This window comes from Lentzea chajnantorensis (assembly GCF_054300775.1).
Map to the genome: position 1 here is coordinate 7,957,597 of NZ_JBSDZT010000002.1, position 56,459 is coordinate 8,014,055.

The following is a 56,459-nucleotide window of genomic DNA, read 5'->3' on the forward strand; positions in this document are numbered from 1 at the left end:
CCTCGTCCAGGTCCCGCCCCGTGGCCTCTGGCACACCAGCGGGAGGGCGGTCTGCACGACCGTCGAGAACTGGCTCGGGCAGCCGCAGCGGGCCGTGCCGCGCACCGAGCTGGTCCTGCGCTACCTGCGGGCGTTCGGTCCGGCGACCGTCATGGACGCCCAGCAGTGGTCGGGAACCACCCGGCTCGGCGAGGTCTTCGAACAGCTGCGGCCACAGCTCGTGACGTTCCGCACCGAAGCGGGCAAGGAGCTCTTCGACCTGCCCGACGCCCCACGCCCCGGCGCGGACACCGAGCTGCCGGTGCGGTTCCTGCCCGAGTTCGACAACATCCTGCTCGCCCACGCCGACCGCCGCAGGGTCATCGCCGACGACCGGCTCGGCGTCGTCATCGGCGGCAAGCCCACCGTCCTCGTCGACGGCTACGTCGTCGCCACCTGGTCGATCGGCAAGGACTGCGGCGTCACCGTCGACTACCTCGACCGGATGCCGAAGAGCCGGCAGAAGGCGGTCGACCAGGAGGCCGACCGCCTTCGCGACTGGCTGTGCTGACCCCCTTGACGAGAGCATCTGCAAGTACCACCAACACATGATCAAATCGCCGCCGACTACCACCAACCTGTTCGTCGTCTAACGAACCAGCCCTGTGTCCACGGGTGGCCGGCGGCGCTGTTGGCAGTAGAAAAGTGCTGGTTGACATTGAGTTGGTGGTACTTGCAGATGCCGGGAGAGGCAGGGGTGAGCTGGTCAGGCGGCGGCCACGTCCACGTGTGCGCCGTCACCGACGACCAGCCGGTGGCGGCCCGCCGACCCGACCCGTGCGCGGCGCCCGATCAGCGACGTCTCGATGCCGGACACGTTGTGCACCGACGCCTCGCTGAGCACGATCGAGTCGGCCACGCCGGACTCGGTGATCCGGCAGTCCGCGCCGATCGACACGTACGGGCCGATGATCGACTCCTCGACCAGCGTGCCGGGACCGATGATCGCGGGCCCGACGATGCACGACCGCACCACGCGCGCGCCCTCCTCCACCACGACGTCACCGATGAGCCGCGACTCGTCGTCGACGATGCCCTGGACGTCGCCGCGCAGCCCCATCAGCAGCTCGCGGTTGCACTCCAGCACGTCCTCGACCTTGCCGGTGTCCTTCCAGAACCCGGAGTAGATCCGCGCTCGCACGTCGCGCTCGTGCGTGACGAGCCACTGCAGGGCGTCGGTGATCTCGAACTGGCCGCGCCACGACGGCTCGATCGAGTCGATCGCGACGTGGATCGCGGGCGTGAAGAAGTAGACGCCGATCATCGCGAGGTCGCTGCGCGGCTCCCGCGGGTGCTCGATCAGCCGCGTCACGCGCGAGTTCTCGTCGACCTCCGCCACGCCGTACAGGCGCGGGTCCTCCACCTTGTCCACGAGCACCTGGGCGGACGGCCGCAGCCGCGCGAACTCGTCGGCGATCTGCCCGATGCCGTCGGTGAGGACGTAGTCCCCCAGGTACAGCACGAAGTCGTCGTCGCCGAGGAACGGCCGGGCGATCTTCACGCAGTGCGCGACGCCCAGCGCGAAGTCCTGGTCGAGGTAGGTGAGCGAGACCCCCAGCACGGCGCCGTCGCCGAACATCTCGATGATCTCGCTGCCGTTCTCGCCGACGACGACACCGATCTCGGTGATGCCGATGTCGCGCAGGTTCTCCAGCACGTACTCCAGCACCGGTTTGTTCGCGATGGGCACCAGTTGCCTCGGCAGCGGGTACCCGGCCGGGCGCATCCGCGTCCCCGCACCTCCGGACAGCACAAGAGCTTTCATGGGTCCTCCACCGCGGCAGCGGGTAGTTCGGGTGGGGACGAGCGTCGGGCCGCGCGCTGGACGACAGCTGGAGAACGGTCAGAACACGAGGAAGGGGCCCCGCGCGTGATGTTTGCGCGGGGCCCCTTCCAGCAGGTGGGACCTACCGGTCGGACATCGGCGTGCCCGACGGCGGGGTGGGGGCGTCACCCATCCGGCCGCTGACGTTCGCCGGCACCTCCTGCGACGCGCGCGGCATCGGCGACCGGGTCTGCGCCTCCTCCTGCACGCGGTTCAGCCAGCCCTCCCAGCGCGCCTGCATCGGGCGGACCAGACCGCCGCCGACACCGATGATGACCACACCGGCCACGGTGGCGAGCACGGCGACGAGCACCGGCATGGTCACCGAGACGGCGATGCCGAGCTGGTTGAGCGCGGCGATGACGCCCAGCGCGATCACGAAGCCGTAGGTGATGTTGCCCAGCAGCCGGGTGTACGAGCGCTGGCCCAGCGCACCGGTGACCAGGCCGCGCAGGGCGGTGCCGATCGCCGACGCGACGATCACCAGCACCAGTGCGACGACGATGCGCGGCAGGTACGCGATGACCTCGTTCAGCAGCGTGCTGACCGGGTTCGAGGCGCCGAAGACGCCGAACGCCAGCTGCAGCGCGATCAGCAGCACGAAGTAGTACACGATCTTGGCGATCAGGCCGGTCGCGTCCATGGACGACTGCTTCAGCGCACCGGTCAGGCCGGAGCGCTGCACGAGCTTGTCGAAGCCGACGCGCTTCAGCAGGAAGCCCACGCCCTTCGAGAGCGCCTTGGCGATGAACCAGCCGATGACCAGGACGAGCAGGAAGCCGAGCAGCTTCGGCACGAACGTGGCCACCATCGCCCACGCCTGGCCCAGGCCCTCGGTGATTTGCGAGCCCACGGGCCCTCCTAGAACGAAGTTGCGGTGAGTGAAGCTCCGACCAGGTGATCGTTTCGCGGATCACACCACTCAGCAACAGCGACACTGTGACACGAAAGGGTGGCTGACGTGGATTTTTGTCGTAATACCGTCCAGAGTGGAACTACCGGTGGGGACCGGGGAGAGGGAAGCGCCCGACACGCTCCGTGTCGGGCGCTTCCACATTTCCGGGTCTCCTACGGGAGGGCGCTCAGGCCCCGGCCGTCCAGGTACTGCTGGATGTGCTCGGCCGACAGCGCGGGTGCCTCCGCCGTGGTTCCCGACCCGTCCTTCGGCACGTTCGGGCGCGGGTCGCCCAGGCACTCGGAGCTGCTGCCGGGCAGGGCGCCGTCGATCAGGTACCGGTTGACCTTCCGGTCGACACAGGTGTTGCCGCCGTTGTAGAGGCCGTGCTTGCCCTCGTCGAGGACGGTGATCAGGTTGTGCCCGAGCCGCCTCGCCATCGCCGGGCCGCCGGCGTACTGCGTCTGCGTGTCGCCCTCCGCCTGCACGACGATGCCGACCGGGTAGCCCGCACGCGCGAGCCGCACCGGCGGCTCCGGCGGGGTGAACGAGCGGAACGTGCAGGTCATCGGTGCCGCGCGGATGATGCCGTAGCCGTACGGGTAGCGCTCGCGGAACGTGCGCATGTCCTCGTAGTAGGTGTCCAGGTCCGTCGGCCAGTCGGACTCGCAGGTCACCGTGTCGAACACGCCCGAGCGCAGCTCCTGCAGCCCGGTCCTGGCCAGCAGCTGGGCGGCCTGGGCACCCTGGGCGTTCGCGGGCTGGTCGCCCGACCTCAGCTTCGCCACGATGTCGGCCAGGTCTGTCCACAGAGGACGGTAGCGGGACCCGACGCCCATGGCGCCGTCGAACGACGACCGCGTGTGGCCTTCGACCGGCGTGGCGTGCAGCTTCGCGGCGACCGACTCCACCGCGGCCAGCACCTCGGCCGGGGACTTGCCGAGCGCGAACTTCTCGTTGCGCTCCGCCACCCACGCCGCCCACGCCTCGGCGTCGCGCCGGTAGGCCACCGCCTGCTGGCGGAACTGCTCGTGCCAGATCCACTCCGGGTGCACGGCGCTGTCGAGGACGCTGCGGTCGAGCCGGTCCGGGAACAGCGTCCCGTACACCGCGCCCAGGTACGTGCCGTAGGAGTAGCCCAGGTAGTTGATCTTCGGCTCGCCGAGCACCGCGCGCACGAGGTCCATGTCCCGCGCGGTGTTCGGGGTGCTGACGAACTGCCTGATCCCGCCGGCGGAGCGCTGGCAGGCCTCCTCCGCCTCGCGCGCCTCGGCCGCCCACTTGCCGAACTCGGAGTCCGCGGGCCGGGACTCGGGCTCGGCGATCGCGGGCGCGGTGCGGCAGTTCAGCGCGGTCGAGCCGCCGACGCCGCGCGGGTCGATGCCGATCAGGTCGTAGACCTGCACGAGGTCGGACTTGGCCAGGAACTGCGGCAGGCCGAGCCCGGACCCGCCAGGTCCACCCGGATTGGTGAACAGGACACCGCGGCGGCGCTCCGGTGCCGTGGCCCTCTTGCGGCTGACCGTCAGGTTGATCCGGTCGCCGCCCGGCCTGGTGTAGTCGAGCGGCGCGACGAGCGTCGCGCACTCCAGCTCGGTCAGCTTTCCCGTGCACGGCGCCCACTTCACCGGTTGGGCGACGAGCTCGGCCAGTGGGTCGGGCGGGTCGGCGGACGCGGCCGTGCCCACGGCCATGACCGCGACGACCCCGAGGGCGAGTGCCGGGTACCTGTGCAAGACGAAACCTCCGCGCCGGACGAACTGAAGACCATCTGGTGCCCGAAGGTATGGCCGCTCAGGCGCCGCCACGGGTTTGTGTCACCTGTTCCGGTGATGTCCGCCGCCACGGCATAGGCTGCGGACATGACCAGCAGCCCGACTTCCGAGAACACGAAGGAGGAGGTGCACCCTCCGGTCCTGTCGCCGCGCACGATGCGCAAGATCGAGCGCGCGTCCGGCAACCTCGCCACCGCGAGCGTCGCCGAGATGGAGCGGCGCCTGCCGTGGTTCGCGCGGATGCCGGCGGACCAGCGGGCGAGCGTGCTGCTGCTGATCCAGAACGGCGTGGCCGGGTTCGTCGAGTGGCTGCACGACCGGCAGCAGGCGATCCGGCTGACCGCGGACGCGTTTCGCAGCGCCCCCAAGGACATCTCCCGCTGGGTGAGCCTCCGCCAGACCGTCGAGCTGGTCCGGATAGCGCTGGAGCTGTTCGAGGAGCAGATGCCGGCGATGGCCGCAGACGAGACCGAGCGCGCGCTGCTGATGGAGGGCGTGCTGCGGTACGGCCGGGAGATCGCGTTCTCCGCCGCCACCTCGTACGCGACGGCGGCCGAGGCGCGCGGTGCGTGGGACGCCCGGCTGGAGGCACTGGTCGTGGACGGCATCGTGCGCGGTGATCCGGAGGAGTCGCTGCTGTCGCGGGCCGCCGCGCTGGGCTGGGACCCGGGGGCAGAGGCGACCGTGCTGGTCGGCAACCCCGGCGGGGAGGACCCGCCGACGATCGTCTACTCGGTGCGCAGCAAGGCGGCGCGGGCGAGCCGCCCGGTGCTGCTCAGCGTGCAGGGCTCGCGGCTGGTGGTCGTGCTCGGCGGGCCGACCGACACCGGTGAGGACGTGCTGGGCCGCATCGCCGAGGGCTTCGGCGAGGGCCCGGTGGTGGCGGGACCGACCGTGTCGTCGCTGTCCGAGGCGCACCGCAGCGCCAGCGACGCGCTGAGCGGGTTGCGCGCGGTCGTCGGCTGGCCCGCGGCGCCCCGGCCGGTGCGGTCGCTCGACCTGCTGCCCGAACGCGCGCTGGCTGGCGATCCCGAGGCGGAGTGGCAGCTGGTCGACCGGGTGGCGCGGCCGCTGGAGGACGCCGGCGGTGCGCTGCTGGAGACCGTGGACGCGTTCCTGGAGGTCGGCGGCGTGCTGGAGACGTGCGCGAAACGGTTGTTCGTGCACCCGAACACGGTCAGATATCGCCTTCGGCGCGTTCAGGAAATGACGGGAAGAAATGCACATGACGCTCGAGACGCACTTGTGCTTCGCGTCGCTTTGTCTGTAGGGCGACTTGCCCGCTCCCGGGGGCTGTGGTAACCCGCCTCCTGTGACGGAGTTCGCACACATCCGGTGGAGTGAGGGCCAAACGACCTGGTACCCCGCTGAGCTGCGGTGACGTCACGCCCGGCGCATCGCGAGGACACTTTTGTAGGGTCTCTACAAATACGATCGCCGTACTTCGTCCTTTCCGGCATGGGGCGCCGGCGGGGCGACCGGCTTTAGTAATCGACGTGATCGCACTCCTCGCGCCCGGCCAAGGGTCCCAGACGCCCGGCATGCTCACCCCCTGGCTCGAACTGGAGGGGGCGGAGAAGCAGGTGCGGACGTGGTCGGACCTCACCGGTCTCGACCTGGTGCGGCTCGGCACCACCGCGGAGGCCGAGGAGATCGTCGACACCGCCATCACCCAGCCGCTGGTCGTGGCGCTCGCGCTGCTCGCGTTCGGTGAGCTGCGCCGCCGCCTCGAACTGCCCGCCGACGTCGTCGTCGCGGGCCACTCGGTCGGCGAGCTGGCCGCCGCGTCGATGGCCGGCGTGATCAGCGCCGATGACGCCGTCGCCCTGGCCGCCGTGCGCGGTCGTGCGATGGCCGAGGCGTGCGCGCTGGAGCCGACCGGCATGGCCGCGGTGCTCGGCGGCGACGAGCCGGAGGTCCTCGCCCGCCTGGAGGAGCTCGGTCTCGTGCCCGCCAACCGCAACGGCGCGGGCCAGATCGTCGCCGCCGGTCCGCGGACCGCGCTGGACGAGCTCGCGGAGAACCCGCCGAGCACGTCGAAGGTCCGCAAGCTGGCCGTCGCGGGCGCGTTCCACACCCGGTACATGGCGCCCGCCGAAGAGGCCGTGCGCGCCCGTGCCGCCGAAGTCGTCACGCAGGACCCGTCGCTGCCGCTGCTGTCCAACAAGGACGGCGCCGTCGTCACCGAGGGCGCCGAGGTGCTGCGCCGCCTGGTGTCCCAGGTCACCAGCCCGGTGCGCTGGGACGTCTGCCAGGCCACCCTCGTCGAGAAGGGCGTCACCGGTTCCGTCGAGCTGCCGCCGGCCGGCGCGCTCACGGGTCTGGCCAAGCGTGCGATGAAGGGCACCGCCACCCTCGCCCTGAAGACGCCCGACCAGCTGGAGAAGGTCGCTGAGCTCTTCGTCACCGCGGGAGAGACTCAGTGACGACCTTCGAGGCCCCGCAGGCTGCCGCGGGCAGCCGCATCCTCGGTCTCGGCAGCTACCAGCCGGAGACCGTGGTGAGCAACCACGACCTCGCCCAGCGCATGGACACCTCCGACGAGTGGATCCGCGAGCGCGTCGGCATCGCCAACCGCCGGGTCGCGGCGAAGGACGAGGGCGTCGTCGACATGTCCGTCATCGCGGGCACCAAGGCGATCGAGGACGCGGGCCTGACGCCGGAGGACATCGGCGGCGTGATCGTGGCGACGTGCACCATGCCGTCGACCATCCCGAACGCCGCCGCCCAGGTCGCCACGAGGATCGGCATCCAGGCAGCGGCCGCGTTCGACCTCAACGCCGCGTGCGCGGGCTTCTGCTACGCCGTCGCGACCGCGGCGGACATCGTCCGCGCCGGCACCGTGCGCAACATCCTCGTCATCGGCGCGGAGAAGCTCACCGACTGGACCCACCAGGACGACCGCTCGACCGCGATCATCTTCGCGGACGGCGCGGGTGCCGTCGTGGTCGGCGCCGGTGACGCGAACGAGATCGGCCCCGTCGCCTGGGGCTCGGACGGTTCCATGTCCGAGGTCATCAGGATCGACGACCGCGACTCGTTCATCCACCAGGAGGGCCAGGCGGTCTTCCGGTGGGCGACGACGCAGGTCGCCCCGGTGGCGATCCGCGCAGCCGAACTGGCGGGTGTCGAACTGTCCGACGTGGACGTGTTCGTCCCGCACCAGGCGAACCTCAGGATCATCGAAGCGATCGCCAAGCGCCTGCGCAAGAATGGTGCGCGCGAGGACCTGAAGGTCGCTCGAGACATCGTCGAATCCGGTAACACCTCCTCGGCCTCGATCCCCATGGCACTGGACCACATGCGGTCGGCGGGCGAGATCTCCAGCGGAGACGTGGTGCTGATGGTCGGGTTCGGCGCAGGACTGTCCTACGCGGGACAGGTGGTCCGGTGCCCGTGATTTTCCAGAGTGTGTCAATCGAAAGGGAACTTCAGTGAGCGACAACGTCCTGACCGGTCTTGCCGAGATCGTCGAAGAGGTCGCCGGTGTGGCCGCCGACGACGTCACCGCTGACAAGTCCTTCGTGGACGACCTCGACATCGACTCGCTGTCGATGGTCGAGATCGCCGTCCAGGCCGAGGACAAGTTCGGTGTGAAGATCCCGGACGACGAGCTGGCGAACCTCAAGACCGTTGGTGATGCGGTGGATTACATCACCAAGAACGCATGAGTTCGAACATCGACGTCGTCATCACCGGGCTGGGTGCCACCACCCCGCTCGGTGGTGACGTGACGTCCACCTGGGACGCGTTGCTGGCAGGCAGGTCCGGGGTCAGCCCCATGACCCACGACTGGGTCGAGAAGTACGACCTGCCGGTGAAGATCGCGTCGCAGCTCGTCGTCGACCCCACCGAGGTCCTGCCCCGCGTCGAGGCGCGGCGCCTGGACCGTTCGGAGCAGGTGGCCATCGTCGCCTCGCGCCAGGCGTGGGCCGACGCGGGCCACGACGACGACACCGTCGACCGCGAGCGCCTCGCCGTCATCATCGGCACGGGCATCGGCGGCGCGATCACCCTCCTGACCCAGGACGACCTCCTGGAGCAGCACGGCCTGCGCAAGGTGTCGCCGCTGACCGTCCCGATGCTGATGCCGAACGGCCCGGCCGCGCACGTGGGCCTGGAGCTCAAGGCGCAGGCGGGCGTGCACGCACCGGTCTCGGCCTGCGCGTCCGGGGCGGAAGCCATCGCCTGGGCCTACCGCATGATCAAGGCCGGCGAAGCCGACGTGGTCGTGGCGGGCGGCGCGGAAGCCTGCATCACCGCCATCCCGGTGGCCGGCTTCTCCCAGGCCCGCACCATGAGCACCCGCAACGACGAGCCGGAGAAGGCCTCGCGCCCGTTCGACACGGCCCGCGACGGCTTCGTCCTCGGCGAGGGCGCGGGCGTCATGGTCCTGGAACGGCGCGAGTTCGCCGAGGCCCGCGGCGCCAAGATCTACGGCCGCCTGGCGGGCATCGGCACCTCCGCCGACGGCTACCACATCACCGCCCCCGACCCCGAGGGCGTCGGTCAGTCGCGTGCCATCGCCGCATCCCTGCGGTCCGGCGGCATCGACCCGTCCGACGTCGGTCACGTGAACTGCCACGCCACCTCCACCCCGGTGGGCGACGTGGCGGAGACCGTGGCCGTCCGCAAGGCCATCGGCGACCACCCGGTCCTCACCGCCCCCAAGGGCGCCCTCGGGCACCTGCTGGGCGCGGCGGGCGCGGTGGAGGCGATCATCACCGTCCTGTCGATCCGCGACGGCATCGTTCCCCAGACGCTGAACCTGGAGAACCTGGACCCCGCGGTCACGCTGGACGTGGTGGCCGGTGAGCCCCGCAAGATCAAGCTCGACGCCGCCGTGAACGACTCGTTCGGCTTCGGCGGTCACAACGTGGCACTGGCCTTCACCTCGGTCTAGTTCCCGCTGTGCGCAGCGCCCCGGTCCGCTTCGGCGACCGGGGCGCTGCCGTTTCTCGGCTTAGGCCAGTGGCGGCCGGTGGGTGGGCAAGCGCGAGCCGGTGGCACTCGCGGACGTGTTGCCGGGCCGGCGGGAGCCGTCGGGCGGCCGAGTCAGCGGGAACCCTCGAACGGTGGAGGTCGGCGACGAGCCGCTAGCACCGCTCCATCTGCGGCGTCCGGTTCTCCGGGGCCTCGTCCACCCGCCATTCCCCGCCCTCCCGCACCACCACGTACACGACCCGCCACCGGATGCACCCCTCCGGCAACGCGACGGGGGCCTTGGCGACGTCCTGCGTGGACACGAACGAGATGAGCGCCCGCACCCGCCGCCCGACCACGTCGGACTCGATGCGCTGCACGACCACACCACCGTCGCGGGTGGTCTCGTAGGCGGCCCGCCACGTCTCCTCGACCGCCTGGGACGCGCGGCGGGAGGACACCGCGGCCGACCAGGCCCGGAAGTCGCGGGCGTTGATGGCGTCGAAGTACCGCTGCAGCACCGACTGCACCTGCTGGCGGTCGGGGTGGGTGAACGAGTCCGCGCTGAGCCGCACCTCCGGCGATCCGGGCAGCTGCCCTGCGGAGGAGGCGACGGCGGGTTCTCCCGAGGCCTCCGCAGGGCGCAGGTACACGGCCCTGCCCACCATTCCGGCCGCGACGGCCGCACCGGTGATCACCACGACGGCCGGCACCAGCCAGCGACTCGCTGCGCTCCCCACCAGGGAAGCCTAGACCCCGCGCACCGGGGGTGGTCCCGTGCCGCACGCACCCGGTGCTCCGTTACACCGGAAAGAAAGATTCACTCGAAAAGTTGAGATTGTGTCGTGATCAGCGGTTGCATGTGGCAAGACAATGATTGGCACATAAAAAGCTGATGACCAATCCCATACTCCGAATGAGTTCCTTCGGGGGTAACCCTACCGCCATTCGGCCGCATCAAACGCGCATATGTCGCGATTTTCGGCTTCACCCGGACAGCCCAAGGGACACGGGCCGTGTCCGACCGTTGCCCACCCCTAACTATACGTCGCGAACCGTGTGGAATACCGCAGGTCAGCGCTTCGCAATTAAAAGAACGCGCTGGTGCCGTTTAGCGAGGTGCCCAGCAAGCGAAGCTGACTCATCGATCAGAAACCTCTCAACCGGGTGATCTGGCTCCAAACCTCTTTACTCTGAGCAACATACGCGCCGGTAACCCCGGGTCTTTCGGACACGAACGGGTTACCCATATGCCCCCAATGGCGGATTGGCCATAGCTTCGAAAATGTGCGGGAATATGCGGCGTCAACGGAATTGCGAAACAGTGAGGGAGGTAATTCGGTGGATCTCAGATACGAGGCGTTCTGCTTCGCGGATCGACGGTTCTACGATCTGCAGAGCAGCACCGAAAGCGGCCTCCCGGGCGATGACTTCGCGCACCAGCTGCCCGCTCTTCCGGACGGCTGGGTGCAGGCCGAGCGCAACGTCTGGCGGCACCTGCACCCGCACGGGGTGCAGCTGCCGAAGCAGGGGTGGAAGATCCACGTCTCGGCCGGCCTGGACAACGCGACCGCGGTGCTCAAGGCGACCTTCGACTACTGCGTCGAGCGGCGGATCCCGTTCAAGTACCTGCAGACCGTCTCGATCGTGCTGGCGCGCAACTCGAAGTACGCGCCCCGTGAGGGCAGCGGCAAGCTCATCACGATCTACCCGACGAGCACGGAGCAGCTGGAGCAGGTCCTGACCGAGCTCGCTGCAGTGCTCGACGGGCAGCACGGCGCGTACATCCTCAGCGACCTGCGCTACGGCAAGGGGCCGCTGTACGTGCGCTACGGCGGGTTCTCCGAGCAGTGGCTCGAGGTCGACGGGCAGCAGGTGCTCGCGATCGAGGGGCCGGACGGCGAGCTCGTGGCCGACCAGCGCAAGCCGGTGTTCAGCCTGCCGGAGTGGGTGGAGCTGCCGGAGTTCCTGGCGCCGCACCTCGCGGAGCGCAACGCCGGTGACCCGGAGAAGTTCCCCTACCGGATCAAGAGCTCGCTGCACTTCTCCAACGGTGGCGGCGTGTACCTCGCGACCCGCAAGAGCGACGGCAGGGAGGTCGTCCTCAAGGAGGCGCGGCCGCACGCCGGGCTCGACCGCGAGGGGCGCGACGCGGTGGCACGGCTGGAGCGCGAGTACGAGGTGCTCACCCGGCTCGCCGGCGTGCGGGGCGTTCCCGCGGTGTACGACCGCTTCACCGAGTGGGAGCACCTGTTCGTCGCCATGGAGTTCATGCCAGGCCGGTCGCTCGGCCAGTGGCTGGGGATGAACTACCCGTTGACGCACAAGGAAGCCGGCGACGAGAAGGTCACCGCTTACCGGGACCGCGCGCTCTCCCTCGTGCGCAAGGTCGAGGACCTGGTGGCGCGGGTGCACGAACGCGGCGTCGTCTTCGGCGACCTGCACACCATGAACGTCCTGGTCGACGAGGACGACGAGGTCTCGCTGATCGACTTCGAGCTGTCGTCGACGATCGAGGACCTGCACCGGCCGACGCTCGGGGCCCCCGGCTTCCAGGCACCGGCCGACCGCGACGGCTTCGACATCGACGCCTACCCGCTGGCCGCGCTCAAGCTGTGGATCTTCCTGCCGCTCAACGCGGTCCTGGAGCTCTCACCCGCGAAGCTCGACCAGCACGTGCGGGTGGTGCGGGACCGCTTCGGGCTCGACGACGAGTACTGCCGGGGCATCGTCGACGTCCTCCGGCCGCGGGTCGACCCGCCGGCGGATCCGGCGTTCACCGCGTTCGACGACGAGGAACCGGACTGGACGCTGGTGCGCAAGGAGATCGCGACCGCGATCCTGCACAGCGCCACCCCGCAGCGGAAGGACCGGCTGTTCCCCGGCGACATCGAGCAGTTCGAGGTCGGCGGAGCCGGGTTCGCCTACGGCGCGGCGGGTGTGCTGCACGCGCTCGACGTGAGCGGCGAGGGCCGGTACCCCGAGCACGAGGACTGGCTGATCGCGTCGGTCCGCAGGGAACCGCCCAAGCAGCCCGGGTTCTACGTCGGCGCGCACGGCATCGCCCACGTGCTGGAGAACTTCGGCCACCACGACCTCGCGGCCGAGCTGGTCGAGAGCTACGCGCCGCTCGTCGCGACCACGCAGGACCACGGGCTGAGCGCCGGCCTGTCCGGCATCGGGCTCAACCTGCTGCACTTCGCCGACTCCCGGCACGACCACGGTTTCGCGGAGCAGGCCGAGGTGCTGGCCGAACGGCTCGCGCGGCAGCTCGCCGACGCACCGGGTCCCGGTGGCAAGGCGCGGGCGGGACTGCTGCACGGCTGGTCCGGTCCGGCGCTGTTCTTCCTGCGGATGTTCGACCGCACCGGCGAACACCGCTGGCTCGACCTCGCCGAGCAGGCGCTCGAACGCGACCTGGCGGAGACGATGGTCGCGCTCGACGGTTCGCTGCAGGTGCGGGACGGCAACTTCCGGTCGCTGCCCTACGTCGGCATCGGCGGTGCGGGCATCGCGCTCGTGCTCACCGAGCTCGCCGCCATCGCACCGGAACGCCCGTGCGTCGAGCAGCTCCCCGGCCTGCTCGACGCCTGCACCAGCGAGTTCGTCATCCAACCGGCGTTGACGCTGGGCAGGGCCGGTCAGCTGGCCACCCTCGCCCACGCGACGCGCCACCGCCCGGACGAGCGGTACGAGCGCTCGATCCGGCAGCACCTGCGGGCACTGGGCTGGCACGCCGTGCGCTTCGGCGGCGGGCTCGCGTTCCCCGGTGTGCAGCTGCGCCGGATGTCGATGGACCTCACCACCGGCGGTGCGGGCGTCCTGCTCGCCATCGCGTCCACTGTGGACGGCCGCGCTCCCCTCCCCTTCCTGGGGAGGACCCAGACCCCGGTCCTCGCGGACCGGTAGCAGTGATCCAGCAAGATCCCTCTTAGCAAGGAGACCGTCATGGGCTTCATCCTCGACATGCAGGACCTCGAGACCCCCGAGGCGCCGGCCAACGTGCTGGCGGGCGGCGGCTCCGGCGGCGGTGGCGGCGGTTCGACCACCGCGTCCAACGCCTCGCTGCTGCTCCCCTGCTCGCACAGCACCGTCAGCCTGCTGGCCTGCTGAGCTGTTCCACAACTGAGCTACCCCGGCCGATGAGCGGCATAGGCGAAGTATGCCGCTCATCCGCCACCTGCAGGGCCCGGCAGCCGGCCAGCTGTCGGGCCCTCGCTCATGATGCGCCCTGACGCCCTCGGGAGGAACAGCGATGACCAAACCCGGTGACGCTCTGCTGTTCTCCACCGTCAAGCGCGACTACCGGCCGTGGCTGCTGCTCCTCAACGCCGCGGTCACCACCGCCGCCGGTCTGCTGCTGCCGGCCGCGCTGGCCGGTGCCGTCGACATGGCGCTGGGCGGGCGGTTCGTGCTCGCGACGATCCTGTTCCTGCTGGTGCTGGCCGCGGTCGAAATCGTCGGCGACGCGATCGGGATCGTGCTCGCGGCGAGCATCACCGCCCGCGGCACCGCGTGGTTGCGCCACCGGCTGTCCCGGCAGCTGCTCACGATCGGTCACCCCGCGCCGTTCGCCCACGGCGACGCCGTCAGCCGCGTCACGGGTGACTGCGGCAACGCGGGCGGTGTCGCCGTCACGGTCATCGGCCTGCTCGTCAGCGTCGTGTCGTCGGTGGGCTCGGTCGTCGCGCTGGCGCTGCTGGACTGGCGGCTCGCCGCGGTGTTCCTGGTCAGCGCCCCGCTGGCGGGCCTGCTGATCCGCACCCACCTGCGCCTCACCGCCGACGACGTGCTGACCTACCAGGAGGTCTCCGGCGAGGTGTCGGCCCGGCTGCTCGACTCCGTGTCCGGCCTGCGCACGATCTCCGCCGCCGGTCTCGCCGACCGCGAGACGCGCCGCGTGCTGCAGCCGCTCCCCCGGCTCGCCGCGGCGGGCGCCGGGATGTGGCGCACCCAGGCCAGGATGATGTGGCGAGCCGGGCTCCTGTTGCCCGCCGTGGAGGTCGCGGTGCTCGCGGCCGCCGGGTTCGGGGTGCTGCAGGGCAGGCTGAGCGCCGGTGACGTGCTCGCCGCCCTCGGCTACGCCGCGCTGGGCATGGGGATCGTCGGCCAGATCACCCAGCTCACCGTGCTGGAACGCACCCGCGCCTCCGCCGGCCGGATCGCCGAGGTGCTCGACACCCCGCCACCGCACCGCCCCTTCGCCCGCGCCCCCCGCGACGGGGCACTCGAACTGCGCGGTGTCAGCGTCGACGGCGCGCTCCACGACGTCGACCTCGTCGTCCCGGCCGGCGCGTTCTGCGCGGTCGTGGGCAGCTCCGGCGCGGGCAAGTCCGCGCTGGCCGCCGTGCTCGGCGGACTGTCCCCAGTGGACTCCGGTGAGGTCGCGCGGTCCGGCGACGTCGGGTACGCCTTCGAGCGCCCCGCTTTGCTGGGCACCACGATCGGTCGTTCGATCGCCTACGGAACGGACGCGGACGAGGCGCGGGTCCGCGCCGCCGCCGTCGCCGCCCAGGTGCACGACGTGCTGGTGCGGCTGCCTCACGGGTATGAGACGCCGGTCGCCGACACCCCGCTGTCCGGCGGTGAGGCGCAGCGGATAGGCCTGGCGCGTGCGATCGTGCGCGACCCCGAGGTACTCGTGCTGGACGACGCCACCGCCAGCCTGGACACCGTCACCGAGGCCAGGGTGGACGACGCGCTCACCACCGCGCTGCCCGGCCGCACCCGCGTCGTCGTCACGCACCGGCCGGCGACGGCGGCCCGCGCGGACCTGGTGGTGTGGCTGGAGAACGGCCGGGTGCGCGCGACCGGCACCCACCAGGGGCTGTGGGACGACCAGGAGTACCGCGCCGTGTTCACCGGGGGCGAGTGATGCGCTTCTACCTCTCCACGCTGGCCGGGCACCGCCGCGGCGTGCTCGTCCTGCTCGCCTGGTCCGCACTGGAGGGCATCCCGGCGTTCTTCGGCGGCAAGCTCGTCGGCACCGCCGTGGACAGCGGGTTCGCCGCGGGCCGCCCGGTGGCCGGGCTGCTGTGGCTGCTCGCGTTCGCCGCGCTCGCCGTCGCCGGCGCGCTCGGTCAGCGCCAGGTGTTCGCCCGGCTCGGCGATGTCGTCGAGCCCATGCGCGACGCCCTGGTCACGCAGGTCGTCAAGGGCGTGCTGAACAACCGGACGCACCGCCGCACCCCGGACGCCAGCGCCGTCGCGATGATCACCCGTCACGTCGAGGTGGTCCGCGACGCCACCGCCGGCGTGCTCGTGCAGGCCCGCGCGCTGCTGGTCACCACGGTCGCCGCGCTCGTCGGGCTCGCCACGACCGCGGCCGCGCTGGTCTGGCTCGTCGTCCTGCCGATCGTCGCGGCGCTGGTGCTGTTCGGGTTCCTGCTGCCGTCACTGGCGAAACGGCAGCGCAACGCGGTCATGGCCGAGGAACGCACCGCGGAGGCGACCGGCGGGGTGCTCACCGGGCTGCGCGACGTCGCCGCGTGCCGGGCCGAGCAGGAGGCGTTCGCGGACGTCCGGGCGCAGGTCGACGAGCAGGCGGCGGCGACGGTCGCGGTGGCCTGGGCGAACGCCCTGCGGGCCACCGTGATCGCTCTCGGCGGCTTCGCACCGGTCGTGCTGCTCGTCGCGTTCGCACCGCCGCTGGTGGCGTCCGGTCAGCTCACCACCGGCGCGGTGCTGGCGGCGGTCGTCTACCTGACCAACAGCGTCAACCCGGCGCTGCACGGCCTGGCCCGCACCACGAGCACCGTCGTGATGCGGCTGATGGTCGCACTCAAACGACTTCAGGAGGCGGCGCCGCGGCAGACCGGCGACGACGGCGTGGAGGTGCCCGTCAGCTGTGAGTTCACCCTCAGGGACGTCACGTTCGGCTGGAGCCCGGACGCCGTGCCGGTGGTGAAGGACCTGAACCTGTGCATCGGACCGGGCGACCACCTGGCCGTCGTCGGGCCGTCGGGCATCGGCAAGTCCACTGTGGCCGGTCTGCTCACCGGTCTGATGCCACCGGACCGGGGCGAGGTGCTGTTCGGCGGGCGGCCGGTGGACCGGGTGGTGCCGTCGGTCCGGCACCAGGCGATCGCGCTGATCCCGCAGGAGACCTACCTGTTCACCGGGACCGTGCGCGAGAACCTCGCCCTGCTGGCGCCGCAGGCCACCGACGCCGAGCTCCTCGCGGCGGTGAAAAGCGTTGGGGCCAAACCACTTCTTGACCGGCTGGGCGGTCTGGACGCACGGCTGGGCCACGCGGGCGAAGGGCTGTCCGCCGGAGAGGCGCAGCTGCTCGCGCTGGCACGGGTCCACGCGACGCCGGCGGCGGTGGTGATCCTCGACGAGGCGACCTCGCACCTGGACCCGGCGGCGGAGGCGCGGGTGGAGCGCGCGTTCGCGGCCAGGAAGGGCGTCCTCGTGGTGATCGCACACCGGCTGAGCTCGGCGTTGCGGGCGGACCGGGTGCTGGTCATGGACGGTGGCGCGCCTCTTCTGGGCACGCACGAGCAGCTTCTGGAGACCTCGCCGACCTACGGCAGGCTGATGCTCGCCTGGGACCCCACCCACCAGGAGCGAACCCCGCTGCCCAACCGGTAGCGGGGTCCACTCAGGACTGGCCGGGCGCTCACCCGACGCGGTGCAGCCACGTGACCGGCGCGCCGTCGCCGGCACGGCGGAACGGTTCCAGCGCGTCGTCCCACGCCGCGCCGAGGAGCTCGTCGACACCGTGCGCGAAGGACTCACCGCCGCGGGAGCGTGCGGCCAGCGCACGCAGCTGGTCCTCGTTCACGACGATGTCGCCGTTCGCCGAAGTGCGCGCGTGCCACAACCCCAGCACGGGCGCGAAGCAGAAGCGCTCTCCGTCCTGACCTGGGGACGGTTCCTCGGTCACCTCGAAACGGAGCATCGGCCACGCGCGCAGCGCAGCAACGAGTTTCGCGCCGGTACCGGCGTCACCGGCCCACGCACATTCAGCGCGCAACTGTCCTGGTGCCGCGGGTTGCGCTGCCCACCTGAGGTCCACTCGTTCGCCAAGGGTGCCCGAGATCGCCCACTCGACGTGCGGACAGACCGCAGACGGCGACGAGTGGACGTAGACCACGCCACTGGTGCTGCCACGGGTGCTCACTGCTGACCTCCGCTACTCGACGAGGGACGTCTTCCCCTACGCCTTTGCCGAGTGAGGTGATCACCGTGGAACCCGTTCGCTGCATTCTGCCTCGACTTGAGGCATGTCCGCCATAAGAACCAGCTCGATCATCACCCGACCGGGTCAGATACAGGTCTTAAGTCCCGATCTCCCCTGCCGAGCGATGCGTGATCGTGATCTCCAGCGCGTTTACCGCGGCGACGATCGTGGTGGACGTGCCCAGGTCGAGCAGGGCGGGACCGTGCTGCGGCTTGACCGTCACCGGGCCAGGGTCGAACGCCCCGCCACCGGACGGCCCAGGAGTTGCCGACGACCTGTCGTGGCCGCCGCGACAGGGGAGGCGGCGGCCACGGGCACCACGGCGAGCAGCGCAGCACGGCTGCAAATGGACCCTCCGTGAACATAGGCAGACAATCCATCCAACGAGTGATCCACTTTCCGGTGACGGGTGTCACGCAACGTCTCGACTGGCCGCAGGTGAACGACCCCGGAGCGCTACGGTGTGCCCCCGTGCGGAAAGGTGGGGACTCGTGCGGTTGATCCGTCTGGGCGCTGAACCCTCGGCCATCGGGGCGGACGTCCGCGCTGCCCTCACCGCGTGCGGCGCAGGCACGGAGGTGCTCGGCGGGGTCGCGTTGACCGGCGTGCAGCCCCCCGACTGCCCGGTGCCGCTGGACGCGGTCGTGGTGTTGCCCAAGGGCGTGCTGGTGATCGTGGGCGTGGACCTGCCCGACCCCGCCGTGAAGCTGGAGGCCCCGCTCGGCGGGACGTGGACGATCGACGGCTGGCCGCTGGTCAGCCAGGACGGCATGCCGAACCCGGCGACCGAGGCCGTGGCGGCGGCGACGGCGGTGGCCCAGCGGTTGCAGGCCATGCGCGCCGAACCGCTGCCGGTGAGCACGGTCGTCGCGGTCGGCCCGTTCGTGAGCCAGGTCGTGCAACCCTCCGCGGACCTCAACCGCGGTGTGCGGGTGCTGCACCCCAAACCGTCCACATTGCTCACCGCGGCACGCGAGCTGGCCACGTCGGCGGTGCCGTGCTCGGCCGAGCACGCGGCCAAGCTGCTCGCCGTCCTGCAGACCACCGGCACGCCGCCGGACACCGCGTCGCTGCTGGGCGAGGGCTTCTCCGACGCCGTCTCCCCCGACCTGGCCTCCGCCAGCACCATGCTGATCCCGAAGATCGGCGTGCGACCGCCGGTGGGCAGGCGCGGGCCGGTCAAGCTGCGCTGGCCCTACCTCGCGGGCGCCGGTCTGCTCGTGCTGGTCCTGCTCGTGTGGCTGGTCGTGGCGCTGCCCGGCGGTGACCCGCAGGTCGTTGCCACGGAGACGCCGCCGCCCGGCCCGACGACGGTGGTCGTGGACGGCACGACGTTCGTCCCCCGAGACGCCCAGCAGGACGAGGACTGCGCTGCGCAGGCGTTCGGCGACGTCAAGGCCTGGCTGGTGGCGAACGAGTGCGGCCGGGTCCAGCGCGCCACCTACGAGACGACCGTCAACGGCCGCAAGGCGTCCGTGCTGGTCGCGGACCTCGACGTGATGGACGCCCCCAGCGCCAAGGCGTTCCACGCGATCGTGGCGGCCCCCGGCTCCGGTGGCGTGAACGCGCCGGACGGCAACCCGCTGGCGAACGCGACGTTCGCGAGCGGCGTGAAGGGCAGCCACGTCCAGCTGGCGTTCGTGGTGTGGTCCGGCGGGGCCGGCGACGCCGCGCTCGACCCGATCGCCAAGCAGGCGTTGCGGCTGCCCACCTCCCGGTAGAGGGTGGAGGGCATGATCGGACAACTTCGTTCCGTGGTGGTCGACTGCCCCGACCCCTCCGAGCTGGCGTCGTTCTACGAGAAGCTCCTCGGCGGCGAACGCCTCGCCGGCAGCGAGGACCCCGACTGGGTGGTGGTCGTCGCGAGCGGCACGCGGATCGCGTTCCAGCGCGCGCCCGAGTACGTGCCGCCGGTGTTCCCCGACCCGCACGGCTCGCAGCAGTTCCACCTCGACGTGCTGGTCGAGGACGTGGAGCTCGCCGAGTCCCAGGTGCTCGCGCTCGGGGCCAAGCTGCTCGCGCGCGACAACCCCGACGACTACCGCGTCTACACCGACCCGGTCGGGCACACGTTCTGCCTCCTGTGGCTCACCTAGAACCGTTCTAGTGTGGCGCCATGGATTTCGACGTCATCGTCATCGGTGGTGGCCCCGTGGGTGAGAACGTGGCCTGGCGGACGGCCGCCGGTGGCCTGTCCACCGCCATGGTCGAGAAGGAGCTGGTCGGCGGCGAGTGCTCGTACTGGGCGTGCATGCCGTCCAAGGCGTTGCTGCGCTCCGGTCACGCGCTCGCGGCCGCCCAGCGGGTCAAGGGCGTGGTCGGCGGCAGCCTCGACCCGCTGGCGGTGCTGGAGCGGCGCACCTCGTTCACGTCCGACTGGGACGACGCGGGTCAGGTGCAGTGGGCCGAGTCGGTCGGCATCACCGTCCTGCGCGGTGACGGCGAGGTGACCGGCGAACGCGAGGTCACCGTCGGCGGCGAGGTGCACCGGGCGCGGCTGGCCGTGGTGGTGTGCACCGGCAGCGTGCCGAAGATGCCGCCGCTGGACGGCATCGACGACACTCCGGTGTGGACGTCCCGCGAGGCCACGTCGGCGCGCGCGGTGCCGGAGTCGCTCGTGGTGCTCGGCGGCGGCGTGGTCGGTGTCGAGATGGCGCAGGCGTGGGCGCGGCTCGGGTCGAAGGTGACGCTCGTGGTGTCGGGCGACCGCCCGTTGCCGCGCATGGAGGACTTCGTCGGGCCGCTGGTCGCCGAGGGCCTGCGGGCCGACGGGGTCGAGGTGCTGCTGAACGCGCGGGCCGCGGCCGTCGAGCCGGGCGCGCTGACGTTGCGGGACGGCCGGGTCGTGCGGGGCGCGGAGATCCTCGTCGCGACCGGGCGGGTGCCGGCGACGAAGGACGGCAAGCCGATGAGCATCGACGACACCGGTCTCGTGTCCGGCGTGGACGGGCGGTGGCTGTACGCGGCCGGTGACGTCACCGGGCGTGCGCTGCTCACCCACCAGGGCAAGTACCAGGGCCGGGCGGTCGGGTCGGCGATCCTGGAGCGGTCGCGCGGCTCCGAGCCGGAGCCGTGGTCGGCGGGCCAGGCCAGCGCCGACCACGTGGCGGTGCCGCAGGTCGTGTTCACCGACCCCGAGGTGGCCTTCGTCGGGCACACCGCGGAGGAGGCACGGGCAGCCGGACGCGACGTCAAGGTCGTGGACCTCGACATCGCGGTCGCCGGGTCGTCGCTGCACGCCGACGGCTACAGCGGCAAGGCGCGGATGGTCGTCGACGAGCGCACCCGCACCCTGGTCGGTGTCACGTTCGTCGGCCAGGACGTGGCCGAGCTGCTGCACGCCGCCACCATCGCGATCGTCGGCGAGGTGACCGTCGACCGGCTGTGGCACGCGGTGCCCGCCTACCCGACGATCAGCGAGGTGTGGCTGCGGATGCTGGAGGCTTACGGCCTCTGAGGTTCCAGCACGCCGCCGAGCATGCCCGTGAGCAGCTCGTTCGCCGTGCCGACCACGTACGCGCGGTCGTCGGGGTCGACCCGTTCGGCCAGCTTGAACAACGCGTCCGCGGTCTGCACGGCGATGCGGAAGGTCAGCATGACCGGTGCGTCGCCGTGCGCGCCGAAGCGGTTGACGAACATCTCGGCGAGCCGTTCGGCCATCAGCTCGTACTGGTCGACGCTGGAGTCGAGCCGGTGGCTGTCCAGCATGTCGCTGAACCGCACCCGGCCGAAGCCCGGCAGCTCCGCCAGCATCCGCATGTAGACGGCGACGACCTGGGTCATGGCCTCGCGCCAGGTGTCCGCGATGAGGTCGCTGGAGAACAGTTCCTCGACCTCGCTCAGATATGCCTCCATACCGCGCAAGGCGAGCGCGTGCACCACGGACCGCTTGTCCGGGAAGTATTGGTAGAAAGAACCGATGGGCACTCCGGCCACGTCGACGATGCGCGCCGTGGTGATGTCGTCGTAGTCGTATTCGTTCAGCAGGCTCGCACAAGCGTCCAGGATCGCGGAGACGGTGGCCGCACCGCGTTGTTGCACCGGCTGCCGACGCATCACCCTGGCCAACCTGCCCCTGGCCGGATCTTCATGCACAACGACATCTTCATCCATCGGACGGCCAAGCCCAAGCACGGGTTCCCGGCAGTTCTCAGCCGGGATCTCCGCGCCGTTTCCGGCGGGCCACCCAGGCGAGGTCGACGAGGCACACGACGGCGAGCAGCCACAGCACGACGGCGAGCCAGACGAGGTCGGCGCGCAGGGCCAGCCACCCGGCGACCGAGTTGAAGACCAGCCCGAAGCCGGCGAGCCACAGCCGCAGCGTCAGCGCGCTGCGCGGCGGGGCGGGCGGAGGGAGGTAGTCGCTCACCTCACCCGGTTTCCCGCAGCAGCGGCGCCTCAACCGACCTCAGCGGCCGCGGCGGTTTCGTCACGTAGGGCTGAACGAGGCGGGTGAGCGCCACACCGGGCGCGATGAGCGGCACCACGGCGGTCAGCACGGCGGCGGTGGTCGCGGCCCTCAGCACGTCCCTGGGCATGACGGCGACCCGGTCGACGACGAACGCGCGCCGCCCGGTGAGCGACACGACGGCGAGGACGGCCAGGAACACGAGCATGCTGAGCATCGCCCGTTGCACGGCGTGCTCGTACCCGGCCGCCTCACCGGCGACGAGCACCGCGAACCAGCCAGCCAGGGCGGGCAGCTGCCCCTGTTCGGTGGTCGCCGCCCAGCTCAGGCCCCCCAGGGTGGCGAGCCAGGCGAGGACGTCGGCGCGGTCCTGCGCCCAGGCGGTCGCGACGTGCAGGGGCAGGCCGGTCCAGGAGAGCAGGCCGAGCGGTGTCGGCGGGTGGGCGGCGAGCTGGCCCAGGACCCAGGCGAGCAGCCACGCCGACAGCAGCACCGCGAGTGCGAGCTGCCACCGTGGCCGGCGCACCACGCAGCGGGCGAGCCGGACGATCTCCGCGCGCGTCATACCCCCACCTTGCCGTCCCGCGGTGCTCCGTGGAGAAACGTCACCCCGATGCTCACCCGTGCGGCCCTCGTCCGGGGGTGTCGACCACGCTGCGCAATCCACGATCGTGTGACGGATCTTTCCTATGCTGAAGTGATGAGCATCGATCAGCTCCTGCGTCTGCCCAGCTACCTGATGCTGCAGCTGGTGCGCGAGGCGCGGCGGCTGGGCCGGGGCGAGCTGCGCGGGCCCCAGGTGACGGTGCTGGCCTGTCTGGCCGAGCAGGAGGCGGTCGCGCAGAAGCGGATCAGCGAGCAGGTGCGGATGGACCCGAGTGACCTGGTGTCGGTGCTCGACGACCTGGAGGGCCGCGGGTTCGCCCAGCGCAGGCGTGACGTGCGGGACCGGCGGCGGTTCACCGTGTCGATCACCGCGGCCGGGCGCGAGGCGTTGCGGCAACGGCTGGAGGCGGCGCGGGCGCACGAGGAGGAGCTGCTGGCGTCGTTGACCGAGCCCGAGCGGGTCGCACTGACCACACTGCTGCGGAAGGCCTACCTGCACCACGCGGACATGCGTGTAGATTAGCCAGTCTGCGCTCAGACGACGGAGTGCGGGCAGGAGAATGCGATTCAGGATAAAACCTGACGTCGCAGGGTATCGAGAAATGAGGCACGTTGTCAAGCCCCTCCGATGACCTCCGGTCGGCCGAAATGGAGCCGGAGCAGGAATACGTGGCCATGTTGTACGGCCGGCTCGACGACCTCCGCGAACAGACGTCGAAACGACTCGCACAATCGTTGCGACAAACCGGCGGCACGCACCAGATGCGGTCCGAGCGCGACACCTCCGTCGCGATGTACACAGATCAGCTGGCGCAGTACAGCGCGGTCGAGAACGGCCTCGCGTTCGGCCGGCTCGATTTCCACAACGGTGACCGGTTCTACATCGGCCGAATCGGTCTCTTCGACGAGGACAAGGAATACGAGCCGCTGCTGATGGACTGGCGCGCCCCCGCGGCCCGCCCGTTCTACCTCGCGACTGCCGCCTCCCCCGACGGCGTGCGCCGCCGCCGGCACCTGCGCACGCGCTCCCGCAAGGTCATCGGCCTCGACGACGAGGTCCTCGACATCAACTCGGTCGAGCCGTCCCGCAACGAGGGCCTGACCGGCGAGGCGACCCTGCTGGCCGCGTTGAACGCCTCCCGCACCGGCCAGATGAGCGACATCGTCGCGACCATCCAGGCCGAGCAGGACGTCATCATCCGGTCCGAGCTGAACGGCGTCGTCGTCGTGCAGGGCGGTCCCGGCACCGGCAAGACCGCGGTGGCCCTGCACCGCGCCGCCTACCTGCTCTACACGCACCGCCGCCAGCTGGCCAAGCGCGGCGTGCTCGTGGTCGGCCCGAACACCACGTTCCTGCGCTACATCAGCCAGGTCCTGCCCTCGCTGGGCGAGACCGGCGTGCTGCTCTCGACCGTCGGCGAGCTGTTCCCCGGCCTCACGGCGGTGGGCAGGGAGTCGCCGGAGGTCGCGACGCTGAAGGGCCGCGTCCAGATGGCCGACGTGATCGCCGCCGCGATCCGCGACCGCCAGGAGGCCCCGCCGTTCTTCGACATCCGCTTCGACAACGACGTGCTGCGCCTGGACCGCCGCGCCATCTCCGACGCCCGCGGCCGCGCCCGCCGCACCCGCCGCCCGCACAACGAGGCCCGCCGCACGTTCGCACGCGAGATCATCTCGACGCTCGGCGGCATGGTGGCGGCCAAGCTCGGCGGGCACCTGCTCGACAAGGCGGACGTGGACGACATCCGCCGCGAGCTGCGCGAGTCCGAGGAGGTCCAGGCCGCGATCTCGGCGCTGTGGCCGGTGCTGACGCCGTTCTCGCTGCTGTCCGAGCTGTACGCGAACCCGAAGCGCCGCAACCGCGCGATGTCGAAGTTCACCCGCGAGGAACGCGACCTGCTGCAGCGGACCTCGGACGACTGGACCCCGGCCGACGTCCCGTTGCTCGACGAGGCCGCGGAACTGCTCGGCGAGGACGACACGGAGGCCAAGGCCCGCGCCGAACGCCAGCGCCGCCAGGCCATCGAGTACGCCCAGGGCGTCCTCGACATCCTCGACCTGGAGGACGACGCCGACCCGGACATCCTGATGGCCACGGACCTGATGGACGCTTACCGGCTGGCCGAACGCCACGGCGTGGACCGCTACGAGACCGCGGCCGAACGCGCCGCGGCCGACCGCACCTGGACCTTCGGCCACGTCATCGTGGACGAGGCCCAGGAGCTGTCCGCGATGGCGTGGCGCACGCTGATGCGCCGCTGCCCCAGCAAGTCCATGACGGTGGTCGGCGACATCGCCCAGACCGGCGACGTCGGCGGCGCGCTGTCGTGGGACTCCGTGCTGTCCCCGTACGTGCAGAACCGCTGGCGCCTCACCGAGCTCACCGTCAACTACCGCACCCCGGCCGAGATCATGGAGGTGGCCGCGGACGTGCTCGCGTCGGTGGACCCTTCTCTCGTGCCGCCCGCTTCGGTGCGCGACACCGGTGTGCCGCCGTGGGTCGCGTCGGTGTCGTCGTACGCCTCCGAGGTCCCGGCGCTGATCTCGTCCGAGGTCGCGGCCGTGGGCGACGGCAAGGTGGCGGTGATCGTTCCCGCGGCACTGCTGCCCTCGGTCGGTGCGGCCGTGGTGTCGGAGGTCGCGAACTCGTCGACGGGCGAGCTGGAGGACGCGCAGGTCGTGGTGCTGGGGGTGACCGACGCCAAGGGGCTGGAGTTCGACTCGGTGGTCGTGGTCGACCCCTCGGGCATCCTGGAGGAGTCGCCGCGCGGGGCCTCCGACCTGTACGTGGCGTTGACGCGTGCGACGCAGCGGTTGGGCGTCGTGCACTCCGGGTCGTTGCCGGACGTGTTGTCCCGCTTGAAGGACTGCAGCTCCGCCCGGCCTCCTGCGCGAAACGGTCGCGGTGCCGCCGACGGCATCGTGGGCGCGGAGGAGGCCGGGAACGTTCAGCGTGCCAGCGCCAGCCCCAGAGTCGCGGCCCCCACCCCCAGCACGACGCTGACCGCGACGTTCACCAGCGCCGCCCGGTACTTCTCCTGCTCCAGCAACGACACCGTCTCGTAGCTGAACGTCGAGTACGTCGTCAGCCCACCGCAGAACCCCACCCCGAGGAGCGGCATCCACGCCGTCCCCACGAAGAACCCGATCAGGAAGCACCCCAGCACGTTCACGACCAACGTGCCGTACGGGAACGCCGACCCGGCCCGCTCCTTCACCGCCCAGTCGACCAGGTACCGGGCCGGCGCACCCAAAGCCGCCCCCACGAACACGGCGAGCACCGTCACCGCGTCACCCGCACCCCGACGAAAGCCGCAGCCACAGCACAAATCGGCGTCAGCAGAAGGAACAAAGGCCGTCCCGCCAGCGCGTACGACGAGAACGTCGTGAACCCGCCCAGGAACCCGACGCCGAAGAACGCGCGGACCAACGGCCGCGGCGCGGTGCCCATCAGCACGCCGATCAGGAACGACCCCAGCACGTTGATCACGAACAGCCCCAGTGCGCCGGGCACGAACGCCGACATCCCGTAGCGCGCCACGCCGCCGAGTCCGCCGCCGAGCGACACCAGGGCCACGAACCGGGGGTCAGGACGGTTCGGCAAGGTGCTCCACCAGGTGGTCCAGGGCCTTCAGCGCGCGCACGACGTCCTCCCGTTCCGAGGACTCCAGCTTGCCCAGTGCGGCGCCGATGCGCTTCTCGTGCTCGCGCTGCCAGACGAGCAGCTGTTCGTGTCCACGGGGTGAGACGGATAGCCGTGCTACCCGCCTGTCCCTGGGGTCGGCGCCGCGGACGACCAGGCCCGAGTCGATCAGCTGGGACACCAGGCCGGAGACCGTGTTGGGGGCCAGCCGCAGCGACGCGGCGAGGTCGCCGACCTTCATCGGGGGGCGTTCCGCGAGGGTTTGCAGCAGCTCTACCTGCGCCATCGGCAGGGACTCCCACGGCCAGTCCGCACGGATGCTCGTCCGCAGCGCCCGGCGCAGGCGGGTGACGACGTCGGTGAGCGTGCGGGCTTCGTCTGACATGCGGAAATCTTACTGAACGCGGGGATATAGCTCTGTGTCAGATATAATCTGACCACGATGAACTGGTTCGTCACGGAGTCCCCCAGGCCGGCGTGGATCGCGCAGTGGCCGAAAGCGCGTTGGCTGGTCATCGCGACCGTGTGCTTCGGGGCGTTCATGGGGCAGTTGGACGCCTCGATCGTCACGCTCGCGTTCCCCGCGATGGCAGAGCACTTCGGGCACGACCCGGAGATCGTCTCGATCAGCTACCTGGTCACGCTGGTGGCGTTGCTCGTCCCAATGGGCAGGATCGCCGACCGGGCCGGGCGCAAGATCGTCTACATCTACGGGTTCGCGCTCTTCACGGCCGCGTCGGTGGCGTGCGCGTACGCGCCGAACTTCGAGCTGCTCGTCGGTGCCAGGATCGCGCAGGCGGCGGGCGCGGCGATGTTGCAGGCCAACAGCGTCGCGCTGGTCACGACGAACGTGCCGCCGGAGCTGCGGCGCAAGGCGCTCGGCATCCAAGCCGCGGCGCAGGCGGCCGGGCTCGCGGCGGGGCCGTTGCTGGGCGGGTACCTCGTCGAGCACCACGGGTGGCAGGCGGTGTTCGCGATCAACGTGCCCATCGGCGTCGTCGCCATGATCGCGGGCCACTACCTGTTGCCCCGCACCAGGAGCACGCGGGAAGAGCGCGGCAGGCCCGGTCTCGCGGTGCTGCCGGGGCTGCTCGGCGTCGGGCTGACCTACGCGGCGTTGTTCGCGCCGATGACGTTGCTGCCGTTCACGATGAAACAACCGTTGGCGCACATAGGGCTCACGATCGCCGCGCTGCCGCTGGGGTTCGCGGTCGCCGCGACGCTCATCCACCGGCCGGGTGCCAGGACCGGGGCGTTGATCGCCGCCGTGGCGGTGCTCATGCCGGTGCCGCCGGTGGTGCAGCTGCTCGCGGCGGGCATCGGGCTGGGCATCATCGCGCCGTCGTGCACGCGACGGGTGATGGGCGCGTTGCCGGACCACCAGGCCGGTGTGGGCAGCGGGATGGTCAACGTCGCGCGCGGACTCGGCACCGCGCTGGGTGTCGCCGTCGCGTCGCTGCTCATCAACGCGTTCCAGTAGTGGCACCGGTTTCCGCTAGGCCGAAAGGGCGCCTCGGGGCGCTACCCCTCCCGCTCGCCGGTGGTGCCTCAGTAGCCTGGGCGCATGTCTGAACGGGTGAGCTGGGTCCCGCAGAACGTCGACACCGGGAAGCCGAGTGCCGCGCGCCTGTACGACTACCTGCTCGGCGGGGGGCACAACTTCGCCGCCGACCGGGCGCTCGCGGAGAAGTTCCTGAAGGCGCAGCCGAACGCGCGCACGATCGCGCGGCTGAACAGGGCGTTCCTGCGCAGGGCCGTGTTGTTCATGATGGACAACGGCATCCGGCAGTTCCTCGACCTGGGCAGCGGCATCCCGACGGTCGGCAACGTGCACGAGATCGCGCAGAAGGCCGACCAGGACTCGCGCGTCCTCTACGTGGACTTCGAGGAGGTCGCGGTCGCGCACAGCCAGCTCATCCTGGAGGGCGACCCGCGCGCCGCGATCGTGCAGGAGGACCTGACCAGCCCCGTCGCGGTGCTCAAGGCCGCGCGGGAGAGCGGCGTGATCGACTTCACGCGGCCCGTCGGCGTGCTGGCCGTCGGCGTCTTCCACTTCGTGCCACCGGAAGCGGACCCGAGGGCGGTCGTGGCCACCTACCGCGACGCCGTGCCCGAGGGCAGCTACCTCGCGTTCTCCCAGTTCACGCAAGACCTCCAGCCCGCGGAGATGGCCGGGATCGTCGAGGTCATGAAGAAGAGCCAGAACCCGATGCACCCGCGCACCCGCGGTGAGGTCGAGGCGTTCTTCGACGGCTTCGAACTGGTCGAGCCGGGCATCGTGCCGTTGCCGCTGTGGCGCCCGGAGGGCACGAACACCGAGGACCCGGACAAGGCGGGCATCTACGCGGCGGTCGGGCGCAAGGTCTGAACCAGCGGTTCCGGACCGGCGGGCCTGGCCGGGAGGGGCCGGCCGGGCCGGCTCCCCTGCTCGTCGATGTTGGCCCGGCGGCGGCGAATCCGTACGCTCTGTGCACAGGATGGAACTTCCGCAGCTCGCCCGCCGCTGGATGCACGCGCTGACGTCGACCGCGTACATCCCGCTGTCCCACGCCGAGATCGAGCAGACCCTGCTCGACGCGCTGCACACGCTGGCCGACTCCCCCGAAGCGGTTGCGAAACGGCTGGTGTCACTGCACGCAACCGGCCCGGAGTCGTTGCGCGTCACGATCGAGCTGCTCTCCCCCACCTTCGGCCTGCCAGTGCTCGCCCAGCTCAGCTCGGCGTACGCGCAGGCCATGCGGATGGACGCGTTCGACCAGCAGGAGCAGATCAAGGTCGCGATCGTGCGGGCCAAACAGCGGGTCGAGCGCACGCTCAAGGTCAGCCAGGCGCGGTTCCAGGAGGTGTTCGACTCCGCCGCGCTGGGCATCGTGATCACGGACTTCAACGGCCGCTGCGTCGAGGCGAACGACGCGCTGGCCGAGATCATCGGACTGGAGTCGGGCGCGGACCTGCACGGGCGCGACCTGACCGACTTCTACCACCCGGACGACCTGGCCGCGTTGAGCGCGTCGTACCAGCAGGTGCGCGACGGGCACGTCGACCGCTTCCGCGACCAGCGCAAGCTGATCCGCGTGGACAGCGAGCCGGTGTGGGTGCACCTCGCGGTGTCGGTGCTGCGCGACGCGGACGGCGAGCCGACGCACCACGTGACGATGGTCGAGGACATCAGCGAGCTGCACCTGTTGCAGCGCAGCCTCGACCACCAGCTGCTGCACGACTCGCTCACCGGCCTGTCGAACCGACAGCACTTCGTGACGCAGGTCGAACGCCGCCTCGACACCGACCAGGTCACGCTCTACCACCTCGGCCTGGACGCGTTCTCGGTCGTCAACAACGGTCTCGGCCACGACACCGGCGACAAGCTGCTCAAGATCGTCGCGAACCGGCTCGGCAAGCTCGCCGGTGAGAAGCACGCCGTGCTGGCCCGGATCGGCGGCGACGAGTTCGCGTTGCTGACGGTCTCCGACACCGTCACCACGACCGTCGAGGAGATCCAGGACGCACTCGCGGAACCGACCTTCGTGGACGACCACGGCATCGCGCTGTCGGCCAGCATCGGCGTGGTGGACCGGCCGCCCGCGTTCGCGACCGCGGGTGAGCTGATGCGGTGCGCGAACGCCGCGCTGCGCCAGGCGAAAGCGCGCGGCAAACGGCAGTGGGCGTTGCACGACCCGCACGACGACGCGCGCAGGCGGGGCCGGTACGCGCTGGCGGCGTCGATGCCCGGCGCCTGGGAGCACGGTGAGCTGAAGATCGTCTACGCGCCGGTGCACGACCTGGAGACCCGGGAGCTGCTCGGCGCCGTCGCCCGCCTGCACTGGGACGACCTGAGCCACAACGACACCATGGCGCTCGCCGACTCGACCGGCCTGTCCCTGCCGCTGGGCCGGTGGCTGCTGCGCGAGGCGTGCGGGCAGGCCGCGGCCTGGGTGGCGCGGCTCGGTGAGCGCGCTCCCACGCTGCACGTCGCACTGGGCGCCCTGCAGTCCCGGGACGAGGACCTGGTCGCCGACGTCAAACGCGCCCTCGACGAGACCGGCCTGCCCCCGGAACGGCTGCGGATCGCGCTCGACATCTCCTCCGTGCTGGCCGGCGACGACAACGCGCTGGTGCTGCACGACAGCGGCATCGTCGTCGCGCTCGACGGCTTCCGCGGCGGCCACGACGAACTGGCCGTGCTCGCCGAGGTGCCGGTCCGCTCGGTGATCACCCGCGCACCGGCACCGGGCTCCGGCTCGCCGCTGCTCCAGCCGATGCGCGACCTCGTGACCACCGTGCACGGCCTCGGCGTGCGGTTCGGCGTCGACGAGGTGCACACGGCGGAGGAGGCCGACCTCTGGCGTTCACTGGGCGCCGACGGGGTGATCGGCCTGCTGCCCGCACTGACCGCCGACGAGGTGACCGAGCTGCTCACAACTGCTTCACCGCCGCCAGCAGCTTCGTGAGCGAGTCCTTCGCGTCACCGAACAGCAGCGTCGTCTTCGGGTTGTACAGCAGCTCGTTGTCCACACCCGCGAACCCCGGCCGCATCGACCGCTTCATGAACACCACGGACTTCGCGCGGTCCACGTCGAAGATCGGCATGCCGTAGATCGGGCTGGACGGCTCGTCGCGCGCTCCCGGGTTCACCACGTCGTTCGCGCCGACCACCACGGCCACGTCCACCGACGTGATGCCGGGGTTGACGTCGTCGAGCTCCTTGAGCTGCTCGTACGGCACGTCGGCCTCGGCCAGCAGCACGTTCATGTGCCCCGGCATGCGCCCGGCGACGGGGTGGATGCCGTACGCCACCGACACCCCGCGCTGTTCGAGCTGCGCCACGAGCTCACGCACGGCGTGCTGCGCCTGGGCGACCGCGAGCCCGTAACCGGGCACCACCACCACGTTGTTCGCGTACCCCAACAGGATCGCGACGTCCTCGACCGTGCCCGACTTGACCGGCCGCTGCTCTTCTCCCTGCGCCACAACGGTTGCCGTCTTGAACGCCCCGAACAGGATGTTCGTGAGCGACCGCCCCATCGCCTGCGCCATCAGCCGGGTGAGGATCGTGCCGGACGCGCCGACGAGCGTGCCCGCGACGATCAGCAGCGTGTTCGCCAGCACGTAGCCCGACGCCGCGACCGCGAGGCCGGTGAACGCGTTGAGCAACGAGATCGCGATCGGCACGTCCGCGCCACCCACCGGCAGCACGAACAACGCACCGAGCGCGAGCCCGACGACCGCCAGGAGCCACAGCAGCAGCCCGGACTCGGAGCTGACCACCAAGGCGCACAGGGCGATCGACGACACCGCGGCCGCGATCGCGAGCTGCTGACCGGCCGGCAGCAGCACCGGGCGGGTCGTCATCAGCTCCTGCAGCTTCAGGAACGTCACCACCGAGCCGGAGAAGCTGACCGAGCCGATCAGCACCGTGAGCACCGTCGCGAGGCTGAACAAGAACCCCGGGTCGGGCACCGCGAAGAACTCGGCCAGCGCCACGAGTGCCGCGGCGGCGCCACCGACACCGTTGAACAGCGCCACCATCTGCGGGATGGCGGTCATCTTCACCGACCGCGCGGCCGGGATGCCCACCACCACACCGAGTGCGACGGCGAGCAGAATCCACAGTCCGTTGTGGACGACGCCGTGGACGTAGGCGGTGACGACGGCGACCAGCATGCCGAACGCGCCGATGAAGTTGCCGTAGCGCGCGTACTTCGGCGAGCTCAGGCCCTTCAGCGCCAGGATGAAGCAGAGCGCGGCGACGAGGTACATCAGCTGGACGGTCATCGTTTGAACATCTCCAGCATCCGGTCGGTCACCACGAACCCGCCCACCACGTTCACCGTCGCCAGGAACACCGCCAGCAGCCCCAGGACGAGCTCCAGCGTGCTCTCCGCGGACCCGGTGATGAGGATCGCGCCCACCAGGATCACGCCGTGGATGGCGTTGGCGCCGGACATCAGCGGCGTGTGCAGGATCGTGGAGACCTTCGAGACCACCTCGAAGCCCACGAACACGGCCAGCACGAAGATCGTCAGCAGGTCGATCACGGCAACTCCTTGCGGATCCGGCCGTCGTGGGTCACGCAGCAGCCGGCGAGCACCTCGTCGTCGAGGTCCGGCAGGACGACGCCGTCCACGACCATCAGCTTGAGCAGGTTGAGGACGTTGCGCGAGTACAGGCGGCTCGCGTGCACGGGCATGGAGGACGGCAGGTTCCGCACGCCGTGCACCAGCACCTCGCCGACCCAGTTCTCCTCCCCGGCAACGGTGTCGGTGCAGTTGCCACCGGACTCCGCGGCCAGGTCGACGAGCACGGAACCGGGCGGCATCGCCTTGAGCATGTCGGTGGTCACGAGCACCGGCGCCTTGCGGCCGGGGATCGCGGCCGTGGTGATGACGACGTCCGAGGCGGCGACGTGCGCGCCGATCAGTTCCCGTTGGCGTTCCAGGAACTCCTCGGACTGCACGGAGGCGTAGACGCCGGACTGGGTCTCCAGGTCGAGCTCCAGGAACTTCGCGCCGAGGCTGCGGACCTCCTCGCCCGCGGCCTTGCGCACGTCGTAGGCCTCGACGACGGCGCCGAGGCGGCGTGCGGTCGCGATGGCCTGCAGGCCCGCCACCCCGGCGCCCAGCACGAGGACCTTGGCCGGGGGGACGGTGCCCGCCGCGGTGGTGAACATCGGCAGGAAGCGCGGTAGTCGTTCGGCGGCGACCAGGACCGCGCGGTAGCCGGAGACCAGGGCCTGCGAGGACAACGCGTCCGCGCTCTGGGCTCGGGTGACGCGGGGCAGGAGGTCGAAGCTGAAGGACGTGACCCGTCGCTCGGCGTACACGCGGATCAGGTCCTGGTCGGTGGCGGGTTGCAGGAAGCTGATGGTGACGGCGCCCGGTTTCAGCCGGGACGCCTGCTCCGGGGTCAGCGGTTGGACGGACACGACGACGTCGGACTCGGCGGTCGGGTCCTCGGACGTCACGGTCGCCCCGGCCGCCCGGTAGGCGGCGTCGGGAGCGTGCGCGTGGCGCCCCGCACCTTCTTGGACGTGCACGGTCAGACCGGCATCGACCAGCGACGACACCGTTTCCGGTACGCAGGCGACGCGACGCTCGGCGGGCCGCGACTCTGCGGGTGTTCCCACTTTCACCGTACGCACGTTACGCGATCAAAGGTGACCTGGGCCACATCACAGTTGCCAGAGCACCGCACCGGCGAGGGTGAGGCACCCGACGAGCCCAACGGCGGGCACGAACCGCTTACCGAGCGTCCACGCGCTGGCGTTGGCGATCGCGTAGTAGAGCAGCACGCAGAACGAGCTGAACACGATCGCCCGAGTGACGTCGACGGTGAGCACCAACACGATCGCGACCAGGCCGGTGGCGACCTCGGCGGCGCGCAGGTCCGCGAGCAGACCCGGCAGCCTGCGGTCGCGCGCCATCGCCAGAGCGGTCCGGCTGACGCCCAGCTGCAACGACAGCAGCGAGCCGAGCGCGGCCAGGCAGGCGGCGACCCGGATCACCGGCGCCAGCGCGGGTGACACGTCGGCGAGCGTCCTCGTGGCGAGGTCGCTGCCCAGCGCGCTCAGCGCGGTGACCGCGACGGCCGCGTACACGACGAGCGTGATCGCCAACGAGATGACCACGGCACGGGGAATGGTTCGCTCCGGTTCCTTGACCTCCTCTCCGAGGGTCGCGATGCGCGCGTAGCCGGCGAACGCGAAGAACAGCAGCGCGGCGGCGGGAAGGATTCCCGCGGACAGGAACTCCGCCAGCTGCACGGCTTCACGCGCGGTCACGGTCGTCGCGACGAGCACCAGCAGCACCGCGACCACGATGGCCCTGGTGACCAGCGCGGACTTCTGCACACCGGTCAGGTTGAGCACCGTCAGCGCCACGATCGCCGCCACGGCAACGGTTTTCGGTGCGCCGGCGTAGGTGCCGACGGTCAGCGCCATGGCCGCGCACGACGCCGTCTTGCCGAGCACGAACGCCCACCCGGCCAGGTCGCCCCACACCCGCCCGAGGCGTTCCCGGCCGTAGACGTACGTGCCGCCGGAGCGCGGGTACCGCGCCGCGAGCCAGGCGCTCGACAACGCGTTGCAGCAGGCGATCACGCCCGCGATCACCAGGCTGACGAGCAGTGCGGACCCGGCGGCCGCCGCGGCCGGGGCGAACACCGCGAAGACACCGGCGCCGATCATCGAGCCGAGCCCGACGAAGACGGCGTCGGTGAGGGTCAGGCTTCTGGCGAGCTGCACGTGGTCAGTGTGCGACAGGGCACTTCCCGGGGGCCGCCGAGGGGAAGAAGTTCGGCAGCAGTTCACCGGTGTCGTAGTAGCGGTGGTAGACCGGCGTCAGCCCGCCCGACACGGGCGGCACGATCCAGGACCAGTCCGCGGGGCAGGAACGTCCGGCGGCCTCCTCCTTCTCCAGGTGCGTCAGGAACCTCTTCGACTCGGTGTGGTGGTCGGTGATCGTGACACCGGCCTGGGCGAACGAGTGCAGGACGGCGCGGTTGAGCTCCACGAGGGCCCGGTCGCGCCACAACGTCGCCTCCGACGACATGTCCAGGCCCATCCGCTTGGCGAGGTAGGGCAGCAGGTCGTACCGGTCGTGGTCGGCCAGGTTGCGGGCGCCGATCTCGGTGCCCATGTACCAGCCGTTGAAGGGGGCGCACGGGTAGTCGATGCCACCGATGCGCAGGCGCATGTTGCTGATCGCCGGGACCGCGTGCCACTTCACGCCGAGCTTGGCGAGCCACGGCAGGTCGGGGTGCGACAGCGGCACCTCGAGCACCGCGTCGGCGGGGATCTCGACCAGCGCGGGCTCGTGGCCCTCGCAGGAGACCAGCAGCGGCAGCACGTCGAACGGCCCGCGCGTGGCGGGCGGCTGCCACCCGTGCTCGACGGCGAGCTCGGTGAGCGCGAGGTTGCGGGCGTCGCCGAGCACCCCGCCGTCGGGCCCGCGGTAGGCGGCGTAGCGGATGATCTGCTCGTTGAGGACCTGCGGGGCGGGCATGCCGGGCTCGGCCGGGGAGAAGATCGAGATGACCGGCCGGATCTTCCCCTCGTTCGTGGCGACGCGGAGGTGTTCGACGCACTCCGCGGCCACGTCGGCGGGGGCGGACAGCTCCCGCAGGTCGCGCACCTTCAAGCTCCGCCAGTAGAGGCGGCCGATGCAGCGGGAGCTGTTGCGCCAGGCCACCCGTGCGCCGAAGGTCAGCTCGGCGGCGGTGTGGCGGTAGGTGCCGGTCGCCGCGATCTCGGCGTGCACCTCGGCGAGCCGGGCTTCGACCGGACCCAGGTCGGGGTGTTCGGCGTGGTGCAGGCGGACGAAGTCCTCCACCTCGGCGATGTCGAGCTCGCCGGCGGTCTCGCCCGGCGCCGGGGGGAACGCCGTGAGGGAACGGGGCATCACATCAGTCGGGACGGGGGTCATGGCGAGGCACCGTATCGCCGCTTTCGTGTGGCGAAAACCGCCTCTCGCGCTACACCGGTTGGATCATTGGACCGCATCCGACACGCTCAGCGAGTACTTGATACCGCAACCGGGTGACGATGCCTGCGACAAAGAATGGTCTTCGACCGTTATCTCGCCGCAACCGAACATTTATCAGTGATCCACGTCACCGCCCGGTTCGACCCGGTCGAGTGAACCCACGGGCGTGGGCATCGCGGGCACCTCCCATGACGAAAAGCGGGCCATGCCGCGCACCGCCACCGCCGCCGGAACCGCGCGGAACACGAGATCGCGCAACGCCACCGCGACCGGTGACCGCAGCTCGATCCCGAACCGCCCGGCCGTCCGCGACCCCCGCCACACCGCCTGCGTGCGCGGCCGTCGCACGGCGTCGTACCGGGCCAGGTCACCGCCGCAGGCCGCCAGCGTCACGGCGTCCTCCAGCGCCATGCACGCGCCCTGCCCCAGGTACGGGACCATCGCGTGGGCCGCGTCCCCGAGCAGCGCCACCCGGCCCGACACGAACGTCCGCAGCGGCGGCAGGTGGTGGACGTCGTGCCGGACCACGGCCGGGGTCGACGCCACCAGGTCCGGGATCGGGTCGTGCCAGCCGCCGAACAGCTCCACCGGGTCGAGGTCGGCCGCGGCCGGCGCCACTCGTGCGAGGTACCAGCAGACCCGGCCGTCGCCCAGCGGCAGCACGCCCGCCTCGCCGCCGGGACCGAGCGTCTGCGTGATCGGCAGCTCGAAGGGACCCGGCGCCACTCCCCGCCACGCCGTGGCGCCCGCGTACACCGGTCCCGGCACGTCGGGGAACAGCTGCGCGCGCAGGCGGCTGTTGATGCCGTCCGCCGCCACCACGAGGTCCGCGTCGAGGTCCTCGACGCCGGTGACCTCGGAGTCGGTGAAGAGGACCTCCGGCGGCAACGCGCGCAGCAGCACGCCGTGCAGGTCGGCGCGGTGCATCGCGATGATCTTCTCCTGGCCGACGTCGGGCAGGTGCACCAGCCAACGACCGTCCGACGCGCGCACGCCGCCCGACACCCGCGGCGTCCCCAGCCGCCGGACCTCGTCCTCCAACCCCATCCACGACAGCGCCCGCAGCGCGTTCGGCATCACCCCCACCCCGGCGCCGATCTCGCCGAACGCGGCGGCGCGCTCGCGGACCTCGACCTCCCAGCCCACGCGCCGCAACGACACCGCTGCCGCCAGTCCCCCGATACCGCCACCGACCACGATCGCCTTCACGGCCACTCTCCTCTACAGATGTAGAGGACACTACACCTGTAGACTACAGCTGTAGAGATGACGGGGAGCACATGCGCAGGGACCTGATCACCGACGCCGCGATCGACCTGGTGGCGACCTCCGGCATGCGGGGCCTCACGCACCGCGCGGTCGACCGGCAGGCCGGGCTGCCGGAGGGGTCGACGAGCGCCTACTTCCGCACCCGCAAGGCGTTGGTGGAGGGGTTCGTCGAACGGCTCGCGCTGAAGGAGCAGGAGGAGGTCGTCCTCGACCGGGACGACCTGGCCGGCGGTCTCGCCAGGACGGTCGACAACTGGCTGGTGGAGCGGAACCGGACGCTCGCGCGGTACGCGGCGATGCTGGAGGCCACGCACCACCCGGAGCTGCGCTCGATCCTCGCGCACTCCCCGCGGGAACGGGCGACGGAGCTCGCGCGGGCACTGGGCCACGAGGACCCGGAGGCGTCCGGCGGGCACATCATGGCGTTCCTCGAAGGCCTGCTCTTCTACCGGCTCGTCGGCGGCGGCAGCACCTCGGGACCGGAGCCGGGCACCGAGGAGAGCCGCCAGGACCTGCGCCGGGCCGTCGAAAAGGCGTTGCGACCGTAGGTACCGTGGGTCTCATGGGATTCGGGTACGGGGTCTTCTACCTCTGAGCCAGGACGTGTCGCCCAGCCACACGTCCTGATTTCACGTACCCAGAAGAGGATCCGGCATGCGTTCGCATGTTCATCTGACGACCCAAGACCTCACCAAGGGCTATGAGAGCGGTCCCGTCGTCGACGGTGTCTCGCTGAAGGTCTCCGCCGGGCAGCGCCTCGGCATCATCGGTGAGAACGGCCGTGGCAAGACCACGTTGCTCCGCCTGCTCGCCGGCGACCTCGCACCCGACCAGGGAACCGTCACCCGGCACGGTTCGTTGAGCCTGGTGCGACAGGAGATGCCGTTCCAGGAACGGGAGACGGTGGGGGACCTGCTGGACGAGGCGCTGCGCGTGAGCCGGCTCGCACTGTCCGAACTGGACAGTGCGGCGGAGCCGTTCGACGAGCCGCGCTACGAGCGGGCGCTGGCGCACGCGGAGGACGTCGAGGCGTGGGACGCCGAGCGCCGGGCCGGCATCGCGCTCAAGGCGCTCGACGCGGACCACGACCGGGCCACGCCGCTCGCGACCCTGTCGGTGGGGCAGCGCTACCGGGTGCGGCTCGCGTGCCTGCTGGCCGAGCGCGCCGACGTCCTGCTGCTCGACGAGCCGACGAACCACCTGGACGCGGCGGCACTGGGGTTCCTCACCGAGCGCCTGCGGCAGCACCCCGGCGTGACCGTGCTGGTCAGCCACGACCGCGCGCTGCTCGACGACGTCTGCACCCAGCTGCTCGACCTGGACCCGACGCCGGACGGCGAGGTGCGCCTGCACGGCGGCGGCTACCGGGCGTTCAAGGAGGCCAAGCGCGCCGAACGGCAGCGCTGGGAGCAGCGGTTCGCCCAGGAGGCCGCCGAGCACGACGAGCTGGCCGACAGGGTCGAACGCGCGCAGAGCCGGTTGCAGGACGCCTGGCGGCCGCCGAAGGGCGCGTTCAAGCACAAGCGCGGCACCCGTGCGGCGAACAAGATGCGCACCGTCGCCCGCAGGCTGGAGGAGCTCGACGACCAGCGCGTGGCCGCTCCCCCGCCCCCGCTGCGCTTCACGCCACCGGAGCTGACGGCGAGCGGCGACCTGCTGCACGCGACGCCGCTCGAGGTGCCGGGACGGCTGGTGCTGGACGAGCCGACGAACCACCTGTCGATCGCACTGGTCGACGAGCTGACCGAGGCGCTGCTGCGGACGAGGGCCGCCGTGGCCGTCGCGACCCACGACCGGCAGATGCGGACAGATTTCGACCGGTGGCGCACCGTGATCCTCAATTCACCTTCACGGAGTCGTGAAAGTTCTGTAGCTTCGGAACAGGTCCTCTACTGAGCACTGGGAGGTGTGCGAGATGACCGAACTGATCTCCGAACAACTGCCGACCACCCGCCAGAACCCGTTCGACCCGCCCGCCGAGATCACCGCCATCCGCGAGAAGGCCCGCATCAGCAGGCTGAAGTTCGCCGACGGCCACCTCGGCTGGCTGGTCACCGGCCACCACCAGGTGCGGGAGGTGCTGGGCAGCCCCAAGTTCACCAACCGCCCCGAAGAGCACCACCTGCTGGACCTGCGGTTCCAGGGGGAGGCTCCACCGGAGAACCGCAAGGTCCAGCCGGGCTTGTTCCTCAGCCAGGACCCGCCCGACCACACCCGGCTGCGCAAGATGCTCCAGGGCCAGTTCACCGTGCGGCGGATGAACCAGCTGTCCGAGTGGATCGGCCAGATCGTCGACGACCAGATCGCGCACATGCGCTCACTGGGCGGGAAGGCCGACCTGGTCAAGGAGTTCGCGCTGCCGGTGCCCTCGCTGGTGATCTGCGCGCTGCTGGGCGTCGCCTACGACGAACGGCACCGCTTCCAGGAGGACACCGCGAAGATGCTGTCGCTGGAGACCCCCGTCAAGGAGTCCATGGCGGCGTTCGCGCGCATCCAGGAGTTCATGCGCGAGCTGATCGAGCGCAAGAAGGCGAACCCCGGCGACGACATGATCAGCGACCTGATCGCCACGGGTGAGCCGACCGACGAGGAGGCGTCGAACATGGCGCTGCTCCTGCTGCTCGCCGGCCACGAGACCACGGCGAACATGCTGGGCATCGGCACGTTCACGCTCCTGCAGCACCCGGACCAGCTCAAGATCCTGCGCGACGAGCCGGACGTGGTCGACAACGCCGTCGAGGAGCTGATGCGGTACCTGTCGATCATCCACTTCGGACCGTCGCGCACGGCGCTGGAGGACGTGGAGATCGACGGCCACCTCATCAAGGCCGGTGACACCGTGGTGATGCACGTGCCGGCCGCGAACCGGGACCCGGAGAAGTTCGGCGGCAACCCCGACGAGCTCGACCTGCGCCGCCCGGCCTCCGGCCACGTCGCGTTCGGCCACGGCATCCACCAGTGCCTGGGCCAGCAGCTCGCCCGCATCGAGATGCGGATCGGCTTCAGCCGGCTGTTCGCGGCGTTCCCGGACCTGCGGCTCGACGTCGCGCCCGAGGAGGTGCCGCTGCGGACCGACATGGGCATCTACGGGGTCCACTCGTTGCCAGTAGCGTGGTGAACATGAAGATTTCCGTCGACCAGTCGAAGTGCTGCGGTTCGGGGATGTGCGTCCTGACCGACCCGGACCTCTTCGACCAGAACGAGGAGGACGGCACGGTGGTGCTCCTGCAGGAGCACCCCGACGCCGCGCACGAGGCCACCGCGCAGGAAGCGGCCGGCCTCTGCCCGGCGGGCGCGATCACGGTCAGCTGATCCGCGCGCGGTAGCCGTTGGGAGCTGCCAGGCGACATCCGTGCCCCGTCGCCTGGCACCACCGCGCCGCACCACGACGACGTCGAGCCAGGATCAGGACGTCGTGAGCCGCAGTTCGTCCACCTCCGCCTGGAACCCGGCCGCGGTCAGCGTCTCCTCCGCCTGCCGCCAGTGCTCGCGGGCCTCGTCGCCGCGCCCGCACCGCTCCAGCGCGTCGCCCATCACCCGCAGGGACCGCCCCAGCTCCGGCGGCGAGTCCATCTCGCGCGCCGCCTTCAGCGCCAGTCCGGCCAGTCGCAGCGCCTCGTCGGCGGAGGCCGCGAGGCCGGACCGCAGGCGCCACACCCAGATGCGCCCCTGCCGGTCGTCGTGCTCCTCGAAGAACTCCCACGCCGCCGTCAGCTGCTCCTGCGCGGGTGCGACGGCACCGGAGCGCACCAGGGTGTCGGCCAGGAACAACCGGATGTTCGCCGCCATGTCCGGGTCGCCGAGCTTCTGCGCCGCGGCCAGCGACGACCGCAGGAACGCCGCCGACAGGTCGAGCTCGCCGGTGAACTGGTGCAGCCGCCCCAGTTCCAGCGTCGCCATCAGCTCGCTCTGCTCGTCCCCCAGCTGCCCGGCCACGCGCCGCGCCCGTTCCAGGTAGTCCTGCGCCGCGGTCAGACCACCGGCCCGGCGTTCGATGGCGCCCAGCGAGCACAGCACCTCGACCTCGCCGTGCGGGTTGCCGGCGGCCACGAACCGGGTCATCGCCTCCCGGTGCGCGGCGCGGGCCTCCCGCGAGCGGCCGCTCCACTCGTGCATCCACCCCATGCCGTACCAGCCGTACGCCTCGCCCCACACGTCCCCGGCCGCCGCGAAGCCCTCCTGCGCCGACCGGAACTCCGCCGACGCGCCGGCGTAGTCGTGCAGCCGGGCGCGCAGGATTCCGCGCTGCTGGTGCAGCACCGGCTTCAGCGCGGCCGAACCGCATGCGAGGCCGATGTCGTTGATCTGCTCCCAGTCGTCGAAGCGGGCCCGCAGGTCGCAGAACGCCGACGAGCGGATCGCGAGCTGTGCCGCCAGGTCGCCGAGGCCCAGCGCGGCGGCCTGGGTCAGGACCGCCCCGATGTTCAGCCACTCCGCGTCGAACCACTCGGCGGCGTCGCCCAGGTCGAACGGCTCCAGCGCCCGCGGGGCCAGGCGGACGCCCTGGTGCGGCAGGTCGGCGTCGGCGCGCGTGACGAGGTCGAGCCAGCGTTCGACCAACGGCTTCAGCGCGGTGGCCGGGTCCTCGTCGGCGGCTTCCCGGCCGAACGCGCGCAGCAGGTCGTGCAGGCGGTAGCGGACCTGGCCGAGGGCGTCACGGCCCGCGTAGTCGACGAGGCGGGCGTCGACGAGGGCCTCGACGTGGTCCTCCGCGTCGTCGAGGTCCAGGCCCAGCAACGGCGCCGCCACCCAGGCCGGGAAGTCCGGTGTGTCGACCAGCGACAGCAGCCGGAACGCGCGGCGGTGCGTCTCGTCGAGACCGTCGTAGGACAGGGCCAGCGACGCGCGCACGTCGAGGTCGCCCAGCGAGAGCTCGTCGAAGCGGCGGCGTTCGTCGGACAGGCGGCCCGCGAGCTTCGCGAGCTGCCAGTGCGGGCGGGCGACCAGCCGGGCCGCGGCGACCCGCAACGCCAGCGGCAGCCGCCCGCAGTAGGTCACGATCGCTTGCGCGGCACCGGGTTCCGCGGCGACCCTGACGTCCCCCAGCGCGGACCGCAGCAGGCCCAGCGCGTCCGCGGGCGGCAGCACGTCCAGCGGGACGACGTGCGCGGCCTCCAGGCCCGCGAGCGCGGCCCGTGACGTCACCAGCGCCGCACCGGACGTCGTGCCTGGCAACAACGGCCGCACCTGGGCCTCGTTGACCGCGTTGTCCAGCACGACCAGGACCCGCCGGTCCGACAGCAGGTCGCGGTACAGGTCGACCCGGTCGTCCACAGTGGACGGGATCGCGCCGCCGGACACGCCGAGGCCGCGCAGCAACCGGTCCAGCGCCGCCGCGGGCTCCACCGGCTTCTGCTCACCGCCGCGCAGGTTCAGGTACAGCTGGCCGTCCGGGAACGCGTCGCGCACCAGGTGTGCGCAGTGCACCGCCAGCGAGGTCTTGCCGACGCCGCCGGACCCGGTGACCGTCCACGTGCCACCGCCGCGCAACCCGGTCGTCAGCCGCGCCACCTCGTCCGCGCGGCCGGAGAAGTCGCCGACCGCGGGCGGCAGCCACGACGGTCCCGCCTGGACGGCCACCGGTGCGGAAGACCCCGCCAGCACCTCCATGTGCAGCGCGCGCAGCTCGGCGTTCGGGTCGATGCCCAGCTCCTCCGCCAGCACCTCGCCGGCCCTGCGGTACACGTCGAGCGCCTGCGCCTGCTGGCCGGTGCGGTGCAGGGCGAGCATGAGCTGGTACCAGAAGCGTTCCCGCAGCGGGTGGTGCGCGACCAGCGACCGCAGCTCGTCGACGAGCTGGTCGTGCCGTCCCAGCTGGAGCTCGGCGTCGTTGCGCCGCTCCAGCACCTCCCAGCGCTGCTCGTTGAGCCGCTGCACGTCGGTCTGCTCCACGCGCAGCGACGACAGCTGGTCGAGCGCCGGTCCCCGCCACAGCGCCGCCGCCTCGCCGAGCAGCCGCGCCTCGGTCTCCAGGTCCGGTGCCCGGCGTGCCTCGGCCCGCAACCGCTGGAACGTCAGCAGGTCGAGCTGGTCGTCCCCGACGTGGATCGAGTAGCCGGTCGGCCACGTGCGCACGAGCTTGCGGTCCGCGAAGTCGTCCAACGACTGCCTCAAGCGCATGACGTACGTCTGCAACGTCGCCCGCGCCGAACCGGAAGGCTCCTCGCCCCACAGGTGTTCCATCAGCTCGTAGAACGACACGGGCGCGTTGGGCTTCATCAGCAACGCGGCGAGCAGAACGCGCTGTTTGGCCGAGCGCAGTTCCACCGGTCGGCCCGAGTCGAGGACCTGCAACGATCCGAGAACCTTGAACTCCCACCGCGGCATGGCGCAGATCCTAACCAGCCGGTAACCCGGGGTGTCAGCGAAATGTCAGCGGGTGACGTGATGCTTCTCGCCCAGGAAGCGGTCAACCTCCGGTGCCTCCGGCGCGTTGTCGTCGGCCGCTGATCCCGTGACCGGGAGCGGTTCCTGTGGCCCCCAGCCGGGTGCCGCTCCTGCCTTGCCGTCGCCGGGCCCGAAGCCCGAACCTCTCCTCGGGCCCGGCGACGCCTTCCGCTCAGGCGGCGCCGCGCGACGCCGACATGAACGTCCCCAGCCGCGCGGACAGCTCGTCGGCGGCCTCGTTGCCCCGCAGCCGTTCGACCTCCTGCCGCAACGGCCGCATCCGGTCCCGCGTGCGCACCGACCGGATCGGCCAGGACACCTCGATCGCCCGCACGCCGGCGGCGCGCGCCGGCTCGGGTTCGTTCTGCACCAGGTAGTTCATCGACAGCGCGGCCAGGCGGAACGACTGGCTGCGCGCCGCGTCCTCACCGCCGGAGGCGATCGCGCGCGTCAGCAACGGGATCGCGGTCCGCCCGTACTTCACGTCGCACGTGCGCGCCAGTTCCGTGTGCACCATCCCGCCGATGGACACCAGGTCGGCCTGGTCGAAGAAACGAGCCCACGGCGGTGCGTCTTCGTTGGACGCACGGTCGAACTCTTCTTCTGCACGCGCGAGCTGGCGCAAGGCGTGCTTCTCGGCGCCCATCTTCGCGAACGCCCACGCCTCGTTGGCGTGCAGGATGGACACGGCCAAGGTGGAACCGCTGGCCTGTGCGATGGGCAGTCCGCGTTGGAACGACGCCAAGGCGTCCTCGGCGAGGTCGTAGTGCAGGTGCACGCGTCCCATGCGGTAGAGGATGTTGGCCTCCAACGCGCTGTTGCCGGACGCGCGCACGAGGTCCATCGCACGGCCGAAGTGCACGTGCGCGGACTCCAGCAGGCCCATGTCGAACGACGCCCAGCCGGCCAGGTTGTGCAGGTCGGCGATGGCCACCTGCAACCGGCGCAGCACCCGGCTGGACGGCCCGGTGTCGAGCAGCGGGTTCGCCCAGCTCAGCAACGCCACGCAGGCGTCGCGGCAGGCACCGCCGCCGTGCTCGTGGTCGAGTGCCCGCAGCGCACCGGTCAGTGCCTCCACGTGCCGTGCGTCGGTCTTGTCCACGCGCACGGGAACTGCGTCGCCGTTGAACATCGCTGGCCCTCCTGACGTGCGCCGGCCACCTGTCGCCAGGTACCCGTCGCACACCGCCGGTACTCACCGCGCCGCCGCCACCATCTCGCTGTCCGGCCTGGTCGGGAAGGGTCTTTCGGCTCCCTGGACCGGCGTGAGCGCGACCGCCACGACGTTGTGGCGGCCGCGCTCACGATTCTGGACGGACGGCATGACCGGGAAGGGGCCAACGAGGTGTCAGCGGTCGGCGGCTGAATCCGTTCCCGTGACGACGGCTCACCGGAACGGCCGATCAGGTCACTCTTGCAGGGTCACCACCTGGGCGGGGCACCTCTCCACCGCGTCACGCACCCCCGGCAGCAGACCGGCCGCCGGCTCGGGCACCAGCACGACGCCGATGCCGTCGTCGTCGCGCTGGTCGAACACGTCCGGTGCGGCGAGCACGCACTGGCCCGCCCCGATGCACCTGGTCTGGTCGATCCGGACGACCGCGCTCACCACACCACCGGGATCTCTGCTGCGCCGTAGGTGATCATGTCGTTGCGGTAGGTCAGCTCCGTGACCGGCACGGCCGGGCGCAGGTTCGGGAACCGCTCGAACAACGACCGCAGGCCGATCTGCAGCTCCGCGCGGGCGAGGTTCGCGCCCAGGCACTGGTGCGGGCCGAAGCCGAACCCGAGGTGCGACACGGCGTCGCGTTCGAGGTCGAGCTCGTCGGCGCGCGGGCAGAGCTCCTCGTCGAGGTTCGCCATCAGCGACACGCTCACCCACTCACCGGCCTTGATCAGCACGCCGTCGACCTCGACGTCCTCGGTCGCCCGCCGGGTGAGGCCGGGACCGCCGAGGGAGCCGACGGTGTAGCGCATGAGCTCCTCGACGACCACGTCGGCGCGGCTCGGGTCGCGCTGCAGGACCGCCAGCTGGTCGGGGCGCTCGAACAGGTGCAGCGTGAACAGGCCGAGGAAGTTCGACGTGGTCTCGTGCCCGGCCGCGAGCAGCCCGATGCAGAGGAAGATCAGCTCTTCCATGCTGAAGTCGGTGTCGTTGGCCATCAGGCCGATCAGGTCGTCGTTCGTGCCCGCAGCCTTCTTCGCGGCGACGATCGGCGCGAGCACCTGGGAGAGCTTGGTCGCGTGCGCGATGTACTCGTCCTTGGAGCCGTTCTTGCCGAACAGGTCGCCGGCGGTGGCCTGGAACAGCTCCTGGTGCTCCGGCGGCACGCCCAGCAGCTCGGCGATCACCAGCGACGGCAGCGGCAGGCACAGCGAGGTGACCAGGTCGGCCGGTGCGCCCTTGGCCTCCATCGCGTCCAGGTGCTCGTCGACGATCTCCTGGATGCGCGGCCGCAGCTGGTTCATCCGCTTGACCATGAACCCGCGCGAGAGGGGACGGCGCAGGCGCAGGTGCGCGTCGCCGTCGATGCCGTTGATGTTGCCCGGCTGGTCGGCGTCGAGGACGGGTTCGCCCTCGTCGGTGCGCATCTCCGGCTGACCGCCCTTGCGGGTGCTGAAGCGCGGGTCGGAGAGCACCTTGCGGACACCGGAGTAGCTGGAGACGACCCACGCCTCGACGCCGTTGGGCCACAGCATCCTGACCGGGCCGCCGGAGACGGCGTCGGCGAAGCCGGTCGGCGACTGGAGGGGGTGGTCGCGTTCGTGGTGGACGGGGCAGACGGCAGCTTCGGTCACGGGTGTTCCCTTCAACAGAACAAATCTGTTCTTTTGGATCCACGACCGAACGTAGCGCAGCGGCTACTCCTTGACGAGTGGTTCGGTGGCGAAGGACCTGCCGATCAGCGGTCGCAGCAGGCCGTCGACGATCCCGCCGACCACGTCGGCCTCCTCCGACCGCAGCACGAACGTCGAGACCAGCGCCGTCATGAGCACGTCGGCGTCGAGGTCGCACGGCAGCTCACCGCGGTCCTTCGCCCGCACCACGGCCACCTGCAGCTGCTCGGTGTAGACGCGGTCGACGTGCTCTTCGCGCAGGCGCACCAGGTCGGCGTCCTGCCGGCTGCCCTCCAGCAGCCCGAGGAAAATCCCCGTCAGGTCGAACGGCCTCGGCTCGCCCCACGACCGCATGATCGCCCGCACGTCCTCCACGAACGAGCCCTCGTCCGGCTGGGCGAGCACCGGCATGTTCGCCCTCAGCGCGTCGACGATCAGCCGCGCCTTCGACGGCCAGCGCTGGTACAGGCTCGCCTTGCTCGCCCTGGCGCGGCTCGCGACGAGGTCCATGTTGAACCGGGCGTAGCCGACGTCGGCGAACACGTGGAGCACGGCGGCGAACACCTCCTGCTGCCGTGCGGGCGTGTCGAGAGGCGTGCGGCCCACCCTGGTCCCCTCCGGTCTCAAGTGCGGGCCACGCTACCGCCGGGTGCGTCCGCGAGCCGACCCGTGCGCCGGACCGACATCCACCTGAGCTGAGTTCCGTGCAGGGCCGTGACCAACGACTGGATCACCACCGCGTACATCAACTGCCGGTACACCACCTGCTGCAACGGGTACGCCCACAACGGTTTCACCGACTCACCGTCCAGCCGCAGCGCGTATCCCGCACTCGCGGTCTGCAGCAGGAGGAACACGGTCCACACGATGAACGCCAGCGGCGCGTCCGCGACGATGAACCCGTACAGCACGTAGAGGTCCATCACCGGTGCGAGCAGCGGCAGCAGCAGGTGGAACGCCAGCAGGTAGAGCAACCCGAACCGGCCCATCGGCCCGTTCTCCAGCAACGCGCCGCGGTGCTTCCACATCGCCTGGAACGTGCCGTAGGACCACCGGTACCGCTGCCGGAACAGCCCGTGCACGGTCACCGGCGCCTCGGTCCACGCCTTGGCCTGCGGCCGGTACGCCACCCGCCAGCCCGCCCGCGTGACCGCCATCGTCAGGTCGGTGTCCTCGGCCAGCGTGTGCTCCGGCACGCCGCCGACGTCGGTGAGCGCCGACCGCCGGAACGCCCCCACCGCACCGGGCACGGTCGGGATGCACCGCAGCGCGTGCAGGATCTGCCGGTCCAGGTTGGACCCCGCGCAGTACTCCAGGTGCTGCCAGCGACCGAGCAGGCCCTGCCGGTTGCCGACCTTCGCGTTGCCCGCCACCGCGCCGACCCCGCTGTCGGCGAACGGCTGCACGAGCTGGCCGATCGTGTCCGGTTCGAAGACCGTGTCGCCGTCGAGCAGCACCAGCACGTCGTGGCGGGCGGCACGGACACCCGCGTTCAGCGCGGCCGGCTTGCCCTGGTTGTCCTGGCGCAGGACGGTGACGCCGGGCAGGCCCAGCTCCTCGGCGCGGTCGGCGGTGCCGTCGGTCGAGCCGTCGTCGACGACGACCACCTCCACGTCGGCGAGGTGGTCGTTCGCGGCGATCGACCGGACGGTGGCCGCGATGTTCACGGCCTCGTTGTACGCCGGGATGATCACCGACACCGGTGGCGCGGTCCACGGCGGCGGCGCGTGCTCGCTCTCCCTGCGCAGGCGGCGGTCGGTGTGCGCGAGGCCGAGCTGCATCAGCGTGCGCAGGATGCCGAGCAGCGCCGCCACGGCGATCGCCGTGCCCATCACCGCGACGACCGCACCCCCGTTGCGCTGCGCCCACCCGGTGACGGCGCCGGTGAAGCGTTCGGCCGGGCCCGCCGCGGTCACGCCGTCCCCGAGCTGCGCGAACCGCAGGCCGGGGGTGCGCGCCAGCTGCCGGGCGATGTCCGCGCCGATGCTGCCGTCGTCGTGCAGCCGGACCACGCCGCGGCCCTGCGCCAGCGACATCCGCACCAGCGTGCCGATGTCCTGGTGCTCGCGGTCACCGCTGTCGACCTCGACCGGCGCGCCGACCAGTCGCGTGTGGACACCCAGCACGTCGGCGAGCGCGGCCTGCGCGAACGCGAGGTCGAGCGGGTTCACCCAGTCGCCCTCGGTGCGGAAGCCGTCGATGCCGATCCGGTGCCCCTCTGCCGCGATTCTGGCCGTCACCTCCGGGTTGCGGGTGACCTGCGTGCCCAGCACGAAGAAGGTCGCTTTCACGTCGGCCTCCCGCAACGCGTCGAGCAGATGCGGTGTCCACTTCGGATCAGGGCCGCCGTGGAACGCCAGCGCGACCGTGCGATCGGGCAGCTCGTGCACCGCGTGCGGTGCGGGCACCGGCTCGGGTCTCAGCGCGGCGTGGGCGTGGAACGACACCACGCACAGCAGCACCAGGAGCCCGAGCAGGATCGACAGCCAGTGCAACCGGGGCGTGCGCCTCACCACACCGCCAGCAGCGTGCCGCCGACCACCGCGGCGAACACCACCAGCCCGCCCGCGAGCGTCACGCTGACCAGCTTCGCCACTACCCGTCTGCCGCCGTTGCCGTCGACGAAGACCTGCATGTCCGATTCCCCCCAGAAACCGTGCGGACGACCGCGACCACCACGGCCGCGCCGACCGATGCCGCGAGCCACGGGAACCCGTTGACGAACCACGGGACCGCTGCCGCGGCGACCTCCTCGCTGCTTCCCCAGAACGACTGCCCCGTCGCCAGCCGCTGCCACGCCGCGTTGCCCGCGGCGAGGACGACGAAGACGACCGGTGGCGCCGGTGCCACCGTCCACAACCCCACCCGGCGCACGAGCGCCGAGGCGACCACGGCGCCCCCCACCAGCCAGACGCCGAAGGGCCACCCGAGGTTGTCCCCGTCCACCCAGAGACCCACCTGGGCGAACACCGTGAGCATCGCGAGCGCCGCCAAACCCGGCAGCTGCACCCCCATGAGCACGTAGAATAGTCGAGGGGATGGGGGATCTCATGAGTTCTGCCGGCCGCTTCCGGCGTGCCTGCCACGTGATCCTGCGCACGGCGTGGGTGCTGGTGTGCGCCGCGGTGCTCGTCGTGGCGGGCGTCGCGTGGTCGACGGTGGCCACGATCTCGACCGGGGTGGAGCGCTCCCACGCCATCGCCGCCGACGCGCCGCGGTCGGTGTCCGGGCGCAACGTCTTGATCATGGGCCTGACCACCCGGCTCGACCTGCACGGCGAACCGCTGCCCGACGACGTGCTGCGGCGGCTGCAGGCCGGCGAGAGCGACCGGGGCGGGTACAACGCGAACACGCTGATCCTGCTGCACCTGCCGGCGTCCGGTCCGGCCGTGGCGATGTCCGTGCCGCGCGACAACCTCGTCCCGCTGGCCTCCGGCGGTGAGGGCAAGGTCAAGGAGGCCTACGGGCGCGCGAAGATCGCCGAGGAGGACCGGCTGCGCGCCGCGGGCATGGCGGACAAGCGCCGGTTGGAACGCGCTGGGCGCGAAGCCGGTCGGCGGGCCCAGGTGCAGACCGTGTCGGCGTTCCTCGACCAGCCGATCGACCACCTCGTGGAGATCTCGCTGATCGGTTTCTTCCACATCGCGGAGGGCCTCGGCGGCGTGGACGTGTGCCTGCGGAACGCGACGGCGGACCCGTTGTCGGGTGCGGACTTCCCGGCGGGCCCGCAGCACCTCGACGCGGGCCAGGCGCTGTCGTTCGTGCGGCAGCGCCACGGGCTGCCCGGCGGCGACCTCGCCCGCACCCGGCGCCAGCAGGCGTTCCTGTCGGCCGTGGCACGGCGGCTGAAGGACCCGGCGGCGGTCCCGGCGATGATCAACACGGCCAAGCAGGACGTGGTGCTCGACGCGGACCTCGACCTGGCCGAGCTGGCCGGGAACCTGCCGTCCGAGGTCCGGTTCGACACGCTGCCGGTCGAGGGCGGCGCGCACGTCGGCGGGCAGGACGTGAACCGCGTCGACCAGGAGAAGGTGCGGGCGAAGGTCACCGAGCTGGCGACCGCTCCCCCACCACCCCCACCGAACGACGGCGTCCCCTGCGTCGACTAACGCGCCCCCGTGCTGCTCAGGTGCGGCGTTCGGTCACCCACGTCGCGATCTGCGCCCGTGACGTGAACCCGAGCTTCTGCAGGATGCGTTCGACGTGGCCCTCCGCGGTCCGCCGCGCGATCACGAGCCGGGCCGCGATCTCCTTGTTCGACATGCCGCCGGCGATCAGGTCGGCCACCTGCTGCTCGCGGCGGGTCAGCGGGGTGGGCGGCTCGACCGGCTCCGGTACCGCCGGCTCCTCACCGATGGCGAACGCGAGCGCGTCCTCCAGCTCCAGGTCCATGCCGTGCCGGAACGCCACCCGGAACTCCGCCTCGCCCAGCGCCGTGACGACCGCCGACTCGCACTCCCCGTGCGGCGTGCCGAAGTAGCGGGAGCCGAACATCGGGTAGCCGACCGACCGCCAGATCTCGCTGGTCGCACCGAGCAGCGTCGCCGCGCGCCGGGCGTTGCCCTGCGAGGCGGCGATCCAGGCCAGCACCTCCATGCCGAGCACGATGCCGAGCAGGTCGTGGAACGTGCGCTTGATCCGCAGGCAGTCGCGGCCCAGCGCGTCCGCCCGCGCGAGGTCGCCGCTGGCCCACGCGCACAACGCGAGCACGTAGATGGCGTACGCCTGCGCCCACAGCTCGCCGTGCTCCTCGCCCACGGCCTTCGCCTCGACGCAGAGCCGTTCCGCGGTGGCGAAGTCGCGGCGGAAGGTAGCGGAGATCGCGAGCTCGATGCCCGCGAGCATGGTGTGGCTGTTGACCGCGCCGAGGCTGCGGTAGCGCCTCCTGGCCTCCTCGAACAGCTCGTCGGCCAGGTCCAGGTCGTCGCCGACGAGGTGGGTGCAGGCCAGTCGGTGGGTGGCGTAGGCGAGCGCCGACTCGTCACCGGCCGTGCGCGCGTAGTCGCGGCACTCGTCGAGCATGCGTACCGAGGTGGCGATGTCGCCCTGCAACGTGGCCACGTAGCCGTTGACCCACAGGGCCTTGGCCCGCACCGGGCCGGTCGCGGACGTCTGGAGCGCGCGGTCGAGCCAGTGCCGGCCCTCGCCGAGCATCCCGCAGCCCGCCCAGTAGAACCACAGCGTGCCGGCGAGGTGGACGCAGTGGTCACCGGCGGCGGAGAAGCAGAAGTCCAGCGCGGACCGGAGGTTCGCGTTCTCCAGGTGGGTCAGCGCGAAGATCCGCGGCTGGGCCGGGCCGAACCACTCCTCCTCGCGCCGCCGGGCCCACTCGATGTAGTGGTCGCGGTGCCGTTCGCGCAGCACCTGCTCGCACCCGGCGGAGCGCAGCTTGTCCAAGCCGTACTGGCGCAACGGCTCCAGCAACCGGAACCGGGTGCCGGACGGGTGCTGCTCGGCCACCACCACGGACTTGTCGACCAGACCGGCCAGCGACCGCATGACCTCGTGGGTGTCCACGCTCTCACCGGAGCACACCCGTTCCGCGGCCTCCAGGTCGAACGTGCCGGAGAACACCGACGCGCGCGCCCACAGCACCTGTTCGGCGCGGGTGCACAGGTGGAAGCTCCAGTCCACCGCCGCCTGCAGCGTCTGGTGCCGCGGGTCGCCCCCGCGCCGTCCGTCGCCCAGCACCCGGAACGTGTCGTCCAACCTGGACAGCAGGTGGTCGAGCGTCAGCACCCGCAACCGCACCGCGGCCAGTTCGATGGCCAGTGGGATTCCACCCAGCAGCGCGCAGATCTGGCTCACCGCGGCGTGGTTGGCCGCCGTGATCGCGAACCCCGGCTCGACGGCGGCCGCGCGTTCGGCGAACAGGTCCAGCGCCGGGTCCCGCGGCAGCGGCGCGACCTGCCACAGGTGCTCACCGTCCACGCCGAGGCGTTCCCGGCTGGTCGCGAGCACGCGCAGGCCGGGCACACCGCGCAGCAGCCCGTCCACCAGGTCGGCGATCGCGCCGACGACGTGCTCGCAGTTGTCCAGCACCACCAGCACCTGCCGGTCGCGCAGGTGTTCCACCAGGACGGTCCGGTGCCGGCGGACCGTGTCGTCGTGCACCCCCAACGACTCCAGCACGGTGTGCACGACCAGGTCCGGGTCGTTCAGCCCGCCCAGCTCCACGAACCACACGCCGTCGGGGAACGCCCGGCGCAGCTCGGCCGCCGCCCGCAGCGCGAGCCGGGTCTTGCCCACCCCGCCGACCCCCGTCAGGGTGACCAGGCGCGACTCCGCCAGGAGTCTCCTGACCTCGGCGACATCCTGTTTCCTGCCCACAAAAGCAGTGGTGTCGGCAGGCAGGTTGCCTTTGCGACTCGGGGAAAGTGCGCTGCCCACACCGCACCCTAGGTCGGTGCGATCGGCCGCTGCAACGCGGTCCCCCGGAGGTACCAACGCCGGAACACGGGTAGTTACCCCCTAGGGCGACCGGGTCGTGACAGCCAGTGTGGGAGGTGGGAGCCCGCGTTCCGGGGAGGGAAGGACCATGACCGCTGACACCGCCGCGCACGGTCTCGCCGTCGGCCTCCGGGAGCAGAACGGCGTGCTGGTGGTGCGTTTCACCGGCCGCCTGGACTGGTCCACGTACCTGCGCGTGCAGGACGTGCTGCTCGACTGCGCCACCAGGGAGCTGGTCGGCGTCGTCGTCGAGCTCGACGGCCTCGTGGCCGAGTCGCCCGCGCTGCTCGTGGTGTTCGACGTGGTGTGGCTGTCGGCGGCGCGCTGGCCGGGCATCTCGCTGAGCCTCGTCGTGGGCGACCACCGGTTGCGGTCGACGCTGGGGGCGCGCGGTCTGCCGCGGCACATCCCGCTGCACGCCACCACGGAGGCCGCACTCGCGAACGTGACCCGTTTGCAGCACGAGGACCGAGTGGACGCCGTGCTGCCCACGTGCCGGTGTGCGCCGCATGTGGCAGAGCGCATCACCGAGCGCGCGTGCGAACGGTGGGGCGTGCAGGCGTTGCTGGACGTGGCGCCGCAGCTGGCCGTGGAGCTCGTGTCGCACGTCGAGGACGAGCAGCCGGTCTCGTTGTTGCTGCGCATGCGTGGTGACAAGTTGTCCGTGGCGGTGCGCACGACCGCACGGCTTGACCTCAGGCAGTGGAACACCATGCGGCGCAACGTCGCGTCCATCGCCGTCTGCAACTTCACCATGGGTGAGACGCCGGCCGGGGGCGGACGGCACGTCATCTGGGCGTTGCTCGACGTGCCGCAGGACAGCCGGCGCCGTCCCGCCGCGTTCGGCGAGACCGTCGCCTTCACCCACCCGGCCTAACCCCTCCGGGTCTTTGCAGAACCCGAACATCCGCCGGACCTGCCTCTGACGGCGGGCCGCCATCGTTCTGCGTCATGGACATTTCACGAATCGGCGTGGTCGTCGCCGGACTGCTGCTGCTCGGCGCGGGCACCGCGTCGGCCCAGGAACCGGTCACGATCAGCCCGGAGAAGGTGCGCAAGATCTGCGAGCAGCGCGTGCCGCGAGTCGAGGCCAAGGTCAAGGCGCTGACCGACAGGATCAACGGCACGCCCGAGACGCTCGGCTCGACCAAGTGGCTGGAGCAGAAGGCGGCCGACGCGCGCAAGGCCGGCAACACGGCGCGTGCGGACGTGCTGGACGCGCGGGTGAAGCTGCGCGCGGCCCAGCTCGTGCGGCTCGGCCAGGCCGGTGAGCGGGTGGCGAGGTTCAAGTCCGAGCACTGCGGTGCCAAGTGAGGTGGGTGGCCGCGCTCGCGTTGCTGGTCTCGCTGACGGCGTGCCGGGGTGAGGAGCCGGCCCTCGACCTCGATGCTGTGGAATCGACGCTGAACAGCATCGAGTCCGAGATCGACCAACTGGGGTGAGCAGTGGAACGTGGCCTGGTGCTCGTCGTGGAGGACGAACCGGCGATCGCCGAGCTCGTCGCCCTCTACCTGCGGCGCGACGGGTTCGGCGTGCACCTGGAGGCCGCGGGGGACGCGGCACTGGCCGCGGTCCGCTCACTCGCGCCGGTCGCGGTCGTGCTGGACGTGGGCCTGCCGGGGATGAGCGGCATCGAGGTCTGCCGCGCGCTGCGGGCGGCGGGCGACTGGACGCCGGTGCTGTTCGTGACCGCGCGCGACGACGAGGTCGACCGGCTGCTCGGGCTGGAGCTCGGCGCGGACGACTACGTCACCAAGCCGTTCAGCCCGCGCGAGCTCGCGCTGCGGGTCCGCACGGTGCTGCGCAGGGCCACGCCCGCCGCGACCGCCACCGAGGCGCTGCGGGTGGGTGACGTGCGGCTGGACGTCGGGGAACGCCGCGCGTGGGCCGGCTCCGCCGAGGTCTCCCTGACCTCGACGGAGTTCGGCCTGCTCGCCCACCTGATGCGGCACCCGCGCCGGGTGTTCTCCCGCGAGCAGCTGCTGAGCGCGGTGTGGGGGTACTCGTCCGCGGCCGGGACGCGCACGGTCGACGTGCACATCGCCCAGCTGCGCGCGAAGTTCGGCGTCTCCAGTCCTATCCGGACGGTGCGCGGCGTCGGCTACTCGGCGGACGCGTCGTGAACCTCGCCACCCGGATCGCGTTGCTGTGCCTGGGGGTCGCGTTCGTCGCGGTCCTCGTCGCCGGGTTCGTGTCCACGCGCCTGTTGCTGAGCACCTCCCGCGAGGTGAGCCGCGAGATCCTGGCGAACCAGGCCGACGTCGTCGCGGGCCAGGTGTCGAACAGGCGGGTCGAGCAGGTGCTGGAGGGGCAGGGCATCGCGATCGTCACGATGTCCGCGACCGGTGAGGTGTCCGGCCAGGACAAGGCTGCCGTGCGGGCCGCACGCGCCGTGCACGCCGAGGAGGTCCTCACCGGGAAACCGGTGTCGAAGACGAGCGGGCGGCTGCTGGTCGAGGCGCGGCCGTCCGGTGGCGGCGGGTTCGCGCTGGTGCAGGAGACCGAGACGGGCGGCAACGCGCGTGCGCTGGTCCGCAACGTCCTGTTCGCGCTCGCCATCGGGTTGGTCGTGGCCTGCGTGGCCGGGTTGGCGCTGGGCACGGTGCTGGCGCGGCCGTTGCGCCGGGTCGCCGGGGTCGCGCACGCGATGAGCGGTGGCCGGCGGGACCTGCGCGTGCCGGTGTCCGGCCCGTACGAGCTGGCCGAGGTGTCGAGGTCGGTGAACGACCTCGCGGACGCGTTGCAGCGCAGCGAGTCCCGGCAGCGCGACTTCCTGCTGTCGGTGTCGCACGAGCTGCGCACGCCGCTGACCGCCGTCACCGGGTTCGCCGAGTCGCTGGCCGACGGCGTGGTCACCGGCGAGCAGGTGGCCCCGGTCGGCGCGGTGGTCCTGTCCGAGGCCCGCCGGCTGGACCGGCTCGTGTCCGACCTGCTCGACCTGGCCCGCCTGGGCGCCGACGACTTCCGCCTCGACCTCGCCGCCGTCGAGCTGGTCCCCGTGGTCCGCTCGGCCGCCGAGGTGTGGCACGCCCGCTGCCACGCGGCCGGCGTGCGGTTCTCGGTCGACGTCACGGCCTCCCCGGTGGTGCGCGCGGACCCCCGGCGGCTGCGCCAGGTGATCGACGGCCTGCTGGAGAACGCCCTGCGCGTGACGCCCGCGGGCCGCCCGGTCGTGCTCGCGGTGTCGTCGGTGCTGGAGGTGCGCGACGGCGGCCCCGGCCTGGCACCGGAGGACTACCCCGTGGCGTTCGACCGCGGCGTGCTGCACGCCCGCTACCAGCAGACCCGCCCGGTCGGCACCGGTGTGGGCCTGGCGCTGGTGCACGGCCTGGTCACCCGGATGGGCGGCACGATCACGGCGGGCCCCGCACCGGAGGGCGGGGCCGCGTTCACCGTGGCCCTGCCGCTCACTTCGCCTGGGGCAGCTTGACCTTCTTCTTCGCGCCCGGAGCCGACGGCGGCGGCACGACGGGCCCGATGTCACCGTCCGGCGCCTCGTCGAGGTCGACGACGACCGGCGCGTGGTCGCTCGGTCCGGTGCCCTTGCGCGCGTGCCGGTCGATCCACGCGGCCTTCGCCCGCGGCGCCACCCCGTCGCTCGCCAGGACCAGGTCGATCCGCATGCCCAGGTCGCGGTGGAACATGCCGGCCCGGTAGTCCCAGTAGCTGAAGATCCGCTCGTCCGGCCACCGCTCGCGCACGACGTCGTGGAACCCGAGCGCCTCGATCGCCCGCAG

The 56,459-nt window shown here is 71.3% G+C and carries 56 protein-coding genes (2 of these 56 only partly in view); 28 read left to right on the forward strand and 28 right to left on the reverse strand.

What is annotated here, in order from left to right:
- Positions 1–550, forward strand: partial view of a winged helix DNA-binding domain-containing protein gene (locus tag ACVDFE_RS38040; protein WP_458433813.1) — the 3' portion only. It extends 488 nt beyond the left edge of the window; 550 of the gene's 1,038 nt are visible here — the last part of the coding sequence; its start codon lies off the left edge, out of view; it ends in the stop codon at positions 548–550.
- 195 nt (positions 551–745) lie between these two features.
- On the opposite strand, the gene ACVDFE_RS38045 is transcribed toward ACVDFE_RS38040, so the two are convergent.
- The 3 genes from ACVDFE_RS38045 to ACVDFE_RS38055 form a co-directional block, all read right to left on the reverse strand.
- Entirely contained in the window at positions 746–1,804 is a 1,059-nt protein-coding gene (locus ACVDFE_RS38045) for a glucose-1-phosphate thymidylyltransferase (protein WP_360397259.1), read from the reverse strand.
- Between the two features lie 142 nt (positions 1,805–1,946).
- A complete protein-coding gene (locus ACVDFE_RS38050; RefSeq protein ID WP_458433814.1) occupies positions 1,947–2,717 on the reverse strand; it encodes a mechanosensitive ion channel family protein in 771 nt (256 codons plus the stop codon).
- Between the two features lie 215 nt (positions 2,718–2,932).
- Entirely contained in the window at positions 2,933–4,495 is a 1,563-nt protein-coding gene (locus ACVDFE_RS38055; protein WP_458433815.1) for an alpha/beta hydrolase, read from the reverse strand.
- Between the two features lie 126 nt (positions 4,496–4,621).
- On the opposite strand from ACVDFE_RS38055, the gene ACVDFE_RS38060 reads away from it, so the two are divergent.
- From ACVDFE_RS38060 to ACVDFE_RS38080, 5 genes are all read left to right on the forward strand, one after another.
- The gene (locus ACVDFE_RS38060; protein ID WP_458433816.1) at positions 4,622–5,836 is read left to right on the forward strand and encodes a PucR family transcriptional regulator; all 1,215 of its coding nucleotides are present in this window, start codon (positions 4,622–4,624) and stop codon (positions 5,834–5,836) included.
- Positions 5,837–6,030: 194 nt separating this feature from the next.
- On the forward strand, positions 6,031–6,960 hold the full coding sequence (locus tag ACVDFE_RS38065) for an ACP S-malonyltransferase (RefSeq protein WP_360397251.1): 930 nt from the start codon (positions 6,031–6,033) through the stop codon (positions 6,958–6,960).
- A complete protein-coding gene (locus ACVDFE_RS38070) occupies positions 6,957–7,934 on the forward strand; it encodes a beta-ketoacyl-ACP synthase III (RefSeq protein WP_458433817.1) in 978 nt (325 codons plus the stop codon). The genes ACVDFE_RS38065 and ACVDFE_RS38070 overlap by 4 nt, the downstream gene beginning before the upstream one ends.
- A gap of 34 nt (positions 7,935–7,968) precedes the next feature.
- Positions 7,969–8,205, forward strand: coding sequence for an acyl carrier protein (locus ACVDFE_RS38075; protein WP_360397247.1), 237 nt, complete (start codon positions 7,969–7,971; stop codon positions 8,203–8,205).
- Positions 8,202–9,437, forward strand: a complete 1,236-nt coding sequence (locus tag ACVDFE_RS38080; protein WP_360397245.1) for a beta-ketoacyl-[acyl-carrier-protein] synthase family protein — start codon at positions 8,202–8,204, stop codon at positions 9,435–9,437. The genes ACVDFE_RS38075 and ACVDFE_RS38080 overlap by 4 nt, the downstream gene beginning before the upstream one ends.
- Before the next feature lie 193 nt (positions 9,438–9,630).
- On the opposite strand, the gene ACVDFE_RS38085 is transcribed toward ACVDFE_RS38080, so the two are convergent.
- A complete protein-coding gene (locus ACVDFE_RS38085; protein WP_360397243.1) occupies positions 9,631–10,197 on the reverse strand; it encodes a hypothetical protein in 567 nt (188 codons plus the stop codon).
- Positions 10,198–10,798: 601 nt separating this feature from the next.
- Here ACVDFE_RS38085 and lanKC point away from each other — a divergent pair.
- The 4 genes from lanKC (at position 10,799) to ACVDFE_RS38105 (ending at position 17,050) form a co-directional block, all read left to right on the forward strand.
- Positions 10,799–13,366 (forward strand): class III lanthionine synthetase LanKC, encoded by a 2,568-nt coding sequence (gene lanKC, locus ACVDFE_RS38090; protein ID WP_458433818.1) that lies wholly within the window; start codon positions 10,799–10,801, stop codon positions 13,364–13,366.
- 39 nt (positions 13,367–13,405) lie between these two features.
- Entirely contained in the window at positions 13,406–13,570 is a 165-nt protein-coding gene (locus ACVDFE_RS38095; protein WP_154697009.1) for a SapB/AmfS family lanthipeptide, read from the forward strand.
- 142 nt (positions 13,571–13,712) lie between these two features.
- Positions 13,713–15,332, forward strand: a complete 1,620-nt coding sequence (locus ACVDFE_RS38100) for an ABC transporter ATP-binding protein (RefSeq protein ID WP_458433819.1) — start codon at positions 13,713–13,715, stop codon at positions 15,330–15,332.
- Positions 15,332–17,050, forward strand: a complete 1,719-nt coding sequence (locus tag ACVDFE_RS38105; protein ID WP_458433820.1) for an ABC transporter ATP-binding protein — start codon at positions 15,332–15,334, stop codon at positions 17,048–17,050. The genes ACVDFE_RS38100 and ACVDFE_RS38105 overlap by 1 nt, the downstream gene beginning before the upstream one ends.
- A gap of 28 nt (positions 17,051–17,078) precedes the next feature.
- On the opposite strand, the gene ACVDFE_RS38110 is transcribed toward ACVDFE_RS38105, so the two are convergent.
- Positions 17,079–17,582 (reverse strand): DUF3145 domain-containing protein, encoded by a 504-nt coding sequence (locus ACVDFE_RS38110; RefSeq protein ID WP_157529558.1) that lies wholly within the window; start codon positions 17,580–17,582, stop codon positions 17,079–17,081.
- Between the two features lie 157 nt (positions 17,583–17,739).
- Entirely contained in the window at positions 17,740–17,865 is a 126-nt protein-coding gene (locus ACVDFE_RS38115) for a hypothetical protein (protein WP_360397234.1), read from the reverse strand.
- Between the two features lie 268 nt (positions 17,866–18,133).
- Here ACVDFE_RS38115 and ACVDFE_RS38120 point away from each other — a divergent pair, with 268 nt between their 5' ends.
- From ACVDFE_RS38120 to ACVDFE_RS38130, 3 genes are read left to right on the forward strand one after another with little or no spacing between them, the layout of a single operon-like run.
- Positions 18,134–19,363: a hypothetical protein gene (locus ACVDFE_RS38120; protein WP_458433821.1), complete on the forward strand. Its 1,230-nt coding sequence runs from the start codon at positions 18,134–18,136 to the stop codon at positions 19,361–19,363.
- Between the two features lie 12 nt (positions 19,364–19,375).
- Entirely contained in the window at positions 19,376–19,738 is a 363-nt protein-coding gene (locus ACVDFE_RS38125) for a VOC family protein (RefSeq protein ID WP_458433822.1), read from the forward strand.
- Between the two features lie 20 nt (positions 19,739–19,758).
- Positions 19,759–21,099 (forward strand): dihydrolipoyl dehydrogenase family protein, encoded by a 1,341-nt coding sequence (locus ACVDFE_RS38130; protein ID WP_360397230.1) that lies wholly within the window; start codon positions 19,759–19,761, stop codon positions 21,097–21,099.
- Here the strand turns inward: ACVDFE_RS38130 and ACVDFE_RS38135 are convergent.
- The 3 genes from ACVDFE_RS38135 to ACVDFE_RS38145 all read right to left on the reverse strand — a co-directional run bounded on the left by ACVDFE_RS38135 (position 21,087) and on the right by ACVDFE_RS38145 (position 22,615).
- Positions 21,087–21,698: a TetR/AcrR family transcriptional regulator gene (locus tag ACVDFE_RS38135; RefSeq protein ID WP_360397450.1), complete on the reverse strand. Its 612-nt coding sequence runs from the start codon at positions 21,696–21,698 to the stop codon at positions 21,087–21,089. The two genes, ACVDFE_RS38130 and ACVDFE_RS38135, sit on opposite strands and share 13 nt — an antisense overlap.
- Positions 21,699–21,792: 94 nt before the next feature.
- Positions 21,793–22,011, reverse strand: a complete 219-nt coding sequence (locus tag ACVDFE_RS38140) for a DUF6343 family protein (protein ID WP_360397229.1) — start codon at positions 22,009–22,011, stop codon at positions 21,793–21,795.
- A 1-nt stretch (position 22,012) separates the two neighbouring features.
- Positions 22,013–22,615 carry a hypothetical protein gene (locus ACVDFE_RS38145; RefSeq protein WP_360397228.1) on the reverse strand — a complete coding sequence of 201 codons (603 nt, stop codon included), beginning with the start codon at positions 22,613–22,615 and terminating at the stop codon, positions 22,013–22,015.
- A gap of 135 nt (positions 22,616–22,750) precedes the next feature.
- Between ACVDFE_RS38145 and ACVDFE_RS38150 the strand changes: the two genes are divergently transcribed.
- Entirely contained in the window at positions 22,751–23,179 is a 429-nt protein-coding gene (locus tag ACVDFE_RS38150) for a MarR family winged helix-turn-helix transcriptional regulator (RefSeq protein ID WP_360397227.1), read from the forward strand.
- 89 nt (positions 23,180–23,268) lie between these two features.
- Positions 23,269–25,722: a HelD family protein gene (locus ACVDFE_RS38155; RefSeq protein ID WP_458433823.1), complete on the forward strand. Its 2,454-nt coding sequence runs from the start codon at positions 23,269–23,271 to the stop codon at positions 25,720–25,722.
- Here the strand turns inward: ACVDFE_RS38155 and crcB are convergent.
- The 3 genes from crcB to ACVDFE_RS38170 are packed head-to-tail and all read right to left on the reverse strand — an operon-like array spanning position 25,605 to position 26,684.
- Positions 25,605–25,943: a fluoride efflux transporter CrcB gene (gene crcB / locus ACVDFE_RS38160; RefSeq protein WP_458433824.1), complete on the reverse strand. Its 339-nt coding sequence runs from the start codon at positions 25,941–25,943 to the stop codon at positions 25,605–25,607. The two genes, ACVDFE_RS38155 and crcB, sit on opposite strands and share 118 nt — an antisense overlap.
- Positions 25,940–26,260, reverse strand: a complete 321-nt coding sequence (locus tag ACVDFE_RS38165; RefSeq protein WP_360397224.1) for a CrcB family protein — start codon at positions 26,258–26,260, stop codon at positions 25,940–25,942. The genes crcB and ACVDFE_RS38165 overlap by 4 nt, the downstream gene beginning before the upstream one ends.
- Positions 26,244–26,684: a MarR family winged helix-turn-helix transcriptional regulator gene (locus ACVDFE_RS38170; protein ID WP_360397223.1), complete on the reverse strand. Its 441-nt coding sequence runs from the start codon at positions 26,682–26,684 to the stop codon at positions 26,244–26,246. Before ACVDFE_RS38170 ends, ACVDFE_RS38165 begins: the two co-directional genes overlap by 17 nt.
- Positions 26,685–26,741: 57 nt before the next feature.
- On the opposite strand from ACVDFE_RS38170, the gene ACVDFE_RS38175 reads away from it, so the two are divergent.
- The 3 genes from ACVDFE_RS38175 (at position 26,742) to ACVDFE_RS38185 (ending at position 30,747) form a co-directional block, all read left to right on the forward strand.
- Positions 26,742–27,779: an MFS transporter gene (locus ACVDFE_RS38175; RefSeq protein ID WP_360397222.1), complete on the forward strand. Its 1,038-nt coding sequence runs from the start codon at positions 26,742–26,744 to the stop codon at positions 27,777–27,779.
- Positions 27,780–27,863: 84 nt separating this feature from the next.
- A complete protein-coding gene (locus ACVDFE_RS38180) occupies positions 27,864–28,667 on the forward strand; it encodes an SAM-dependent methyltransferase (RefSeq protein ID WP_360397221.1) in 804 nt (267 codons plus the stop codon).
- Positions 28,668–28,776: 109 nt separating this feature from the next.
- Entirely contained in the window at positions 28,777–30,747 is a 1,971-nt protein-coding gene (locus ACVDFE_RS38185) for a putative bifunctional diguanylate cyclase/phosphodiesterase (protein WP_458433825.1), read from the forward strand.
- Here the strand turns inward: ACVDFE_RS38185 and ACVDFE_RS38190 are convergent.
- From ACVDFE_RS38190 to ACVDFE_RS38215, 6 genes are all read right to left on the reverse strand, one after another.
- Positions 30,713–32,071: an NAD(P)(+) transhydrogenase (Re/Si-specific) subunit beta gene (locus tag ACVDFE_RS38190; protein WP_360397219.1), complete on the reverse strand. Its 1,359-nt coding sequence runs from the start codon at positions 32,069–32,071 to the stop codon at positions 30,713–30,715. The genes ACVDFE_RS38185 and ACVDFE_RS38190 overlap by 35 nt on opposite strands.
- Positions 32,068–32,334, reverse strand: coding sequence for an NAD(P) transhydrogenase subunit alpha part 2 (locus ACVDFE_RS38195; protein ID WP_053737731.1), 267 nt, complete (start codon positions 32,332–32,334; stop codon positions 32,068–32,070). Before ACVDFE_RS38195 ends, ACVDFE_RS38190 begins: the two co-directional genes overlap by 4 nt.
- A complete protein-coding gene (locus ACVDFE_RS38200) occupies positions 32,331–33,422 on the reverse strand; it encodes a Re/Si-specific NAD(P)(+) transhydrogenase subunit alpha (RefSeq protein WP_458433826.1) in 1,092 nt (363 codons plus the stop codon). Before ACVDFE_RS38200 ends, ACVDFE_RS38195 begins: the two co-directional genes overlap by 4 nt.
- 45 nt (positions 33,423–33,467) lie before the next feature.
- The gene (locus ACVDFE_RS38205; RefSeq protein ID WP_458433827.1) at positions 33,468–34,538 is read right to left on the reverse strand and encodes an APC family permease; all 1,071 of its coding nucleotides are present in this window, start codon (positions 34,536–34,538) and stop codon (positions 33,468–33,470) included.
- Positions 34,539–34,542: 4 nt separating this feature from the next.
- Positions 34,543–35,718 (reverse strand): nitric oxide synthase oxygenase, encoded by a 1,176-nt coding sequence (locus ACVDFE_RS38210; RefSeq protein ID WP_458433828.1) that lies wholly within the window; start codon positions 35,716–35,718, stop codon positions 34,543–34,545.
- A 174-nt stretch (positions 35,719–35,892) separates the two neighbouring features.
- Positions 35,893–36,987, reverse strand: coding sequence for an FAD-dependent monooxygenase (locus ACVDFE_RS38215; RefSeq protein WP_458433829.1), 1,095 nt, complete (start codon positions 36,985–36,987; stop codon positions 35,893–35,895).
- Positions 36,988–37,058: 71 nt separating this feature from the next.
- On the opposite strand from ACVDFE_RS38215, the gene ACVDFE_RS38220 reads away from it, so the two are divergent.
- The 4 genes from ACVDFE_RS38220 to ACVDFE_RS38235 all read left to right on the forward strand — a co-directional run bounded on the left by ACVDFE_RS38220 (position 37,059) and on the right by ACVDFE_RS38235 (position 40,359).
- Positions 37,059–37,595: a TetR/AcrR family transcriptional regulator gene (locus tag ACVDFE_RS38220; protein WP_360397215.1), complete on the forward strand. Its 537-nt coding sequence runs from the start codon at positions 37,059–37,061 to the stop codon at positions 37,593–37,595.
- Between the two features lie 106 nt (positions 37,596–37,701).
- A complete protein-coding gene (locus tag ACVDFE_RS38225) occupies positions 37,702–38,943 on the forward strand; it encodes an ATP-binding cassette domain-containing protein (protein ID WP_458433830.1) in 1,242 nt (413 codons plus the stop codon).
- A gap of 19 nt (positions 38,944–38,962) precedes the next feature.
- A complete protein-coding gene (locus ACVDFE_RS38230) occupies positions 38,963–40,165 on the forward strand; it encodes a cytochrome P450 (RefSeq protein WP_360397213.1) in 1,203 nt (400 codons plus the stop codon).
- A 2-nt stretch (positions 40,166–40,167) separates the two neighbouring features.
- The gene (locus tag ACVDFE_RS38235; protein WP_360397212.1) at positions 40,168–40,359 is read left to right on the forward strand and encodes a ferredoxin; all 192 of its coding nucleotides are present in this window, start codon (positions 40,168–40,170) and stop codon (positions 40,357–40,359) included.
- Positions 40,360–40,452: 93 nt separating this feature from the next.
- Here the strand turns inward: ACVDFE_RS38235 and ACVDFE_RS38240 are convergent, their stop codons facing one another.
- The 8 genes from ACVDFE_RS38240 to ACVDFE_RS38275 all read right to left on the reverse strand — a co-directional run bounded on the left by ACVDFE_RS38240 (position 40,453) and on the right by ACVDFE_RS38275 (position 49,287).
- Entirely contained in the window at positions 40,453–43,374 is a 2,922-nt protein-coding gene (locus ACVDFE_RS38240) for an AfsR/SARP family transcriptional regulator (protein ID WP_360397211.1), read from the reverse strand.
- Positions 43,375–43,606: 232 nt separating this feature from the next.
- On the reverse strand, positions 43,607–44,566 hold the full coding sequence (locus tag ACVDFE_RS38245) for a transcriptional regulator (RefSeq protein WP_458433831.1): 960 nt from the start codon (positions 44,564–44,566) through the stop codon (positions 43,607–43,609).
- A gap of 276 nt (positions 44,567–44,842) precedes the next feature.
- On the reverse strand, positions 44,843–45,043 hold the full coding sequence (locus tag ACVDFE_RS38250; RefSeq protein ID WP_458433832.1) for a ferredoxin: 201 nt from the start codon (positions 45,041–45,043) through the stop codon (positions 44,843–44,845).
- Positions 45,040–46,233, reverse strand: a complete 1,194-nt coding sequence (locus tag ACVDFE_RS38255; protein WP_458433833.1) for a cytochrome P450 — start codon at positions 46,231–46,233, stop codon at positions 45,040–45,042. Before ACVDFE_RS38255 ends, ACVDFE_RS38250 begins: the two co-directional genes overlap by 4 nt.
- 63 nt (positions 46,234–46,296) lie before the next feature.
- On the reverse strand, positions 46,297–46,878 hold the full coding sequence (locus tag ACVDFE_RS38260) for a TetR/AcrR family transcriptional regulator (RefSeq protein ID WP_458433834.1): 582 nt from the start codon (positions 46,876–46,878) through the stop codon (positions 46,297–46,299).
- 17 nt (positions 46,879–46,895) lie between these two features.
- On the reverse strand, positions 46,896–48,785 hold the full coding sequence (locus tag ACVDFE_RS38265) for a glycosyltransferase (protein ID WP_458433835.1): 1,890 nt from the start codon (positions 48,783–48,785) through the stop codon (positions 46,896–46,898).
- Complete coding sequence (locus tag ACVDFE_RS38270; RefSeq protein WP_360397206.1) at positions 48,782–48,907, reverse strand: hypothetical protein; 126 nt, start codon at positions 48,905–48,907, stop codon at positions 48,782–48,784. Before ACVDFE_RS38270 ends, ACVDFE_RS38265 begins: the two co-directional genes overlap by 4 nt.
- A complete protein-coding gene (locus ACVDFE_RS38275; protein ID WP_360397205.1) occupies positions 48,868–49,287 on the reverse strand; it encodes a DUF6542 domain-containing protein in 420 nt (139 codons plus the stop codon). The genes ACVDFE_RS38270 and ACVDFE_RS38275 overlap by 40 nt, the downstream gene beginning before the upstream one ends.
- Positions 49,288–49,322: 35 nt before the next feature.
- Here ACVDFE_RS38275 and ACVDFE_RS38280 point away from each other — a divergent pair, with 35 nt between their 5' ends.
- Entirely contained in the window at positions 49,323–50,381 is a 1,059-nt protein-coding gene (locus tag ACVDFE_RS38280; protein WP_458433836.1) for an LCP family protein, read from the forward strand.
- Positions 50,382–50,397: 16 nt separating this feature from the next.
- Here the strand turns inward: ACVDFE_RS38280 and ACVDFE_RS38285 are convergent, their stop codons facing one another.
- Positions 50,398–52,602, reverse strand: a complete 2,205-nt coding sequence (locus ACVDFE_RS38285; protein ID WP_458433837.1) for an ATP-binding protein — start codon at positions 52,600–52,602, stop codon at positions 50,398–50,400.
- Positions 52,603–52,810: 208 nt separating this feature from the next.
- On the opposite strand from ACVDFE_RS38285, the gene ACVDFE_RS38290 reads away from it, so the two are divergent.
- From ACVDFE_RS38290 to ACVDFE_RS38310, 5 genes are all read left to right on the forward strand, one after another.
- Positions 52,811–53,599 (forward strand): hypothetical protein, encoded by a 789-nt coding sequence (locus tag ACVDFE_RS38290; RefSeq protein ID WP_458433839.1) that lies wholly within the window; start codon positions 52,811–52,813, stop codon positions 53,597–53,599.
- Between the two features lie 74 nt (positions 53,600–53,673).
- The gene (locus ACVDFE_RS38295) at positions 53,674–54,036 is read left to right on the forward strand and encodes a hypothetical protein (protein WP_360397201.1); all 363 of its coding nucleotides are present in this window, start codon (positions 53,674–53,676) and stop codon (positions 54,034–54,036) included.
- Between the two features lie 5 nt (positions 54,037–54,041).
- Positions 54,042–54,164 (forward strand): hypothetical protein, encoded by a 123-nt coding sequence (locus ACVDFE_RS38300; RefSeq protein ID WP_458433841.1) that lies wholly within the window; start codon positions 54,042–54,044, stop codon positions 54,162–54,164.
- Between the two features lie 3 nt (positions 54,165–54,167).
- The gene (locus tag ACVDFE_RS38305; protein ID WP_458433843.1) at positions 54,168–54,845 is read left to right on the forward strand and encodes a response regulator; all 678 of its coding nucleotides are present in this window, start codon (positions 54,168–54,170) and stop codon (positions 54,843–54,845) included.
- Entirely contained in the window at positions 54,842–56,152 is a 1,311-nt protein-coding gene (locus tag ACVDFE_RS38310; protein ID WP_458433845.1) for an ATP-binding protein, read from the forward strand. The genes ACVDFE_RS38305 and ACVDFE_RS38310 overlap by 4 nt, the downstream gene beginning before the upstream one ends.
- Here the strand turns inward: ACVDFE_RS38310 and ACVDFE_RS38315 are convergent.
- A protein-coding gene (locus tag ACVDFE_RS38315) for an exodeoxyribonuclease III (RefSeq protein WP_458433846.1) crosses the window boundary here: on the reverse strand, positions 56,130–56,459 show its final stretch. The gene runs 540 nt beyond the window's last position; only the last 330 of its 870 coding nucleotides appear in the window; the start codon falls outside the window, past its right edge — the gene reads right to left on this strand; its stop codon occupies positions 56,130–56,132. The two genes, ACVDFE_RS38310 and ACVDFE_RS38315, sit on opposite strands and share 23 nt — an antisense overlap.

Bases quoted from the DNA above. Each gene is read 5' to 3' on its own strand.
- ACVDFE_RS38275 (WP_360397205.1), bottom strand. From the start codon at position 49,287: ATGGGGGTGCAGCTGCCGGGTTTGGCGGCGCTCGCGATGCTCACGGTG.
- ACVDFE_RS38225 (WP_458433830.1), top strand. From the start codon at position 37,702: ATGCGTTCGCATGTTCATCTGACGACCCAAGACCTCACCAAGGGCTAT.
- ACVDFE_RS38280 (WP_458433836.1), top strand. From the start codon at position 49,323: ATGAGTTCTGCCGGCCGCTTCCGGCGTGCCTGCCACGTGATCCTGCGC.
- ACVDFE_RS38235 (WP_360397212.1), top strand. From the start codon at position 40,168: ATGAAGATTTCCGTCGACCAGTCGAAGTGCTGCGGTTCGGGGATGTGC.
- ACVDFE_RS38220 (WP_360397215.1), top strand. From the start codon at position 37,059: ATGCGCAGGGACCTGATCACCGACGCCGCGATCGACCTGGTGGCGACC.
- ACVDFE_RS38230 (WP_360397213.1), top strand. From the start codon at position 38,963: ATGACCGAACTGATCTCCGAACAACTGCCGACCACCCGCCAGAACCCG.
- ACVDFE_RS38190 (WP_360397219.1), bottom strand. From the start codon at position 32,071: ATGACCGTCCAGCTGATGTACCTCGTCGCCGCGCTCTGCTTCATCCTG.
- ACVDFE_RS38080 (WP_360397245.1), top strand. From the start codon at position 8,202: ATGAGTTCGAACATCGACGTCGTCATCACCGGGCTGGGTGCCACCACC.
- ACVDFE_RS38130 (WP_360397230.1), top strand. From the start codon at position 19,759: ATGGATTTCGACGTCATCGTCATCGGTGGTGGCCCCGTGGGTGAGAAC.
- ACVDFE_RS38145 (WP_360397228.1), bottom strand. From the start codon at position 22,615: ATGACGCGCGCGGAGATCGTCCGGCTCGCCCGCTGCGTGGTGCGCCGG.
- ACVDFE_RS38210 (WP_458433828.1), bottom strand. From the start codon at position 35,718: ATGACCCCCGTCCCGACTGATGTGATGCCCCGTTCCCTCACGGCGTTC.
- ACVDFE_RS38240 (WP_360397211.1), bottom strand. From the start codon at position 43,374: ATGCCGCGGTGGGAGTTCAAGGTTCTCGGATCGTTGCAGGTCCTCGAC.
- ACVDFE_RS38295 (WP_360397201.1), top strand. From the start codon at position 53,674: ATGGACATTTCACGAATCGGCGTGGTCGTCGCCGGACTGCTGCTGCTC.
- ACVDFE_RS38100 (WP_458433819.1), top strand. From the start codon at position 13,713: ATGACCAAACCCGGTGACGCTCTGCTGTTCTCCACCGTCAAGCGCGAC.
- ACVDFE_RS38170 (WP_360397223.1), bottom strand. From the start codon at position 26,684: ATGTCAGACGAAGCCCGCACGCTCACCGACGTCGTCACCCGCCTGCGC.
- ACVDFE_RS38185 (WP_458433825.1), top strand. From the start codon at position 28,777: ATGGAACTTCCGCAGCTCGCCCGCCGCTGGATGCACGCGCTGACGTCG.
- ACVDFE_RS38060 (WP_458433816.1), top strand. From the start codon at position 4,622: ATGACCAGCAGCCCGACTTCCGAGAACACGAAGGAGGAGGTGCACCCT.
- ACVDFE_RS38290 (WP_458433839.1), top strand. From the start codon at position 52,811: ATGACCGCTGACACCGCCGCGCACGGTCTCGCCGTCGGCCTCCGGGAG.
- ACVDFE_RS38150 (WP_360397227.1), top strand. From the start codon at position 22,751: ATGAGCATCGATCAGCTCCTGCGTCTGCCCAGCTACCTGATGCTGCAG.
- ACVDFE_RS38135 (WP_360397450.1), bottom strand. From the start codon at position 21,698: ATGCGTCGGCAGCCGGTGCAACAACGCGGTGCGGCCACCGTCTCCGCG.
- ACVDFE_RS38180 (WP_360397221.1), top strand. From the start codon at position 27,864: ATGTCTGAACGGGTGAGCTGGGTCCCGCAGAACGTCGACACCGGGAAG.
- ACVDFE_RS38175 (WP_360397222.1), top strand. From the start codon at position 26,742: ATGAACTGGTTCGTCACGGAGTCCCCCAGGCCGGCGTGGATCGCGCAG.
- ACVDFE_RS38045 (WP_360397259.1), bottom strand. From the start codon at position 1,804: ATGAAAGCTCTTGTGCTGTCCGGAGGTGCGGGGACGCGGATGCGCCCG.
- ACVDFE_RS38245 (WP_458433831.1), bottom strand. From the start codon at position 44,566: ATGTTCAACGGCGACGCAGTTCCCGTGCGCGTGGACAAGACCGACGCA.
- ACVDFE_RS38270 (WP_360397206.1), bottom strand. From the start codon at position 48,907: ATGCAGGTCTTCGTCGACGGCAACGGCGGCAGACGGGTAGTGGCGAAG.
- ACVDFE_RS38105 (WP_458433820.1), top strand. From the start codon at position 15,332: ATGCGCTTCTACCTCTCCACGCTGGCCGGGCACCGCCGCGGCGTGCTC.
- ACVDFE_RS38095 (WP_154697009.1), top strand. From the start codon at position 13,406: ATGGGCTTCATCCTCGACATGCAGGACCTCGAGACCCCCGAGGCGCCG.
- ACVDFE_RS38125 (WP_458433822.1), top strand. From the start codon at position 19,376: ATGATCGGACAACTTCGTTCCGTGGTGGTCGACTGCCCCGACCCCTCC.